Annotated in this window: 46 protein-coding genes and 1 tRNA gene (1 of these 47 running past the window's edge); 11 read left to right on the plus strand and 36 right to left on the minus strand. The window is 39.2% G+C overall.

Annotated elements, in window-relative coordinates; all coding sequences use genetic code 11:
* On the minus strand, positions 1-5,807 hold a 5,807-nt coding region (locus H5159_RS07895), incomplete at its 3' end, for a retention module-containing protein (protein WP_182780108.1).
* A 240-nt stretch (positions 5,808-6,047) separates the two neighbouring features.
* On the opposite strand from H5159_RS07895, the gene H5159_RS07900 reads away from it, so the two are divergent.
* The 4 genes from H5159_RS07900 (at position 6,048) to H5159_RS07915 (ending at position 12,299) form a co-directional block, all read left to right on the plus strand.
* Entirely contained in the window at positions 6,048-8,024 is a 1,977-nt protein-coding gene (locus H5159_RS07900; RefSeq protein ID WP_182780109.1) for a TolC family outer membrane protein, read from the plus strand.
* Positions 8,025-8,132: 108 nt separating this feature from the next.
* Positions 8,133-10,271, plus strand: coding sequence for a type I secretion system permease/ATPase (locus H5159_RS07905; protein WP_182696558.1), 2,139 nt, complete (start codon positions 8,133-8,135; stop codon positions 10,269-10,271).
* On the plus strand, positions 10,268-11,689 hold the full coding sequence (locus tag H5159_RS07910; RefSeq protein ID WP_138488692.1) for an HlyD family type I secretion periplasmic adaptor subunit: 1,422 nt from the start codon (positions 10,268-10,270) through the stop codon (positions 11,687-11,689). The genes H5159_RS07905 and H5159_RS07910 overlap by 4 nt, the downstream gene beginning before the upstream one ends.
* Before the next feature lie 22 nt (positions 11,690-11,711).
* Complete coding sequence (locus H5159_RS07915; protein WP_182780110.1) at positions 11,712-12,299, plus strand: response regulator transcription factor; 588 nt, start codon at positions 11,712-11,714, stop codon at positions 12,297-12,299.
* A gap of 19 nt (positions 12,300-12,318) precedes the next feature.
* Here H5159_RS07915 and H5159_RS07920 read toward each other — a convergent pair whose 3' ends face one another.
* The 3 genes from H5159_RS07920 to H5159_RS07930 all read right to left on the minus strand — a co-directional run bounded on the left by H5159_RS07920 (position 12,319) and on the right by H5159_RS07930 (position 15,569).
* A complete protein-coding gene (locus tag H5159_RS07920; RefSeq protein WP_182780111.1) occupies positions 12,319-14,274 on the minus strand; it encodes a LapD/MoxY N-terminal periplasmic domain-containing protein in 1,956 nt (651 codons plus the stop codon).
* The gene (locus tag H5159_RS07925) at positions 14,274-14,981 is read right to left on the minus strand and encodes a transglutaminase-like cysteine peptidase (RefSeq protein ID WP_002961331.1); all 708 of its coding nucleotides are present in this window, start codon (positions 14,979-14,981) and stop codon (positions 14,274-14,276) included. Before H5159_RS07925 ends, H5159_RS07920 begins: the two co-directional genes overlap by 1 nt.
* Before the next feature lie 129 nt (positions 14,982-15,110).
* Positions 15,111-15,569 carry an LPP20 family lipoprotein gene (locus H5159_RS07930; RefSeq protein ID WP_024593173.1) on the minus strand — a complete coding sequence of 153 codons (459 nt, stop codon included), beginning with the start codon at positions 15,567-15,569 and terminating at the stop codon, positions 15,111-15,113.
* Between the two features lie 140 nt (positions 15,570-15,709).
* Between H5159_RS07930 and H5159_RS07935 the strand changes: the two genes are divergently transcribed.
* The gene (locus H5159_RS07935) at positions 15,710-16,903 is read left to right on the plus strand and encodes a flagellar assembly protein FlgT (RefSeq protein ID WP_182780112.1); all 1,194 of its coding nucleotides are present in this window, start codon (positions 15,710-15,712) and stop codon (positions 16,901-16,903) included.
* On the opposite strand, the gene H5159_RS07940 is transcribed toward H5159_RS07935, so the two are convergent.
* Entirely contained in the window at positions 16,887-17,789 is a 903-nt protein-coding gene (locus H5159_RS07940; RefSeq protein WP_024595781.1) for a LysR substrate-binding domain-containing protein, read from the minus strand. The two genes, H5159_RS07935 and H5159_RS07940, sit on opposite strands and share 17 nt — an antisense overlap.
* Positions 17,790-17,902: 113 nt before the next feature.
* On the opposite strand from H5159_RS07940, the gene H5159_RS07945 reads away from it, so the two are divergent.
* The 4 genes from H5159_RS07945 to H5159_RS07960 all read left to right on the plus strand — a co-directional run bounded on the left by H5159_RS07945 (position 17,903) and on the right by H5159_RS07960 (position 21,953).
* Positions 17,903-18,631: a glutathione peroxidase gene (locus H5159_RS07945; protein ID WP_182692706.1), complete on the plus strand. Its 729-nt coding sequence runs from the start codon at positions 17,903-17,905 to the stop codon at positions 18,629-18,631.
* Between the two features lie 81 nt (positions 18,632-18,712).
* Positions 18,713-20,161: a dihydrolipoyl dehydrogenase gene (locus H5159_RS07950; RefSeq protein ID WP_182672506.1), complete on the plus strand. Its 1,449-nt coding sequence runs from the start codon at positions 18,713-18,715 to the stop codon at positions 20,159-20,161.
* 145 nt (positions 20,162-20,306) lie between these two features.
* On the plus strand, positions 20,307-21,239 hold the full coding sequence (locus tag H5159_RS07955; RefSeq protein WP_182711531.1) for an exopolyphosphatase: 933 nt from the start codon (positions 20,307-20,309) through the stop codon (positions 21,237-21,239).
* Positions 21,240-21,359: 120 nt separating this feature from the next.
* Positions 21,360-21,953: a DUF4303 domain-containing protein gene (locus tag H5159_RS07960; protein ID WP_024598731.1), complete on the plus strand. Its 594-nt coding sequence runs from the start codon at positions 21,360-21,362 to the stop codon at positions 21,951-21,953.
* 77 nt (positions 21,954-22,030) lie between these two features.
* Here the strand turns inward: H5159_RS07960 and H5159_RS07965 are convergent.
* From H5159_RS07965 to rppH, 18 genes are all read right to left on the minus strand, one after another.
* Positions 22,031-22,105 (minus strand) — tRNA-Arg (locus tag H5159_RS07965).
* Between the two features lie 72 nt (positions 22,106-22,177).
* The gene (locus tag H5159_RS07970; protein ID WP_182754023.1) at positions 22,178-22,846 is read right to left on the minus strand and encodes a FlgO family outer membrane protein; all 669 of its coding nucleotides are present in this window, start codon (positions 22,844-22,846) and stop codon (positions 22,178-22,180) included.
* A gap of 7 nt (positions 22,847-22,853) precedes the next feature.
* Positions 22,854-23,546 carry a FlgO family outer membrane protein gene (locus H5159_RS07975; protein ID WP_024589981.1) on the minus strand — a complete coding sequence of 231 codons (693 nt, stop codon included), beginning with the start codon at positions 23,544-23,546 and terminating at the stop codon, positions 22,854-22,856.
* Positions 23,547-23,559: 13 nt separating this feature from the next.
* The gene (locus H5159_RS07980) at positions 23,560-24,153 is read right to left on the minus strand and encodes a FlgO family outer membrane protein (RefSeq protein ID WP_182732731.1); all 594 of its coding nucleotides are present in this window, start codon (positions 24,151-24,153) and stop codon (positions 23,560-23,562) included.
* A gap of 56 nt (positions 24,154-24,209) precedes the next feature.
* On the minus strand, positions 24,210-24,839 hold the full coding sequence (locus H5159_RS07985) for an SPOR domain-containing protein (RefSeq protein ID WP_024594916.1): 630 nt from the start codon (positions 24,837-24,839) through the stop codon (positions 24,210-24,212).
* Positions 24,840-24,849: 10 nt separating this feature from the next.
* Positions 24,850-25,527 (minus strand): hypothetical protein, encoded by a 678-nt coding sequence (locus H5159_RS21045; RefSeq protein ID WP_259399102.1) that lies wholly within the window; start codon positions 25,525-25,527, stop codon positions 24,850-24,852.
* A 68-nt stretch (positions 25,528-25,595) separates the two neighbouring features.
* A complete protein-coding gene (locus H5159_RS07990) occupies positions 25,596-27,746 on the minus strand; it encodes a hypothetical protein (RefSeq protein WP_259399103.1) in 2,151 nt (716 codons plus the stop codon).
* Between the two features lie 34 nt (positions 27,747-27,780).
* Positions 27,781-28,611: a molecular chaperone gene (locus H5159_RS07995; protein WP_182780113.1), complete on the minus strand. Its 831-nt coding sequence runs from the start codon at positions 28,609-28,611 to the stop codon at positions 27,781-27,783.
* Positions 28,612-28,620: 9 nt separating this feature from the next.
* A complete protein-coding gene (locus H5159_RS08000) occupies positions 28,621-29,103 on the minus strand; it encodes a DUF4402 domain-containing protein (RefSeq protein ID WP_182780114.1) in 483 nt (160 codons plus the stop codon).
* Between the two features lie 3 nt (positions 29,104-29,106).
* Positions 29,107-29,709, minus strand: a complete 603-nt coding sequence (locus H5159_RS08005; RefSeq protein WP_170071817.1) for a DUF4402 domain-containing protein — start codon at positions 29,707-29,709, stop codon at positions 29,107-29,109.
* A gap of 115 nt (positions 29,710-29,824) precedes the next feature.
* Positions 29,825-30,379: an SPOR domain-containing protein gene (locus H5159_RS08010; RefSeq protein WP_182780115.1), complete on the minus strand. Its 555-nt coding sequence runs from the start codon at positions 30,377-30,379 to the stop codon at positions 29,825-29,827.
* Positions 30,380-30,747: 368 nt separating this feature from the next.
* The gene (locus H5159_RS08015; RefSeq protein WP_182716105.1) at positions 30,748-31,431 is read right to left on the minus strand and encodes an SPOR domain-containing protein; all 684 of its coding nucleotides are present in this window, start codon (positions 31,429-31,431) and stop codon (positions 30,748-30,750) included.
* Between the two features lie 700 nt (positions 31,432-32,131).
* Positions 32,132-33,010 carry a UTP--glucose-1-phosphate uridylyltransferase GalU gene (gene galU / locus H5159_RS08020; protein ID WP_002958699.1) on the minus strand — a complete coding sequence of 293 codons (879 nt, stop codon included), beginning with the start codon at positions 33,008-33,010 and terminating at the stop codon, positions 32,132-32,134.
* 23 nt (positions 33,011-33,033) lie between these two features.
* The gene (locus H5159_RS08025) at positions 33,034-33,885 is read right to left on the minus strand and encodes a thymidylate synthase (RefSeq protein ID WP_182716104.1); all 852 of its coding nucleotides are present in this window, start codon (positions 33,883-33,885) and stop codon (positions 33,034-33,036) included.
* Positions 33,886-33,898: 13 nt separating this feature from the next.
* On the minus strand, positions 33,899-34,702 hold the full coding sequence (gene lgt, locus H5159_RS08030) for a prolipoprotein diacylglyceryl transferase (protein WP_002958701.1): 804 nt from the start codon (positions 34,700-34,702) through the stop codon (positions 33,899-33,901).
* Between the two features lie 13 nt (positions 34,703-34,715).
* A complete protein-coding gene (locus H5159_RS08035; RefSeq protein ID WP_182780116.1) occupies positions 34,716-35,525 on the minus strand; it encodes a sulfite exporter TauE/SafE family protein in 810 nt (269 codons plus the stop codon).
* A gap of 90 nt (positions 35,526-35,615) precedes the next feature.
* Positions 35,616-37,880: a phosphoenolpyruvate--protein phosphotransferase gene (ptsP, locus tag H5159_RS08040; RefSeq protein WP_182673372.1), complete on the minus strand. Its 2,265-nt coding sequence runs from the start codon at positions 37,878-37,880 to the stop codon at positions 35,616-35,618.
* 30 nt (positions 37,881-37,910) lie between these two features.
* On the minus strand, positions 37,911-38,429 hold the full coding sequence (gene rppH, locus H5159_RS08045; RefSeq protein WP_002958704.1) for an RNA pyrophosphohydrolase: 519 nt from the start codon (positions 38,427-38,429) through the stop codon (positions 37,911-37,913).
* 530 nt (positions 38,430-38,959) lie between these two features.
* Here rppH and mutH point away from each other — a divergent pair.
* Positions 38,960-39,631: a DNA mismatch repair endonuclease MutH gene (gene mutH, locus H5159_RS08050; RefSeq protein WP_182693772.1), complete on the plus strand. Its 672-nt coding sequence runs from the start codon at positions 38,960-38,962 to the stop codon at positions 39,629-39,631.
* A 193-nt stretch (positions 39,632-39,824) separates the two neighbouring features.
* Here mutH and eno read toward each other — a convergent pair whose 3' ends face one another.
* From eno to rlmD, 5 genes are all read right to left on the minus strand, one after another.
* Positions 39,825-41,123, minus strand: a complete 1,299-nt coding sequence (eno, locus tag H5159_RS08055; RefSeq protein WP_002958706.1) for a phosphopyruvate hydratase — start codon at positions 41,121-41,123, stop codon at positions 39,825-39,827.
* Between the two features lie 112 nt (positions 41,124-41,235).
* Positions 41,236-42,870 (minus strand): CTP synthase, encoded by a 1,635-nt coding sequence (locus H5159_RS08060; RefSeq protein WP_033020682.1) that lies wholly within the window; start codon positions 42,868-42,870, stop codon positions 41,236-41,238.
* A gap of 162 nt (positions 42,871-43,032) precedes the next feature.
* Positions 43,033-43,830: a nucleoside triphosphate pyrophosphohydrolase gene (gene mazG, locus H5159_RS08065; RefSeq protein WP_182672525.1), complete on the minus strand. Its 798-nt coding sequence runs from the start codon at positions 43,828-43,830 to the stop codon at positions 43,033-43,035.
* A gap of 2 nt (positions 43,831-43,832) precedes the next feature.
* The gene (gene relA, locus H5159_RS08070; RefSeq protein WP_024594977.1) at positions 43,833-45,989 is read right to left on the minus strand and encodes a GTP diphosphokinase; all 2,157 of its coding nucleotides are present in this window, start codon (positions 45,987-45,989) and stop codon (positions 43,833-43,835) included.
* 8 nt (positions 45,990-45,997) lie between these two features.
* Positions 45,998-47,323, minus strand: a complete 1,326-nt coding sequence (gene rlmD / locus H5159_RS08075; protein WP_182780117.1) for a 23S rRNA (uracil(1939)-C(5))-methyltransferase RlmD — start codon at positions 47,321-47,323, stop codon at positions 45,998-46,000.
* 109 nt (positions 47,324-47,432) lie between these two features.
* On the opposite strand from rlmD, the gene barA reads away from it, so the two are divergent.
* Positions 47,433-50,207: a two-component sensor histidine kinase BarA gene (gene barA, locus H5159_RS08080; protein WP_182737195.1), complete on the plus strand. Its 2,775-nt coding sequence runs from the start codon at positions 47,433-47,435 to the stop codon at positions 50,205-50,207.
* Between the two features lie 80 nt (positions 50,208-50,287).
* On the opposite strand, the gene pdxJ is transcribed toward barA, so the two are convergent.
* The 8 genes from pdxJ to H5159_RS08120 form a co-directional block, all read right to left on the minus strand.
* Entirely contained in the window at positions 50,288-51,019 is a 732-nt protein-coding gene (pdxJ, locus tag H5159_RS08085) for a pyridoxine 5'-phosphate synthase (protein ID WP_182780118.1), read from the minus strand.
* 22 nt (positions 51,020-51,041) lie between these two features.
* On the minus strand, positions 51,042-51,734 hold the full coding sequence (gene recO, locus H5159_RS08090; protein ID WP_002958713.1) for a DNA repair protein RecO: 693 nt from the start codon (positions 51,732-51,734) through the stop codon (positions 51,042-51,044).
* Between the two features lie 20 nt (positions 51,735-51,754).
* Positions 51,755-52,687 (minus strand): GTPase Era, encoded by a 933-nt coding sequence (gene era / locus H5159_RS08095; protein ID WP_002958714.1) that lies wholly within the window; start codon positions 52,685-52,687, stop codon positions 51,755-51,757.
* Positions 52,677-53,354 (minus strand): ribonuclease III, encoded by a 678-nt coding sequence (gene rnc, locus H5159_RS08100; protein WP_002958715.1) that lies wholly within the window; start codon positions 53,352-53,354, stop codon positions 52,677-52,679. Before rnc ends, era begins: the two co-directional genes overlap by 11 nt.
* Before the next feature lie 2 nt (positions 53,355-53,356).
* Positions 53,357-54,292: a signal peptidase I gene (gene lepB / locus H5159_RS08105; RefSeq protein ID WP_182711521.1), complete on the minus strand. Its 936-nt coding sequence runs from the start codon at positions 54,290-54,292 to the stop codon at positions 53,357-53,359.
* Between the two features lie 16 nt (positions 54,293-54,308).
* Positions 54,309-56,096 carry a translation elongation factor 4 gene (lepA, locus tag H5159_RS08110; protein ID WP_002958717.1) on the minus strand — a complete coding sequence of 596 codons (1,788 nt, stop codon included), beginning with the start codon at positions 56,094-56,096 and terminating at the stop codon, positions 54,309-54,311.
* A gap of 275 nt (positions 56,097-56,371) precedes the next feature.
* Entirely contained in the window at positions 56,372-56,821 is a 450-nt protein-coding gene (locus H5159_RS08115; RefSeq protein ID WP_024594973.1) for a SoxR reducing system RseC family protein, read from the minus strand.
* Between the two features lie 20 nt (positions 56,822-56,841).
* Positions 56,842-57,671: the 3' portion of a MucB/RseB C-terminal domain-containing protein gene (locus H5159_RS08120; RefSeq protein ID WP_002958719.1), read on the minus strand. It continues 121 nt past the right edge of the window; 830 of the gene's 951 nt are visible here — the last part of the coding sequence; its start codon lies beyond the right edge, outside the window — the gene reads right to left on this strand; the stop codon is at positions 56,842-56,844.

Below are 57,671 nucleotides of genomic sequence, written 5' to 3' on the forward strand. Positions count from 1 at the left end.
GGAATCTCAATGTTCCAGTGGCCATCGCTGCCAACTAGGGTCTCAATGGTTTGCACAGCGCCTGCGCTGTCGGTGATGGTGAGTGTAACAGTGCCACCAATTTCATTACTGGTGCCCTGCAGCTCGGGTGTTAAGTCGCTGACATCGCCTACGTTTTGAATGGTGAGTATTGGCGCTTGCGTGTCTAACGTAATTGTATCTGTAACTGTTGTCGTATTTCCTGCTTCGTCAGATACACTCACTTCGATGGTGTTATCACCTTCATTTAAATCTGTTTGTGGAGTTACTTCCCAGTTACCATTTGCATCTACTGTGGTGGTAAGTGTTTGTTCAACCCCGTTATCATCAGTAATAACAACCGTGATGCTGGTACCAACGTCTGCATCACTAGTGCCTGAAATGGTAGGTGTTGAGTCGTTAGTTACAGTATCAAAGTTTACGGTTAAGCTAGGCCCTGATGTATCTATAATGCCTGTAGCAGTATCTGAAGCACTATTTCCAGCAGCATCAGATACTTCAGCTTCTACAGAATAATCGCCCGAGGCCAACTCTTGGGAAAGTTCAACACTCCAATTACCATCTGCATCTGTTGTTGTGCTAAATGTGCGAACAACCCCTTGAGAATCAGTAACCGTTAAATTTATAACTGTGCCTGCAACTACGTCAGTTGTGTTACCAGAAATAACCGGTGTTGTATCATTACTTGTTTCTAGTTCATTTACTTGTATGGTTGGAGGCGTAATATCAATTACAGCATCAAGCTCTGCATTTGCGCTTCCACCACCTATGTCTGTTACTGTCGCACTAATTAAAATGGTGCCTTCAGCCAAATCGGCTGGCGGAGTAACACTCCAGAGTCCGTTTTCATCAACAACCGTAGTTAAAGTAATTATTCCACCCGCTGAGTCAGTGATCTGAACTTCAACTTGAGAGCCAACTTGTGCATTAAAAGTATCACCATTTATTTGAGGTGTTTGATCGTTAGTTTCGCCAATAACATCAATGGTAATAGTCAATGCGCTTGTATCAATTGTGCCTGAAGCACTTGCTGTGCCTTCATTACCAGCGCTATCGCTAATACTTGCATCTACAGAGTAGGCCCCTTCAGCTAAAGCCGCAGGTACTTCTACTGTCCAACTTCCGTCTGCAATTACTTGTGCTGAAATTGTTTGTACTGCACCATTAGCATCGGTCACTGTTAAAGTTATGGTTGAACCAGCAGGCTCCCCGCTAACCGTGCCTGAAATGGTCGGTGTTGTATCACTCGTATCGCCTAGTGAATTAATAGTAACTATTGGCGCTGTGGTATCAACTTCTCCCGTTGTTGTGGCTGTGGTTTCATTACCTGCGTTATCGGTAACCGATACTTCAACAGTAAATTCACCTTCACTTAATTCGTTCGGTACATCAACACTAAAGGTGCCATCGGCTTGTACTTCTGTGGTAATAGTTTGTGGATTACCTGCTTCATCAGTAACTGTAATAGTAACAACCGTGCCCTCTGGCTCACCCGTTGCGGTGCCTGAAATAGTTGGGGTGGTGTCGTTAGTATCACCTAAGGGGTCAATAATAACTGTTGGCGCGGCAGTATCAACTTCGCCTGTTGTTGTTGCGGTAGTTTCATTACCTGCTGTATCGGTAACCGATACTTCAACCGTAAACTCACCCTCACTTAATTCATTTGGTACATCAACACTAAAAGTGCCATCGGCTTGTACTTCAGTGGTGATTATTTGTGGGTTACCAGCGTCATCAGTTACTGTAATAGTAACAACCGTGCCCTCCGGCTCACCCGTTGCGGTGCCTGAAATGGTTGGGGTGGTGTCGTTAGTATCACCTAATGGGTCAATAATAACTGTTGGCGCAGCAGTATCAACTTCGCCTGTTGTTGTTGCGGTAGTTTCATTACCTGCTGTATCGGTAACCGATACTTCAACAGTAAATTCACCTTCACTTAATTCATTTGGAACATCAACACTAAATGTGCCATCGGCTTGTACTTCTGTGGTTATGGTTTGTGGGTTACCTGCTTCATCCGTAACTATAATAGTAACAACCGTGCCTTCTGGTTCGCCCGTTGCGGTGCCTGAAATAGTTGGTGTTGTATCGTTGCTATCCGCCAGTGCATCAATCGTAATATTTGGTGCGGTATTATCGATAGTTCCCTGTGCAGAAGCTTCACTTTGGTTACCTGCTTCATCACTAACGATGGCATTAACACTAAAGTCACCTTCAACTAACTCATTAGTAGTATCGGCTGTCCAGCTACCATCAGCTAGCGTTTGTGTTGTAATTGTTTGTGTATTACCACCAGCATCTGTAACGATTAACGTAACAGTTGTTCCGGCTGGTACATTTTGTACAGAACCTGAAATTGTTGGAGTAGTATCGGCACTATCTGGGATTGTATTAATTGCTATAATTGGAGCTGATAAATCAATTGTTCCACTAACAGTATCGCTTGCTTCATTACCCGCAGCGTCTGTTACTGTTGCTGTAATTGTAAAATCGCCTTCAGCAACAGCTTGAGTTGCACCTACTTGCCAAGTTCCATCTTCTGACACAACCGCCGTCAATGTTTGTGACTCACCATTTGCATCAGTAACTAAAACACTAACAAGGCTACCCGGTGCTACATCACTCGTTGTTCCGCTAAATGTAGGCGTTGTATCGTTTGAATCAGCAAAGTCATTTATTGCAACTAAAGGAGGGGTGGTATCAACTGAGCCTAATTGTGAATCTTGAGCTGCGTTACCCGCATTATCAGATACATTAGCTGTTACTGTAAAATCTCCCTCGCTTAAAGCAGTTGGAATCTCAATACTCCAAGTACCATCAGCACTTATAGTAGTCACTAACTGTTGCTCAGCCCCTAGACTATCGGTAATAATTAAAGTTACTTCACTGCCCGATGCTAATCCTTGGGTAGAGCCTGTAAGAGTAGGTGTTGTATCGTTTGTATCAGCAATATTGTTAATAGTTACACTTGGTGCGGTTAAATCGACCGTACCTGTAACAGTTGCCGTACTGCTATTGCCTGCAGTATCACTAACACTCGCTGTTACTGTGAAATCTCCTTCACTGAGATCTGCAATAATATCCGCTGTATATGTACCATCGGCATTTGTAATTGTTGTGAGTGTTTGTTCATTGCCTTCGCTGTCAGTTATTACTAAGGTAACTTCTGTTCCTGCTGGTACATCAATTACGTTGCCACTTACTGATGGGGTTACATCATTCGTATCCTCAATAGGATTAATCGTGATTGCAGGATCTGTTAAATCAATTTCTCCAGTTTCACTTGCAGAAGCTGTATTACCCGCAGCATCAGTTACAGTTGCAACCACACTAAACTGGCCTTCAACTAATTCATTACTTGCCTCAACTGACCAGCTTCCGTCAGCACCAGTAACTACTTGCACGGTTTCTGCTACGCCATCGCTTCCTGTAAATGTAACGGTTACTACCGCACCAGGATCTACGTCTTGGGTAGAGCCGCTAACTGTTGGTGTTGTATCGTTAGTATCAATAATAAAATTAATACTTACAGTTAAATCAACATTACCTACTGCACTTGCTTGCGCCTCATTGCCCGAGTCATCTATAACCGTTGCAACTACAGTAAAGTCGCCCTCAGGCAGAGGGGTTGTTACTTGTGCAGACCACGAACCATCTTCTTGCGTCACTGCTAGTAATGTAAATGTGCTGCCATCGCTTGCAGTAATAGTTAAAGTAATGGTTGTACCAGCAGGCACATTACCGGTGTTACCACTTAAAAATGGAGTGGTATCGTTAGTATTAGCAATTGCATCGATTTGAATTGAGATAGGAGCAAACGTTATTTCACCGTTTGTTTGAGCAGATGCCTCATTACCCGCAGCATCTGATACTGACGCAGTTGCGGTAAATTCACCACCAGGCAAGATTTCACTAGCATCAACACTCCATGTGCCATCTTCATTTAATAAAGTAGTTAAAGTTTGTACGTTACCGTTAATATCGGTTACTAATACTGTAATAACAGAGCCCGCAGGAGCGTCTTCCACCCTACCTACAAATGTTGGTGTAGTATCGTTAGTATCAGCAATTGCAGTAACGGTAATATCAGGGTTTGTTAAATCAACAACACCTTGGTTATTTGCTTGGGCTTGATTACCTGCAGCATCACTTACACTTGCATCAACCTCAAACTGCCCTTCAGCCAATGGCGTAGTTACGTCGATAGACCAATCCCCATCAGCGTTAGTTTGGGTTAATAATGTTTGAGTTTGACCATCAAAATCGGTAATAACCACACTAATAATAGAGCCTGCAGGTACATCTTGCGCGTTACCTGTAATCGTTGGCGTGGTGTCTTGAGTGTCGTTAATATTATTAATTTGTACCGAAGGCGCCGTTAAATCAATTACTCCTGAATCACTTGCTAATGCTAAGTTTCCTACACTGTCGCTTACTTGTGCATCAACAGTAAAATCACCTTCAGGTAAAGGAGTCCCTACTTCTACACTCCAGCTTCCATCGGCTTGGGTAACTGCAGTTAATGTTTGTATTTGTCCTGCACTATCTGTAACAGTAATTGTTACTTGAGTGCCCTCAGGAACACCATTTGTTGTTCCAACAAGTGGTGGTGTTGAGTTATTTGTTTCATCAGTTACATTTACGGTGATTACCGGAGCAGTTAAATCTACATTCGCTAAAGCTTGGTCTATAGCTTGATTTCCAGCTGCATCAATCGCAACAGCGCTTACGTTAAACTCCCCTTCAGATAAAGGTGAGGTGGTAGTAATTACCCAATTTCCTTGAGCATCAACCTGAGTAACTATTGTTTGTACCGTACCTGCACTATCCGTTAACGTGACTGATACATTATCCCCAGTATTCAAACCAGATACTGTCCCTGTCACTGTCACTATTTGCGAAGCAGAATCGGCAACAGGATCAATAGCAATAAGTGGAGGTGTTGTATCAACCTCAATTGAAATAGTGTCGTTTATAGGATTACCAACAGGATCCGTCGCTTCAACAACAACCGTTACAGGGCCATCAGCAATTGGTGTTGGTAGGGTTATTTCAAAGGTACCATCAGGGCCAATTACAACACTAATTACTTGAGAGTTTCCATCAACATCAGTTACCGTTACATTAACAGTTTCGCCGATTAAGTTTTCGCTCGTACCGGTGATTGTGGGTTGTGATGAGTTAGTAATACCTAGCTCATTAAGTGAAATAGATGCAGTAGTTGAATCAGGCACAATACCATCAGAGGTATCTCTTAAATTAAAAGCTTCAGTAGCGCCTTGCTCAAAAGATGAATCAAAAGTAACACTACTAGGATCAACACTTTCAGAAATTCGGGTTAGCTGTACAAACGAACTGCCTCCATCTGCACCCGCAGCGTTCCCCCCACCAGCGGCTGTTGCCTCTAAATTATCTAGAATGTCCCCATCACCTTCTAACGCATCTAAAAAATCTGTTACATCAGAATTAGCCGCTGTTGATGGGTCTTGCTCTGCCCCTAAATCTAAGCTTGCAATTGCTTCATCTAAACTTTCATCAAAAACAGTTGTTTCGCTAGAATCTCTGGCTTCTTTCGCTAATAAGTCTGGTGTTATTTTTACCTTTTGATTTGCGGGTATAGATAAGGTTTCACCTTGCACATCAATTTGTAACGACGATTTAATAGCAGTAACAACTAAATCACCCACGGTGATAATGTCACCAACATTTAATGCTCTTATTGACCCATCATCCAGCACCACACCTGCCGAACCTTGAATATCAATAACTACCAGTTGATTTGCTTCCATTTTGGTACCCTCAAACTTTTTAAAATAACAATCTAATAAGTTAAAGGTAGGACAAAAAAGCCACATAGATACTGTACTCAAGTACAGGTTTAAAAGAAAAATTCAAAAAATAAAAAATCAACAAGAAAGTGGTAGAAAATTTTTTTTATGCTAACCAAAACGATTACTTGCAAAAATAGTATTCCTTTACTAAATACTTAAGGGAGTATTTACGGTCTTAACAGGATCTAAGAGGAAGAAATGATTACAAAAAACACTTTTAAGAAACATCAAGAGACTATGTTAATCGGACTAACGATTACAGCCGCAACTCTACTAAACTATGTGCATGCAAATGAACAATCAGCAATGCCACTTACCTATGTCTCAAGTAAAGCGATTGAAAACAATCCTGAAGTACAAGAAGCATGGCATGCTTTTAAATCTTCGATTTATGGAGTAGATGCTGCCCGCTCAGGTTATTTACCAAGTGTTGATGTATCAGCAAGCGCGGGCTATGAAAGAAGAAATTACGGTGTTGAAGAAGAATATAACCGTAATACAGCCGAGTTAAGTGTTACTCAAATGCTTTACGACGGTTTTAGGACCTCGAATACGGTTGATCGCTTTAAACGCATTCAACTCATTAGGTACTTTGAGCTTATTTCTCAAACAGAACAAACAGCACTTGAAGCCTCAATAGCCCTGCTCGACGTACAAAAATTCAAAGAGTTAGTACAACTTGCAGAAGCAAATTTACAAGAGCACGAGTCTGTATATCAACAAATAGAACAAAGTGTAGGAGCTGGTGTAGCGCGCGCTGCCGACCTAGAACAAATTAGTGGGCGCTTATCTTTAGCACAATCTAACGTATTAACGGAGTACTCAAATTTACATGATGTAAGCGCTCGCTACTTAAGGGTTGTAGGAGAGCTTCCTATGAACGATATAAAGCAAGCTGACCTTGATGAAAAAAATATACCAATTTCAGTTAATCAAGCGCTAGACGTCGCTTACAAAAATAGCCCTTCATTTTACGCCTCTTTGTATAATATTGAAGCACAAAAAGCGAACGCAAAAGCACAAAAAGCAGCGTTTCATCCTAACGTAGATTTATCTGCCCGCTACGGTAGCCAAGATAGAGATGAACTTGGTCAAAATGAAACCAGAACAGAAGCGCGAGTCGGCATCGATATTAGCTATAATTTATATAATGGTGGTCTTGATAATGCCAATTTAGAACAAGCCTATCAGGATATAAACATTGCAAAATATCAACGCGATCAGTCTTGTATTGATATTCGTCAGAGTCTGCAAATTGCTTATTACAACGTCACTATATTAGAGCAAAAGTTACCGGCGCTTGATCAACACCGCGAATCATCAACTAAAGTTAAAATTGCATATAAGGATCAATTCGATATAGGCCAACGAACTCTACTAGACGTACTTGATGCCGAAAACGAGTCATTTCAATCAACACGTTCATACATAGTGGCGCTTTACGACCGTCAATCAGCTATTTTAACTATGCTAAAAGAAATGGGGAAATTACTGCCAGCACTTAACGTGATGTCAGATAAATACCCTACATTAAAAGAGCTAACTGACGACCCTATTGTTCATAACGCACAAAATATCTGTCCGAGTTACGATGTAGCAACCACTTTTAGCCGCAAGGCATTTCTTCAAAAAAAAGCTAAGCAAGATAATGCATACATGAGTGTAACGGCTATGCCAAGGTACTTAGATATACCGCTGGAAACCGACACGACAGCAAGCAGCTTTACCGATGATGATGGTGACGGCGTACCAAATGAGCAAGACACTTGCCCAAGCACACCTTTGAGTACAAATGTAGATTTATCTGGTTGCACAATTTATAGCACATCAACCTCGAATATAGAAATTGGTATTCCTTTTTCTGCTGACTCAAGCGATGTAAGGTCTCAATATATTCAAGAAATTAGTCGGCTTGCAGATTTTTTAAAAGAGAACCCAACTAAACAGGTTGAAATACAAGGTCATGCCTCTTTAGATGGAGACCGTAAATATAACCGTAAACTATCAGAAAAACGTGCGTTTGCCGTAGCTGAAATTCTGATTAAGCAATTCGATGTAGAACCTAAACGTGTTAAATCGTTCGGGTATGGCATCGATCAACCACGTGTAAACGAAATATCAGTAAGAGCAAATGCTGCGAATCGACGTATCGAAGCTGTAATTACTGATACCTAAAGACAATTAACGTTATGTAAATAACCTAAACTCGGCATGAAATATTTAAGTCGAGTTTAGGTTTACTAGTAACAATCCTATGCAGTTCTACATAACATTGGATGGTGTATGGAATTAAACGATGTACTTGATCATGGTGGCATCCTCGTTGACTGCCTAGCAGTTTTATGTCGTCATCATGGTAAGGAGTTTTCAAGAGAAGCACTATTAAATGGACTTCCTCTAACTGATGGAAATCTTACTCCATCAGGTTTTTCGCGCGCAGCAAAGCGCATCGGCTTTAAATCAAAAGTAGTTAATAAGCCATTACAAAAAATTAATACAGCACTGCTACCTGCCATCTTAATTTTAAAAGATAACCAAGCCTGTGTTATTAATTCTATTGATTACGATAAACAGTTGGTGAGTGTAATTTACCCAGAACTTACAGAATCAGTTATCGAACAAAGCATTGATGAGTTAGCTGCTAACAGTGTAGGTTTAGTTATTTATGCTCAACCAGAGTTTGCATTTGATGAGCGAACACCTGTACTTGAAAAACTATCAAAAGACGGATGGTTTTGGGGAGTAATTAAAGAATGCCGCTCACTTTATAAAGACGTAATTATTTCGGCTGTTGCTTTGGGTTTTTTGTCGGTTGCTATGCCTTTATTTGTAATGAACGTATATGACCGCGTAGTGCCCAACCACGCAACAGAAACCTTATGGGTACTTGCCATTGGCATTTTAATAGCACTCACTGCTGACTTTGTTTTGCGTTTAGTAAGAGGCTACTTTGTAGAGCTTGCTGCCAGTAGAATAGATGTCAAAGTATCGGCTGTAATAATGGAGCGGGTATTAGGTATGAAACTAAAAAACCGCCCATCGTCCGCAGGCTCCTTTGCTAGCAACATTCAATCATTTGAAGCTGTACGTAACTTTTTTAGCTCCATAACGCTTGTCGCATTAGTCGACTTACCATTCGTAGTTTTATATTTAATTGTTATCGCCATTATTGGCGTCCCCCTAAGTTTACCCATTATAGCGGGCGCACTTATATTATTAGCTTACGCTATAGCCGCACACCGCAAACTTGAGGCTCTTTCAGAACAAACAATGAAAGCAAGCTCAATGCGAAATGCAGTATTAGTCGAAAGCTTAACCAATATTGAAGATGTAAAGAGCTTTCACTCAGAGTGTAAAACACAGTCTGTATGGGAAAAGTCGACCATTTACATTGCACAAGTAAACGCACATAGCCGACTCGTTTCTAGCTCTATATCAAATACAGCATCATGGATACAGCAATGCGTAGGCGTAATAATAATGATAATAGGCGTACACCTCGTTATTGAAGGTGAGCTAACTCAAGGCGGGTTAATTGCAGCCTACCTATTATCGTCTCGTGCTATGGGCCCAATCGGGCAGTCGGCCGCTGTTTTAGCACAATATCATCATGCCGCAATAGCAATGCAATCGCTGAACGAGATTATGGAAAAAGAGGTCGAGCGTCCACCTGGTAAGCATTGGTTAAGCCACCCTATTTTAAAGGGTGATATAGAATTTAAAGATGTATGTTTTAAATACTCTGACGAATCTCATAATGCGCTCAACGGCGTTAGTTTTAAAATTAAAGCCGGTGAAAAAGTCGCCATTTTAGGACGCAATGGCTCAGGTAAAAGTACATTAGAAAAGCTTATTTTAGGACTATACGAACCCTGTTCAGGATCAATTTTGATGGACAATAATGATATACATCAAATTGACCCAGCTGAGCTTCGTCATAATATTGGCTACCTACCACAAACCGTTGCCCTGTTTTATGGAACCTTGAAAGACAACCTCACCATGAGTGCTTGGCATGCCAAAGACGAGCAAATTATTGAAGCCTGTGAGCGAAGCCAATTATTTGATTTAATTAATTCGCACCCAGACGGATTTGATTTACAAGTAGGCGAGCAAGGTCGTCAATTATCAGGTGGCCAGCGCCAAGCTGTAGGTATGGCAAGAGCCATAATTAACGACCCTCCAATACTATTACTAGATGAGCCAACCTCATCGCTAGATCATAATAGTGAAAGTAAAATTATTAACAATTTAAAGGGTTATTCTAAAGATAAAACCTTAATCGTGGTGACTCACCGCTCATCATTACTTGAGCTTGTTGACCGAATTATAGTTTTAGATAACGGAAAAGTAGTTGCTGATGGACCAAAACAAAAAGTAATTGCAGCGTTAAATAATAAGACAGTGGAGCAAGCCTCATGAGTGACAATAAAAAACCACTTGAACAGCGCTCCTTTGAATCTGTTAGCAGAGCAATAGAAGCAAGAAAACAAGGCAAGCCATCAGTATTTAATAAACTATTTAAAGGATGGATTTCTCCGCCTAACAGCCAAGACTGGGTAGTAGATGCTCAGTGGGAAAAAATGCAACAGGAGCCAGCAAGCGCTAGGTTATTGCTCTATTTAATTTGTTTAACGTTTATATGCCTTATTGTGTGGTCTGGTTTTGCTAATTTAGATGAAGTTGCTCGTGGTGAGGGGCGTGTTATTCCCTCCAATAAATTACAACTTATTCAATCTTATGATGGTGGTATGGTCGAAAAAATAAATGTAAAAGAGGGGCAAATAGTAAATGAGGGTGATGTACTCATTAAAATAGACCCTACCCGCTTTATTTCTAGCTTTAGAGAAAACCAATCCAAAGTTGAGTCGTTAAGCGCAAAAGTAGCGAGGCTCAGAGCACTCACTCAAAAAAAGGAGCTCGTATTTAGCGAGTCTGTTATTAAAAATGCGCCTAGAGTTGTGCAACATGAGCGTTCTCTTTATTTGAGTAACAGCCAAGAATTAGAGCAACAAGTAAGTATTCACAAACGCCAACTAGAGCAGCGACACCAAGATTACATTGAAGCCAAAGCGGCACTTGAACAGCATACGAGCGCGCTGCGCTTAACAAACAGAGAGCTCTCTGTTACTCGCCCATTGTTACGCACGGGCGCTATCTCAGATATAGATATTATTCGTTTAGAGCGCCAAATAGTTGATCTAAACGGCGAGATAAACAGAACCAAGGCAGTTATAAATAGGAGCCTTTCGGCCATTAACGAAGCTAAAAATAAGGTAACCGAAGTTGAACTCGTTATGATTAACCGTTGGAACAATGAACTATCCGAAGCGCTACTTCGACTAGATTCAATTAAAGAAACTGAATCTGGCTTGGCCGATAAAGTAACTCAAACCGAAATACGTTCTCCTGTTAAAGGCACTGTACAGCGATTATTAGTTAATACTGTTGGCGGTATTTTACAGCCCGGTAGTGATGTTATGGAAATTGTCCCGCTTGACGATCAACTTGTAGTAGAGGCAAAAATTCCGCCTAAAGACATTGCATTTTTACGCCCTGGGCAATCTGCGATGATAAAATTTAGTGCCTACGACTTTGCCGTATATGGAGGCCTTGAGGCAGAGGTTTTACATATTAGCGCCGATACCATTACAGATGACCGTGAGAATACCTTTTATTTGGTGCAACTAAAAACCACCAAAAATAACTTTTCAAAAGAGCTGACTATTATTCCAGGAATGACCACTCAAGTGGATATTATTACCGGTAAAAAAACCGTACTTGAGTATCTTTTAAAACCAGTTCTTAGAGCTACATCGCAAGCAATGACAGAGCGTTAAGCATTTAATAAATGGAGAAATAATGCGCCAAAGTATTTTTATTACACAGCCTGAATTTGAATCGAAGCACTGGCGAGCAGCGTTTCCTGATTGTTTAATATGCACAAAAGAACCAAACAGAGTAACGGCATCAAGTATTATTTGGGTTTTAGCCGGTACACCGAACTGGCTTGAGCTCGTTAAAAAATATTCGCAACAACGTTTACTCGTTATTGTTATGACCAACGAACTTGAAATAAATCAACTTAGGAGTGCGCTTGAAGCAGGAGCTAGAGGATACGTAGAAGCACTCGCCACCAAAGTAATTATTGAACAAGTACTTGAGACAATTTGTTCTGGCGGAATATGGTTACCAGGACAATTACTATCTAATTTAGTGGGAGCTTTATCAAATACACCATTTAAATATGCGAGCACATGCGAGCTTGATTTACTCACCAAAAGAGAACGCCAAGTAGTTGATATTGTTGTAACTGGTGCTACTAATAAACAGGCTGCAGAGTCTTTAAATATTACAGAGCGTACGATTAAAGAGCATATGGGTTCTATATTTAATAAGCTAAAAGTACGCGACCGCATCCAATTAATGTTAGTTGTAAAAGGGCATTAACCGCACGGTTAATGCCCTTTTACTCTTTAATAACCCCATCAAAGCCTAAGTTAATAAGTGTATCGAGGTCATCTTGACTGGTAACACCTTGTGCGACCACTTTAATACCAATAGAGTGCGCTAACGTACAAACCCCTCGCAGGAATGTTTGGTTATCTTGGCTGTAACTAATATTATGCCCATAAACGCTATCAATCTTAATCATTTCAAGCCCGAACTCCTGAATTTTTTCAATTTTAGTAAATTCAGGACCTACACGTTTTAACGCCACCTTAGCGCCCATACACCTTACATCTTCACAAAAGCCTTTAAATATTTTAATTTCGCTGACGGCAATACTTTCTCGTATATCAAAGCAAATTTTAGAGGCTAAATCAGGAAATGCCGATAGATAGGTAAGAATTGAAGCAAGCGCAGCATCATCAAGTAATGTTTGGGCAGATAACTCAACCGAAATCAGCTCACTTGGTGGCTCAATACTATACTGGGCAACCAACGCCTTGATTAAACCCCAATCTAAACGCGCTAATAACTTTAGTCGATTAGCCCACTGGTAATAATAACTTGCACGATATATTTGCCCGCCAAGCTCTAGGCTCAGTCCTAATTGATTTTGCATCAACTGCCCCGTAAAACTCGTTACTGGGTATGTGTTAATTTCTAGCGCTTTGTTATCTAGAGCTTCTTCTATTGCATTTTGCCAACTCGTTGCATCATCAAATAACTCGCTTTTTTGTTTATTGTCACTTACTTTTGCTTGAACACCTGGTTTATTATCGGCTGATTTTAAAAGTTCATCGGCTCGTTTTAATACATCAAACCGCGTGTCATTCTTTTGTATGTAAGTGCAACTATGCGGTATAGCTAATTCAATATTTTTATACTCTTCAATAAAAGATTCATGGAGCCTAACTACTTTTTTACTCAATAGTTCAATATCATCAGTATCACTAAACAGTACAGTAAAGTCATTATGTGATATTCGGGCTATGTAGTTTTCTGAAAAGTGTGCTTCATTTGATTCTAAAAACTCGATTAAAACCTGCGAAAAACGACGTAAGAAATTAACCATTTCTACACGGCTAATTTGTTCGCTCATTTTATCTAGGTTTACAACCCGAAATAAAAACAAGGCGCCATGGGCATGATCTTTCGATTTTTGTAAGTGGGCCTCAAGCGTTGCACCAAAGTATTCTCTATTTGCTAAACCAGTTAGCTCATCATGTTGTGATTTAAATCTAAGCTCTTCTAAACGTTTACTATCTTCTTTAATAATACGACTAAAACGGGTAGATAATTGGTTCATAGATTGCACTAAACGTGCAAACTCAAATGTACGAGGGACGGTGGATTTAATAAAACGTTTTTCACCAAATGCATTAGCCTGATACACAACATCATCTAGCGGTTTTAATATCCTACTTAAAAAGTAAGCACTAACTATACAAGCAAAAAAAGCGACAATTAAAAAACTAAAAAATAGTTTAAGCGCACTTTCCCATAAGGCTTGCTCAGCATATTGACTGTGGCTTTCTATAAACAAAGTTCCAAATTGCTGCCAACCATTATTTACTTGCCCAACCCCTGGTTGAACATTTAACCCATACATTGCCTTAAACCACTGTGGAGCCGTCGCTTTAAGCTCATCGGTAAATGTGCGTTTAACAATCACCTCACCATTAGGGTTTTGTAGCTCTATTCGTTTATAGTGACCGGTATCAAATGTGGCTGAAACTAATAATTCAAGCTCAACGGGGTCTTTGTCTAATTGACTGATCATCAACGCAAGTGAGCTGGCGTTATCTACATTTTTTAAGTACAGCTGGGTCGAAAAATAATTTTTAGCCGAATTAGTACTAATTAAAACACTACTTATAAAGCCCACAAAAATAACAATTAATAATGCAATCCATAGCTCTTGCCTGAGTGTTATTTTTCGTTTTTTAAGATACTTAGATAAGGAAAATGATGCCATTACCACATAACTCCTTCTTTGGTTGTCTGCTCCAAAATTTTACGCCAGCGTGAAAGTCTTGCTGTTGGGCTGGCTACACTTTTGGTTGAATTATTAGCCCATAAACCTTGGCTGTTAAAGCTAAAAACAGGGCTTAAATCTACACGTTTTGCAGCAGGTAAAACCTTTGTTATTAAACTGTCTAAAATAAGTGGCTGAGCGTTTGGTGTAGCAAAATAACCTAACACCATATGCGCTTGCGTTTTGTTAGTGCCCGCAATTTTTGCTTTTACATAAATAAGGCGTAACTTGTCGTCGCTCACACCTAACGCTCTTAAGCTGATATATTTTGCTATTGCGTAATCTTCACAATCACCGAGGCCTCTGCCTAATGTTTCTAAAGGGGTTGCCCAATAATCGTTTTGTTTCCATAGCAAAATATCTGTCTGGTAGCGTAAATTACGCGCAAAAAAATCATTAACAATAAGAATTTGTTGTTGCTCTGGCTTGTTTTGAGTTTGCACCAACATGCTTTGCCAGTTGCGTGCAACCGCCGCTCGCGCAGGTCCATATTTTTGACCCATGAGCTCTATAAAGGTATTAAATTGAATAGTTAGTCGGCTTGCAAGCACACCACTGGAGAGTACAAAAAACAGCAATAGGTAGCGCAAATTGGCTTTGCACCATATAAATAATTGAGGATTTAAATGACTTGGCTTAATCGCCATTTACAGAGCCACTGTTAATATAAGTGGCAATAAAATACATCTGTTGAGCACTACGCAATCTGCTTAAAATTAATCCTAACAACAGCATAGCACTCAATATAGGAGGATGAGATATTTTGAATAACTTTTTTAGTAGTACGTTACTTTTTTAACTTCGCGTGGTTTTACTTCACCTATGTATAAATCGTGCACACGCTTCATATTAAGCTCAAGCTCGGTCACGTAAGTATCATCTACTGCGTAAGTTTTAATTATTTGTGCACCTTTAATAAGCCCCTGCACTTTACTTTCTAAGTAATCGTCTTGAGCAATTGAGCCTTCCACCGTTGTTCCTGCGGTAATTTTTTGCCCATAGACTTGCTCAGTAAGCTCCCGGTAAGCTTCAAGCTTAGAAGCCTTAATGGCCATAAGTTGCTTTTGCGACAAGTTAGCACCTTTTTGCAAGCTAATAGGTGCATACCCTATCGCTTTTAAAACGGGGTAATTATTTGGCTCTACATATTTATATTCAACATGCTTATCAAAAACGCTGCTACAACCACCTAAGGTTAAACACCCAAGTGTAATAAGTAATGAAATTGCTCGCATAGCATTTAGCCCTTGTATAGTAATTAGCAGTACATATGCACGTTTAATGCCATTTATAGCATTACTAATAATTACCAAATAACATTGGTACAGTCCTTGCTCTACCTAGTTAATAGCTAACGTTTAATTGGAGTAAAATTATGAAGTCGTTTTTATCATTGGCATTTGCAGGATTAAGTGCAACGGCATTATTAACGTTCTCCCCTTTTACTAAAGCACAGTGGTATGAATCAACGGGTCACGCGAACGTCCAAAATGGTGATACAAGCGCGGCTAAATCTGCCGCTATAAAAGATGCGATTACACAGGCGTTAGTATTCTCTGGCGCACGGGTTAGCTCTGTGCAAACGTTGGTAGATGGCGTGTTGATGCAAGATCAGCTAAAAATTAGCAGCCACGGAGAAATTCAAAAAATTGAACTGGTCAGCGAAAATAAATACGACAATAAATTTGCCGTTACATTACGGCTCGATATTTTTTCTCAAACAGAGCAATGCCCACAAAATAGTTTTAATAAGTTTGTGGCCGTTACACAAAGCCAACTTGTTCATCGTGAACACGCCAAAATGGGTCAAATATTTGACGTAAGCAAAGCTATTAGCAAAAATATTTTTACTTCCCTGCAAAAATCAAAAATGAGCGCAGTACCTATTGCTTACTATAATAATGCAATAAGCGTTGATAAGTACTTTTCGCAGCAGCACGACTATTCAAATGCCCAATTAGAAGAAATATCTTCGCGCAGTAACGCTCAATATGTACTGCTTAGCCAAATAACCAGCCTTTCAACTAGCGACAAACTCAATAACGATTATGCATTTTGGCAAGACGAGGCGTACGAGCGCAGTTACAACATTGAATTTGTATTATTTGATGGCACTACCTATGAGCAACTTTGGCAAAATAGTTACCATACTCAAGCAATTTGGCCATTTGAAAAAACAACCATAGTTGACGTTAATAGTGATAGGTTTTGGCAATCGCCTTATGGGCAAAGCATAACCGATACCAACCAAGCAGTAAGTTATGACATTCAAGCAGCCATGGCGTGTTTGCCAACTCAAGGCAAAATAATGCACATGGAAAATAGCAAAATCGTTATTAATTTAGGTAAAGCTCATGGGTTAAAAAAAGGCCAGATGCTAAGCATTGCGCACCATAACTATTTAACCGACGCAGCGGGTAATGTTATGCCACACACCATCACCACGCTTAATAAAATTCGCGTTGAGCAGCTTTATCAGCAAACTGCAGTAGCTGTCAGTATTGATGACAAACCACTACCTGGCGTGCAAATTAACGATGTAGTAGAAATAATCAGCCAAGATCTTTAGTTAATTTAGCTTTTAAATTAGGGTGAGCCGATAACCACTTGCCCAATTGTTCTACACCCGATAAATGCGGATAATGCTTTCTGCATGCAAACACCACATTACGCTGCTGATTAGGGAATATAGGCAAGTAATCAATCCCTACACGGTCGGTACATGCCAGTTTTGGTACAAATGTAATACCGTCATCCATGGCCACTAACGCTAATAATGTTTCTAAACTATTACCTTTATACTGATTAGATATATCGACTCCCGCAGAAAAACAAAACTTTTGGGCTTGATCTTTAAAGCAATGACCATCACTTAACATTAGTAGGCTGCATCCTTGAAGGTCGTTCAACGCCACTTTTTTATGCTTAGAAAGCGCGTTATCTTGTGATACCGCCACTAAAAAATCTTCTTTGTATAAAGCAACCGTATGGTAATTAATAAGCTCTGGCACATCGGCTAAAATAGCAAAGTCGAGTTCGCCATTATTTAAAGCTTCTAAAATTGTTGCTGTTTGCATCTCAATAAACGAAAACTGACTATCAATAAATGCCGCTTTCATTGATGTTAATAACGCAGGCAACAAGTAAGGCGCAATGGTAGGAATAATACCAATAGTTAATTTACCTTGTAGGGGCTCATTAGAAGTAGCAGCAAGTTCTTTGAGTATTTGCGTTTGTTCTAAAATAATCTCTATTTGCGTCAACAAACGTTCACCTTTTGCTGTTAACGTAACTTGTTTAGTTGAGCGGTCAAATAAAGTAACGCCAAGCTCATGTTCGAGTTTTTTTACTTGGCCACTTAATGTAGGCTGACTTACAAAACATGCATTGGCGGCTTTGCGAAAGTGCTTGTATTGCGCTATTGCTTTTACATATTCAAAATCTTTTAAGTTCATATTCAGCTCCGCATGATAGTTTATAACTATCAGTTTAATACAAACAAACGATTGGAACTATATTTAATTGTTCGCCATAATGGCTATCAACAAATCAAGAGGAACAAAAAACTATGTTAAACAATATCGAAGGTCAAACAGTCCCAAGTGTTACATTTGCAACTCGTCAAAATAACGAATGGAAATCAGTAACAACAGATGAAATTTTTAAAGGTAAAACGGTTGTAGTGTTTTCACTACCTGGTGCATTCACACCAACATGTTCATCAACTCACTTACCACGTTACAACGAATTAGCAGGCGTACTTAAGCAAAACGGCGTTGACGAAATTGTATGTTTATCAGTAAACGATACCTTTGTAATGAACGCATGGGCTGAGCATCAAGAAGCGCAAAACATTACTTTATTACCAGACGGCAACGGCGAATTTACTGACGGCATGGGCATGTTAGTAGACAAAAACGATCTAGGCTTTGGTAAGCGCAGCTGGAGATACTCTATGCTTGTTAAAGATGGCGTGGTTGACAAAATGTTCATCGAACCAGATTTACCAGGTGACCCGTTTGAAGTATCTGACGCAGACACAATGCTTGATTACATCAACCCTAAGCAAGCTAAACCAGAACCTGTAAGCATCTTCACTAAACCTGGCTGTCCTTTTTGTAAAAAAGCAAAAGAGCTTCTTGCAGAAAAAGGCTTCGCATATGAAGAGATTGTTATGGGTGCAGGCGCATCACTAACAAGTCTAAAAGCTGTATCTGGTCGTGACACTGTTCCACAAATATTCATTGGTGGTAAGCACATCGGTGGTTCAGACGACTTAGAAAAATACTTTGCTTAATTAAGTAAAAAATAGCAGGGGCGTACGCGCCCCTCTATATCAATCTCATCGCTTAGATTGAAAATAATAAAGGATACCACTATGAAAGAATTGCAAACCGATGTTGTTGTTATAGGCGCTGGCACTGCTGGTTTAAGTGCTTATCGTAATGCTAAACAGTTCACACAAAATGTATTAATGATCGAATCAGGCCCATACGGCACCACATGTGCACGTGTTGGTTGTATGCCAAGCAAGTTATTGATTGCAGCCGCCGAAGCCGCACACGCAATTGAAATGGCACCTGCATTTGGTGTTCATAGCTCAAAGCCTGTCATTGATGGCAAAGCAGTTATGGCACGCGTTAAAAGTGAACGAGATCGTTTTGCAGGATTCGTAGTAGAAGCCGTAGATGAATTACCAGATGGTGATAAAATTCGTGGTTACGCTAAATTTTTAGACGCAAACCGCGTACAAATAGACGACCATACAATTATTACAGCAAAACGCTTTGTAATTGCCACCGGTTCACGCCCTTCATACCCTGGCGTATTTAATAACTTTGGTGACAAACTTATTATAAACGACGACGTATTTGATTGGGATGACCTACCAGAATCAGTCGCTGTATTTGGCCCTGGTGTAATAGGTCTTGAAATTGGCCAAGCACTTAGCCGACTAGGCGTAAATGTAAAACTATTTGGTGTAGGCGGCGCAATTGGCCCACTTACAGATCCAGTAGTAAAAGACTACGCAAATACTGTTTTTGCTGAAGAATTTTTTGTAGATACCGACTCAAACGTATCTGACATGATGCAAGTTGGCGACAAAGCACAGCTAACTTACACCGACAAACAAGGTGAAAAACACACCGAACAGTTTGACTACGTACTTGCAGCCACAGGCCGAGTACCTAACGTAGATAAACTAGGCCTTGAAAACACAGGCATTGAACTTGATGAACGCGGCGTACCGCACGCAGACACACATACAATGCAGTGTGGTGAGTCGAACATATTTATAGCAGGCGATGCAAGTAACATGCTCCCATTGTTACACGAAGCATCTGACCAAGGTGCTATTGCAGGTCAAAATGCAGGGCGCTTCCCAGATGTACGTATAGGTCTGCGCAGAGCAAAAATTGCAGCTGTATTTAGCGACCCACAAATAGCAATGGTAGGCGAAAGCTACAAGCAAATTACTGACCGATTAGGCCCATGCGGTTGTTTTGAAGTAGGCGAAGTAAGCTTTGAAAACCAAGGCCGTAGCCGAGTAATGCTTAAAAACAAAGGTCATATGCGTGTATATGCAGAGCAAGGCACAGGCTTATTTTTAGGTGCAGAATTTATTGGCCCACAAGCCGAACACATCGCTCACTTATTAGCTTGGGCTGTACAAAACAAAATGACCGTACCAGAAATGCTTGATATGCCATTTTACCACCCAGTAATTGAAGAAGGGTTACGTACCGCCCTTCGCGACTTAAACGCCAAACTTAAATTTGGCCCAGACATTGTAAATTCATGTATGGAATGTGGTCCAGGCGCATAACCTATTTGCCACACATACAAACTTGCTAAGCAAAAGCCAAAACTAACGTTTTGGCTTTTTTTTATAATTTTTTTAAGCTAACCCCTCAAAAAAAAATTTAGCTGTTACACTTAATTGATAATTCAATTAAAAAGATGGAATAGCTATGCCCAATAATAAATTTAGACTAGTCACTCGCAGCGATTTTGATGGCTTAGTTTGTGCCGTATTGCTCAAAGACTTAGACCTAATTGACGATATTTTATTTGTTCATCCAAAAGACATGCAAGATGGCAAAATAGACATTACCGAAAACGACATTACGACCAACCTCCCCTACGTTGCAGGCTGTCATATAGCATTCGATCATCACCTTAGCGAAACCGTTCGCAACTCAAGCGACATAAAAAACCATATTATTGACCCAAAAGCCCCATCAGCAGCTCGCGTAGTTTATGACTATTATGGCGGCGCTGAAAAACTTCCAAATATTTCTGTTGAAATGATGGACGCGGTAGACAAAGGCGATGCTGCTCAGTTTTCAAAAGACGAAATATTAAACCCAACCGATTGGGTATTAATGAACTTTATTATGGATGCGCGAACTGGACTTGGCCGTTTTCGCGAGTTTAAAATTTCAAATTACCAATTAATGATGAAACTGATTGATGCGTGTAAAGATCAGAGCATCGAAGAAATCCTGCAAATGGAAGACGTAGCCGAACGTGTTGCTTTATATAACGAGCATAACGAAAAAGCCAAAGAGCAAATTTCTCAATGCGCTACCGTTCATAAAAACTTAGTAGTCCTTGATTTAACTCAGGAAGAAACAATTTACGCCACAAACCGATTTGTTATTTATGCCATGTACCCCGACTGCAATATCTCGATTCATAAAATGTGGGGCCTTAAAAAGCAAAATGTAGTGTATGCCATAGGTAAATCAATAACTAACCGCAGTTCAAACACCAATGTTGGCGAACTGTGCCTTAAATACGGCGGCGGCGGCCATTTAAATGCAGGCACTTGCCAAGTAGAAACAAGTAAAGCAGAAGCTGTTCTTAGTGAATTAATTGATACTATTACAAGTGATGGTTAATATTAACTTACAATAACCAGAGTTATATAATAGCTCTGGTTATTTCATTTTAGTAGAGTGAGTTTTAATCGCTCTCTTTTTCATATAAATTTCTGTAATAATAAAAGAAATAATGACCTCATGTTAGATACTAAAAACTTCGAAAAAACACTTTACCAAGATACCAAAAAAGCATTTAAAAACATTATACAAAAATACGGTAACGATCTTTATGTAATGGGCTTTTACCACACAGGTAGCTACTCACTACTGCCAATGTTTAATACCTTATCGGATTTAAAAAAAGTATTTGAAGCAGAGTACAACAACGATGTAAGTAGCTTTTACATGGCTAAATGGAATCCAGAAGACTACCCGATGCTTGAGGATTATTCCGAATACTTTGATGAAACAACTCTAGAGTGCCAAAAACTAGAAGACAGCATTGATTTGTTTCAATCAGATATAGAAGCAATGGATAATTGGCATCAATGGCTTACGACAATGGAAAAAGTGCTCATACAATTAGATGCCGAAGGAATATTTTCAAATGGTATCGAACGCGAAAAAATCACTTTAGCAATACTCGCCTATGATGAAGAAGAAAGCATTCAATTTAAAAGAATCAAACGACTAAACCCACCAACTGTTCTAGCACAAATTCAAGCCGACTTTGAAGCCATGGTTTCAGAGCGTGAAAAATGTGAGCAAGAAGCTTTAAACGCCTTTAATTAAAAAGTGCAGCACTACTACATATAAGCTATACACAAAGTATAAGGAAGGGAAGTTAAAATATAACTCATTGATTTAATTGGTAGCCCCTGCAAGAATCGAACTTGCAACTGCCCCTTAGGAGGGGGCCGTTATATCCATTTAACTAAGAGGCCACAAATAAGCTGTGTGCTTAGAGGTGTGAATTATAACGGCATCTGGTTTTTTATATCAAGCGACAACTGAACTTAATTACTTGATAAGTATATATCTTCTTTATTTAGTACATAAATTGGGATTAGTTTTCGACTACTCGCGACGATTTTTTTTGTATGCGCGTTAATTACACGTGTATTTACAACAACAGCATCACTGCGATAAATTAATGTACCCGCTAATACATGGCTCGCCATTTGCTCTTCGCTAAGCTTTTCAATATCACGCGAAAAAGCAAAATCACCACGACTATTTACATCTATTGTTTGGGTTGTTTTAAAATCAACCACGCCATAACCAAACTTTTGTAACTGATGAATTAATGTTTCAGAAATTTGATTACCCAATTGATTACTTTTAGTAAGCGATGAATCAAGATCGACCAAGGTAGTAACGGCAATATTAATATTGGTGTCGGTATCACTTTCAAACTCAAGCGTATCAACCAAATCAAGTGCCATTTGCTCTACATAGTTAGCAAGTGTTTTATGGTGCTGAAGTGGTGTAAATTGATTGCCGTTAGCATCGTCTTGAGTTGATTTTTGCTCAGCTGTTTTAAGCATACTTGCTAAGTCATAATTTACTTGTGTGGTTGAAGATGCATTCATTTCAGCACTTTCATTATTTTGAGTAAAGGCACAACCAGTTAAATTAGCTAAAGCAAAAAAAACGATAAAGCGGTTTAATAATTTACTATACATAATTATCTCACTTGCTTGCTTGTTTTAACATTATGCCATCAGTGCGATAGCTACTATTAAGCGCATCAACAACCGACTGTGGAATAAACCCTTGTGCAGAACCTACTACGGCCTTACTTTCTAGCCCAACAATACGTGCATTAACAAGTACACCACCTTGATGGTTTACAAGCGTACCGGCTAGTACATACTTAAAGTTTTGATCTTGATTTAGCTCTAAATAGTCGCGACTAAATACAAAGTCGCCTGTTGAGGTAACGCGCATATAATCAGTTGTTTTAAAATCAATAACGGGTACACCAAAGCTGTGTAATTCATGCATGAAGCTTTCTGCAATTTGATTCCCTAGTAAGCTACCATCGTTGTAGTCTTCATCTAAAAAAATAAAACTCGAAACAGCTAATGGTGTTTGTTCACTTACGTACTGTAAGTTTTCAACCATGTCTTGCATTATGCCGCGCACATAATGGTTAATATTTTTACGCATTGGCGGTGTTGCTTTTGTGTAGTTATCTTGTGGAGCCATTCCTGACTGAAATAAGTTATCGTCAGAAACAGGCGCTGCAACGTCGCGTTGGTTACTCACCAGTTGATTGCTTTGCTCACTTTGTGGTGTTGCGGTGTCTGTATTCATTGTGCCTAGTATTTGAGAGCAACCAAAGCCCAGTGGTAAGCATAATGTAATTAATAGGTTTTTCATTTTGTGCTCCAAATTAGTATTCGCTTCGGTATAAAAGTCCGTCACGCTGCTGAATTTTCTCATTGCCCCACATTACATTAATTGGGATCTCGGTACTTCCCGCAGAGAGCACCTGTTTATTTTCTATATTCACAAGCCGTGCATTAACTATGTATGCATGCTGCTGGCGAGTCACTGTTCCTGTGATAACCAAGTCAATATTTTGGCGATTACGTAATTTACCTAAATCGCGACTTAAAATACTGTCTGAGTTTTCTGATAAAGAAAGGTTATTCCCAAGTCTGTACTCAACGGTGTGATAACCTAGTTGAGTAAATTGCGTAAGCAGACTTTCTTGGATCTGCTGACTTAAGCCTGAGGCCTGCCCTGTCACTAATTTTGTATCTAGTGCATCTGCATAAAAGAAGCTACTAACGCCAACACGTGCATTAGCATTTAATGCTCCGTTTAGGTGGTTAAGTTGCGACGTTAAATTAACTACATAGTCATTAACCGTAAAAGGAGCCATGGCTGCTTTAGGTGCATCTGTAGGCACACTTGGTTCTGGCGGTGGCACCAAGTTACAAGCAGCTAAATTTAAAAATAATAAAGGCAGTAAAAGGCGCATAATTGCCATCCTCTTCAAAACATACTGAGGATAAAGCAATTTGTATGCCGACTTAGCTATTGTGCGGTAAAAGGCTGATCTACGTAATAACTAACTAAACAATTTATATTTTGGCTCTTTAATTTTTGACAGTCAGCCATAGCGTTTTTTTTGTCTATGTATGCGCCTAGCTTTAAGCGGTTATACATAACTCCTTTTACATTTATTGTTTCAACATTCATTACAAAATTATCGCCTAGTAAGTTAGGAAGCTTTTTCTGTAGTTGCCTAAAAGCTAAAGAGAGTTGTTCTTTTTGCGTTATTGAAAGCACTTGTAAAGCAAATTTGGGATTAACTGGTTTTGTTACTTGTATATTCGAGTTATTAATTGTGTTGGTATTAACGATTTCTGCTTTTATTACTGGTGCATTTTTCTGCTCATTTTCTTTTGCAATTGTATTAAGTTGCGATATTAGTAAACTTAAGTCTTCTTCAATAAGTAATAAACGCGCAAGTTCAGGCCTCATATTTTGCCACTGCTGGGAGCTCATTTTTAGAGCTTCAAGTTCTTGCTTTGTTATTTTTACGTAGCTTTTTTCGTCAGCTATTTCCGTCTGAGTAATACTATTATCAATTGCTTTATTATTCGCACAACCATAACTTAGCAACATTGCACTGATTAAAAATATACATTGAACTCTTTTCATCCTAATTCCTTTAATGAAGTATTTCATGTGTTTCAATAACACACTTTAATCCTTGCGCTTTTACTGAGTCGCATACAGAGATAAGCTTTGGCGAACTATTTGTTGCGTACGCTAAGGCTAAAATAAATTTATTTTTAGCTTTATCATACATATAAAAAGCTTCTTGCTGCTCTATTCGTGGTGCTATTAAACGGTAATAAATTTTTAAGATATTTAACGAACTAAAACTTCCGGCATTGGCAATGCTTCCTGTTGTTGCACTGAGCGCCTTTAACGTTAAATCAACGCCCATTACTACATCTCCTTGAGGCGATAAATTAACTGTTATATTTTGAGTGTTGTTTAGCTGCTTGCGTTGTTTATATTCATCATCAATTACTGCTTTATACTGCCCCGGTTTAAGGTCTGTAAATAAATAATAGCCATCATATGCTGCTTGAGTTTGTGCAACTTGATCCCCTTTCTCATTCAATAGCGCTATATTTGCAAAGGGCTGGATCTGTGTTGTATCACCTTTTTGTTGATAAACAACTCCCTCCACTTCACTGGCATTATTTAATGCGAAGTCCATATACTCTACAAAACCAGCCCTTGGTGTAATAGAAAAACCCTCATTAGCTGGTATTAAAAACGGATCTTCAAAACTATTTCTATCTAGTATTATATCTGTTGTACGATTTGCTGGCATTGAAGTTAATAGCGCAACGCCGTGTTCGTCTGTAATTGCTTGACGATAATTGTGAACGCCTTTTACCTTTACGCCGCCAACACCGTGCTCATCATCAAAATAATACCGTTATTATTTTGATCTAAAAATACGCGTAACATTAAACTACCCGTGTTAGTTAAGCTGAGCTTAGAGACAAAATATGTGTTGTGTTCAACATCAAACCCTAAGCTAAAACGACTATAAATACCGAGCCGCCAATCATCGTTACTGTTGTAGTTTAAGTTACTCGTTAAACTAAACTTGTCGCTTTGCCAATTGAGTCCTAATTCGGCCGATTGAATATTATTACGAAGGGAATCAGTTATAGTCAGTTCGGCTTGTAAATCTCGGCCCAAGTTGCGGCTAAACTCAGCCTCGTAACTAACAAGCTCACTTACTGGCGATATACTATAATCTATACCAAACCTTGTGTAGGTTCTCCCAAAGCGCTTTTGAAAACGTGTTGTTCCAAAAGTACTCTTAGAGCTATCGTCTTGTTGCCACAGCAATTGGTTACTTAGTGCAAATCCTGAGTATGAGTAGTTGAACTGGTTGCGTACTTGTTTAAAACGCCCTCTAATATCACTATCGTCATATAAGACGTTATTTTGATAAGAAAGGCGTCCATAGGTATTATTCATTAGCCCACCAGCTAAATTTATTTGGTAGCTGTTAAAATCTTGCTGCTGTTCGTCGGTACGATTTGTAGCGCTAAAAAGTAGTGATTGTTCGGCAATTTGAGTTCGGGCTGTAAATTCAAATTCTTGTTCATTGTTATTATTTTTTTCAACATTCGCATTTAATAATAATCGGTCAAACAAGCTTATGTTGGTACCAAATGCATACTTAAGTAGATCGTCATCCGTATTTTTTTGACCTGATGTAGCAGTGTATACAGATATATTATCTGTAAGCCCTTGCTCATATCTACCCGCAACTTGCCAACCCTGCCCCTGCGAGCTTGAAACATTGTTATTTAGTAACTGCTTGCCTTGTTCAGTAACCGACAATTCATAGTTACCTTGTCCCTGCTTAAGTTGATTTCCGTCCACAAAGTAATAATCACTTTTACGCTCAACTTGACCTTGAGGCCCATAAAAAATAAGCTCAAAATTATTAGCTCCAAATAATAGGTTTATATTATCAAAAATATAACGCCCATCTGCGAGGCTAAGCTGTTGGTCTATTAATATTTCATTACGATACAGCTCTACATCCCAACCTGGCTGTATAGCACCGCTTAAGTTAACTTGGTTATTAACTATTTTTCTACTGGTTACATTATTAGAAACTTTAACACCTCGGGCATACTGACTACTGTAGTTATTACCTACTTGCGTGGCGATAACATCACCAAAAGATATTTCAGTAGGCATGAAGCTGTTTTTTATTTCTTTGTCTAAGTTTTGCTTTGTAAACGTTAACCTAGAGTTGGTAAGTAAGTCAGTACTTCGTCCAGACAAAAAATACTCTGCAGATAAATACGCAAAGTCTTGAGTGCCTAAAAGTGAATAGTTCGTAGAATGTCTATCATCGCTCGCGGTAAAATTTAGTTGTAAGTCGGCAACCGGAGAAGATAGCGCTTTATATGGGCTAGCTTTCCATGGGAGCGTAGGTGGCGATCTCTTGTTAGGTGATTTTAGGTTGCGCGACTGTCTGTATCTTTGTTGTTCAACCGGTAAGGGGATCTCTGAGCTTATAAGTAATTCTAAATCTGGGTAATCAATATTAAACTCTAGATTTAAAGCATTATGTAAACTTTGAATATCTACATAAATATCATCTTCAATGGTAACTTGATTTTTTGCTAATAAGTAGCTCTGTGTAGGACTAGTAAATACAGCGGGTGTAACCGCTGCATTTAGAAAAAGAGGTTGTTGATTTGCTCCAACACCTTGAGCAATTCGATTGCTAGCATCAACATTCATTGCAAATTGTAGAATATCAAATAAGTCGCTTAAACTAACTTGTACACTTTGCTCGCTTTTAATTGCTGCAACTTCACCTAAGTAGTATGAGTTTAAATAAAGCGAAAGTATTAATAACTCGCCTGTGGCGATTCGCTGTTGCTGATTTTCTTTGTTTTTATAATCAATTACTTCAACGGGCTTAGTTAGCTTTAGTTCAATTGCGCGTAGTGTTGTTAAAGCATCCCCCACGGAAGAATTAGGATTAGCTATTACACTATTACTAAGCAAACTACTTATGCTTAGTAATAGTGCATACAATAAATTATTTAGCGTCATTCACAATTAAAACATTAAGTGATTGTGAGGTTAGAGGCAGAGTGTATTGTGCAAATGTAAGGTCTTTATATTCTTGACTGCCTTCATATTTAAAAATGACTTTTCCTGCTTTATCTAAATTTTTGTCACTAAATAAACTAAGGGTTACAAACGCATTATCCACTTCTGGATAAATACTTAAATTACCAATTTCTGCAATTTTAACTTGCTCGTTATTGCTATCAACAAAGTAAGCACTTAATTTACCGTAGCTACTAAACTTACCTTCTCGTTTTATATTCAATAAAAACTGAGGACGTTGATTGCTTTCATTTAGCACTAGCTTAGCTTGTTCTATGGCAACTTCTGGCTGTTTCATGTCTTTACGTAACAAAATAGGAATGCTGTAGCTCATAATCATATTAACTTTTATTGAGCTTGTTTTATTAGTATTTTCACCAGGCAATGCTTGAAATAGAAGATGAGAGCGGTACTCACCAGAAGCTAGACCTTTAGGTTTACGTATTGCTATTTTTACTGTTTGTTTTTCACCAGGTGCTAAACGCATTTGTTTTGGTGACAAACGTGCCATTGAACTTAAACTTTCGCTTGTAGCCTCTGCCAACTGTATGTAGCCACCGCTAGGTTGCGCTTGCTTCTCACTCCATAAAACACGATATGTTTGATATTCATCCCCCGTATTAATTACGGTAACTTTAGCGGTTCGTTGACGTTCATCAAAACTAATACGGGTTGGAGAGATAAGTAAATTTGCGTATGCATTTTTTCCTAAAATACATACACTCAGTGCGAGCAGCACTACAACTTTATAAAGCATGTTTTTCCTTTAGTAATCAATCGTAATTTCTAATTGGGTGTCAGTAATAAAACTACCATCTAAGTAACTTTGGCTAGTCCCTGTCGTTATTAAACGGCCACCTACTTTGAGTAAAAGATCTCCAAATTCATCGCTAGTTTGCGTGCTTGGTAAATCCACTAATACAACCGAAAACTTGGCACTATTAGCTCCAAGTACTTCACTTTGCAATGTAGAGTCACTCATTTTATTAAACGATATTTGAGTAAGCGGAGGTAAATCGGTAAATAAAAGTTCTGCGGGATTCCCCTCAGTTAATACGTAAATACTACCAAATGTGGTTATTTCACCATTGTGGTTAATCGTGATAGAGCTTAAAGTATTATTTTGAAGGATAACTAAAGTGCCAAAATTAAGCGCTTCTTGTTGTATGCTTGCGCTATAGGCTTGCTCGCTAAACATTAACGAAAGCCAAGCAGAAACATACAAAAAGCGCATTGTTTGTTTAAACACTAATTAATATGACACTTCAATATTAAAGCTACCAGAATACTCACCATCAGGGTAATCCACACTTGATGCGTTTGATGAAGTAGAAAGAGTCGCGCCTATATTAAATGATACAGCGCCATCAGCACCAGCTTGTAGGTTAGGAGTACCCTGCGTATAAAGCGCTCCTGCATTTGTTCCGCTCGTTATAAAGTAAGTCCAAGCATCTACAGTAAAATCAGGTTCATTTAAGCCTTGGCCAGCTAAGGGTAGTATCAAAGTATTTACTGGGTCGCTAATGGTTAAAATAGAGTTTGGTACTACATCTGACACACTGAAAGCACCCGCTTCACCACCTTCAATTATTGAGATACTCGCAGCGTTACCAGTTGGATTATCTTGTGAAGTAACAGGGCTCGCAGCTGGATCAGGATTAACTGTCAGCGTTGCTTGTTCGGCGCCTAATGGATCTGAAATAGCACGAATAGTACCAAAATTTAAATCGTTATCTTTTGTGAGTACTACAGCATTTTGTACTGTTACTTTCGCTTCAAATGACTCTGTAGCAGCATAAGTGCTAAACGAGCTGACCACGGTGGCTACAGCTAATGCAGATAAATAAAACTTCATGCTAAATCCTTATAAGAAAATGGGCTTTATCAAATATTTGCCCAACTATAGTTAGTATCGACTATTAGTACAAATACTTTAATACTATATAAGTTTAAAAGTCCTAATTTATTAATTATATTGGTTTTCCGACAAAAGCAGCAATATTACATACTTGATCAAGCTGATTAGCTAAATAACAAAACGCACTTACTTGAGCATCGTTTTTAAATGGACCTACACGTAATCCATACAAAGTCATATTATTATTTTTACGTTCAAACATAGTAAAATTAAATTGAGTAAATGCACTAGGGTATAATTGCTTAAGCCTTTCGACTCTTGCTCTAACAAGCTCTGGCTTTAAATACCAACCAAGCTGTGCTCCAATTTTAGTTTCATCTGTTAAGGTGAGTTCTGAGTTTTGTAAGTTTGGTGTTTTTACTTCGGGAGTGTTATTTAGTGCCGTCGGTTCCAAATTCTGTGAAGGCTGATTACCATAGGTGATATCGATTTTACTTTGCATGAGTAAAGGAGGGTTTTCAGTTAATTCACTTTGAGACGATAACGCCATAATTAATAGCTGTAAATCATCTTCCATAGCAGTTAAACGACCAATGCTTTCTTGCTGTAAGTGCCACTGCGAAACATACTCTTTTACTTGTTTATCAGTTATTAAAGAATGCTGCACGCTCTCGTTATTTACAGTTGCGCTGCTGCATCCATATAAATAAAAAGATAAGAATAAAACTGATATTAAATGACAAGACTTCAAATACCGCATTGCAAAATGCACTCTACTAACCAAGATAATAAATCAAAGCAAATTTTGCGCCAATTTATAGCAACTTTTTAATTAAGTAGTCTATTTTGAAGTAAGAAAACCGAGTTGATAACAAAACAAAATTGCATTATTTAATTACTATCACTAATTATTGCTGTATTGCTCTAGCTACTGCCTCCGTGCACTCGTATATCAAAATTATTAGCGATAATTGCGTCAGGTTTAATCCCCAGATTGATTAGGTATTATTACAGATTGATATTACGTAATACGGGCTACAGCCTTACTGGCTTATCGGTGTAGTTACTTACTATACAATCGAGTTTATACAGCTTGAATACGTCACAATCTGCTTTTGCATTTTTAAAGTTTTGGTAAGAGCCTAGTTTTAGTCTGTAAAACATTTTGTCGTTTATCTTGGCGGTTTCTACGTTAGTCAATATTTTGTCTCTAAATAACGGTGCTGCTTTAGTATTTAGCTCTTGCCATGCTTTAGCCACACCTTGCTCTGAATCAACCGAAGCTACTTGCAAAGCAAATACATGTTTTGGTTTATTTAATTTTACAGCTTGTTTTTTATTACTGTAGTTTTGTTTAACTTGTTGGCGTGACTTAACATTGCGTGTGTTTCGTGGTGAACGTACAGACTTGCTGCTATACCCTTGATTAGACTGCGCAATTGCTTTGCTGTTTATAATATCAATATGATTTACGAGATAAGTTATTTCTTTTTCTAACCTTAAAATTCGCTCTATGCCTTCACGAGCTTGTTGCCACTGCATTGCGGCATCTTTTAGCTGAGCAAGCTCCAAGGCTGTAATTGATACGTAGTCAGGCGAGTTACTTTGAGGCTGTTCATCAATAGTTTTTATTTCAGGCGTAACGCTGCATGCTGTGCCAAATAAAAGCATTAGCAAGCTGAATAAAAACCCAATGTTATTTTTTTTATATATAAACATGTATTTGCTGTCCTGAAAGCAGTGTTCTTACACTACATTTCAGTTAAACATTCTCACAAGAAAGCGTTTAACTTTATTTAAGCTGTGAGCTATAAAACTTAGCTCTTCGCATGCTTGTCAGTGTTTTGTAAAACACAACGTTGCATACTCCCACCCTTCCTTGAGAGCATTATTTAATACAAATTTAATGCCAGTTAACACAAACTTTACAACATAAATAACAATATGTCTGTAATGACCTAAAAATTTTATTTTTAAAGAGGCTCCTTTCTTATTTTACTCTAGGGCCTGTTGACCTTTCAGGATTAAAACTTGTTCAATCTAGGGGCTATTTAATCGCGGCGCGAGGTTTGTAACCTAGTGGGCTCGATAACTGCTCCTGCGTTATTCTACTGACTTACATCCCTGTAAGAATAAGTAAAAACCGAGTAAAGCTTCCGCGTCCTGCTCACGCCCCTTACCTACATCCATGTAGGCAACAAAGAGTAAATTGCCCCGAGGCAGAACCCTTCGGGCAGCGCATGTTTGGCATCTATACTACGTTATCACCTATTTATGGGGAATAACCACACTACATAGGCTCTGCCTTGCCTAAATACCAAACAGCCTGCTGCAAATTTAGCCTCGAAAGATAAACAGGCCTGATAAAACTCATAAAAAAGGCGCCGATATAGGCGCCTTTCATGATTTACATTAACTGTTAAATCAGTTTTTTAATAAATGACTTTAATTCATCAGCAAATTCATCGCGACGAAGTGCAAATTCAATAGTCGCTTTTAAATAACCAATTTTACTTCCACAATCGTGGCTACGGCCTTTTATAGCGTATGCATCTACTTTTTCGTGTTCCATTAACATCGCAATTGCGTCAGTTAATTGAATTTCATTGCCTGCTCCTTGCGGAGTTTTTGCAAGTAACGGCCATATGTTTTCGCTTAATACGTATCGACCCACTACAGCTAAGTTAGATGGCGCTTCGTCTACTGGCGGTTTTTCTACCATGTTAAAAATTGGCGAGCTTTCACCTTGTTTTAAGTCAACATCGCCTAAATCAACCACACCAAACTTATCTACTTCATCCATTGGTACTGGCTCAACCATTATTTGGCTATGCTTGTTTTGCTCAAAATTAGCGATCATTTCTGCTAAGTTATCTTTTTTAAGATCGCTCTCTACATCGTCAATAATTACATCCGGTAGAATAACTACAAACGGTTCGTTACCAATAATAGGCGCAGCACAACTAATAGCATGGCCTAAGCCTTTTGCTTCACCTTGGCGTACGTGAATAATGGTTACGTCTTTAGGGCAGATTGCTTGCACTTCGGCAAGTAGTTGCCGCTTTACACGCTTTTCTAAAGTAGCTTCTAGTTCAAAGCTCGTATCGAAGTGATTTTCGATTGAATTTTTACTTGAGTGAGTTACTAACACTATTTCTTTAATGCCTGCAGCAACGGCTTCGTTTACTACATATTGAATTAAAGGACGGTCTACCACTGGCAGCATTTCTTTAGGAATTGCTTTAGTGGCTGGTAACATACGAGTACCAAGGCCTGCTACTGGGATCACTGCTTTCATTTTATGTTTTCCTTAATCTTTTATTATACTGAAAATGGATATTGAATCGCTTCGTGGCATTGATAGCCTGTTACTTCAAAGTCGTCTCGTGTTACCCACGTTTCTATGTCTTTTAATGATTTAATTTCTGGATTAATTTTTAACTGAGGTGATGCAAATGGCTTACGCGTTAACTGCACATCACGCATCAGCTCAAGTTGGTTTTCGTAAATATGTGCATTAGCAATTTTATGATACGCCTTACCCGCTTTGTGGCCGGTAATTTGAGCCACTAGCGCAAGCAACACAAAACACTGAATTTGATTAAAATTAAGGCCAAGTGGCACATCACAGCTTCGCTGGTATGACGTTAAATATAGCGTATCACCAAGTAAGGAGAAAGTGTGTGTATGCATACACGGGCGCAGGCAACCAAGCTCAAACTCACCTGGATTATAAAACGTGATTATTTCACCACGGTCATCAATGCCATTTTTTAAGTTATTAATAACTTTGGAAAGCTGATCAAGCGTTGAGCCATCTGGTCGTTGCCAACCACGACCTTGTACGCCGTAAACACGCCCCATGTCATCCTCACCTTTACGGTTAGGATTATTAAGCCATGCATTGTTATCGTTTGCGTTAGCATCCCACGTTTTACAGCCAATTTCACGAAATTGCGCAGCGCTGTCGTACCCGCGTAAATAGCCTAGCAATTCAGCAATCGCTGCTTTGTAGTAACTTTTGCGTGTAGTGATCATCGGAAACTGATTATTAGCCACATCGTATTCTAAATCAGCATTGATAACGGTTAAACAACGCGTACCTGTACGTTTATTTTCGACCCACTGCCCTTCGTCAACAATACGCTGACATAATTCTAAATATTGTTTCATGCGTTACTTCTTATTATGCTTTAGCTGTGGTTATTTGTTTAGGTTGTTTATATGCCCAAATTAATAAGCCTAAACCACCTACAATCATAGGTAACGAAAGTATTTGTCCCATTGATATAAAGTCGGCAAATAAACCTAATTGTGCATCGGGTTGGCGGAAATATTCAATACAGAATCTAAACACGCCATAACCTAATAAAAATACACCGGCTACGCTGCCTGCTGGACGTGGTTTTTTAATAAACCATTGCAGGATTAAAAACAGCACTAAGCCTTCAAAAAATGCTTCGTATAATTGCGATGGGTGACGCGCAAGCGGACCGCCCGTTGGAAATACCATTGCCCATGGCACGTCGGTAACACGCCCCCATAATTCACCGTTTATAAAGTTACCAATACGTCCAGCTAAAAGCCCTACAGGAACCAGCGGTGCAACAAAGTCGCCCACTTGAAGAAGCGACTTTTTACGCGTCCACGAAAAAATTGCGACGGCAGTTATAACGCCAAGTGTTCCACCATGAAACGACATACCGCCCTGGTCTATTCTAAATAAATACAGTGGGTTTTCTATAAAGTAACTAAACTGGTAAAACAATACGTAGCCAATACGCCCACCTAGTATTACCCCTAACATGCCGTAAAACAGTAAATCGCTTACTTGCTCTTTAGTCCAACCCGAATTTGGCTTTGATGCTTGACGATTTGCAAACCACATCGCAAATGCAAAACCTATTAAATACATTAAGCCATACCAACGTACGCTTAGCGGTCCAACAGAAAAAATAATTGGATCAATTTGAGGAAACTCAAGTGCCATAAAAAATAAACCTTTAGCTAAAAACCATTTTAATTGCGATAACTACAAGCAGCACCGCGAAAACTTTCTTAATTGTATTAACAGGTAAATAGTGAGTTGCTTTGGCGCCAATAGGCGCAACAAACCACGAGGTAATAACAATTCCAAATAATGCAGGTAAATAAACAAACCCAGCAAAACCATGCTCTAAATCGGTAACATGCCAACCTGCGCTGATGTAACCAACAGAGCCAAATAATGCTATAACAATTCCGCACGCGGCTGCGCAGCCAATTGCTTTTTTTATATCAACCGAAAAGTAATTAAGCATAGGTACTATTAAAGCACCACCACCAATACCAATTAAACCTGATAATCCGCCCATTATCGCAGAAAATCCACCTAAAATAGGACCTGCCGGAAACGGTTTATCTGACATCGGTTTATTACGCGCGGATAGCACCATTCTTGCTGCAATAAATACAACACTTATAGCAAACACTGTACGCAATATTTGTTCAGGGATTAAACTTGCTGCAAAGCCACTAATAAGTGCACCTAAAGCCACGCCCGACATAACCCATGGGGCAATATCCCAAGGCACGTTATCATTTTTATGATGAGCCAGCGCTGAAGACGTTGAAGTAAATAAAATAGAGGCGAGTGAGGTTGCAATAGCAATTACTAATACATGATCAGCTGACGTTACATTAAATGACAGTAGCAGAGTGCTTAAAACTGGAACGATAATTAAACCGCCACCAATGCCTAGTAACCCAGCTAAAAACCCAACAATACAGCCTAGTAGTGCGCAGCTTGCGACTAACAAACCTAAGTCATACATAGTAATCTCAAATACCCTTTTAAGGTTTATATATTAAAGGATTATAAAACTAATAGCATCTGTGTATTGCAATTAATTAGGCGTATAAGCTTATTTAGGAGTGTAAAACAAATCACCTAATTTATGCTCTAGCATAAAGCTTCGCGTTAAACGTAGTACTTGTTTGGCTGTGGATTGCGCTAAGCATTCACTTAATAGTTGTTCCATGTCACTGACATTTAAACGCCTAAGTACCCATTTAACTTTATTAAGCGATGATAAATTCATACTAAGGCGCCTGTAACCCATGGCAATAAGCAAAATAGCCCCTTCAGGATCGCCGCCTAGTTCACCACACAAACTAAATGGCAGTTCATATTGCTCACATTCACGCGCTACTTTATTTAGTACCCTGAGTACGCCCGGGTGATAAGGGTTAAAAAGTTCGGCAACTCGTGCATTAGCCCTGTCTACTGCTAATAAATACTGTGTTAAATCGTTACTACCTACTGAGCAAAAATCGACTTTTTTTGACCACTCTGGAAGCATAAATACACTTGAAGGTACCTCTAGCATTATCCCTATGTCGGGTCTTTCTATGGTTTGCTCTGGGTATTTTTCACTTAACTCAAAATAAGCCTGTTCAAATAACGCAAGTGACTCATCAACTTCTTCAGTGCCGCTGATCATAGGGAGCATTATTTTTAGATTTCCTAAACCAATATTGGCTTTAAGCATCGCTTTTAGTTGATCTAAAAATAACTCTGGGTGATCAAGGCTAATACGAATGCCACGCCAACCTAAAAATGGGTTTTCTTCGGTAATGTTAAAGTAATCGAGTACCTTATCGCCCCCAATATCCAATGTACGCATAACCACAGGATTAGGATGATAGCTAGTTAGTACTTCTCGGTACCAGTTTTCTTGCTCTGATTGCGAAGGAAACTGACCCTTTTGCATAAACCACGCTTCGGTTCGATAAAGCCCCACACCGTCACAAATATGCGCGCTACTTTGCTCGGTATTAAGCTCAAGGCCTGCGTTTAATAATAAGCTAACATGCTCACCGTCAAGCGTAATTGATTCAGAGTCTTGCTCTGCTAAAAAGCGGTTATTAAGTAGGTTATCTTGATGCTGTAACTCTGTGTATTCATCCATCAACATTTGCGAAGGCGATATATATAAACGCCCAGCAAATGCATCTAAAATCATCGGTTTGCCATTAAACTGCAGTAGAGGTAAATCTTCTATACCCCAAATGGCAGGGATCCCCATCGCACGCGTTAATATAGAAGCATGGCTATTTGCAGAGCCATTTACGCTTACAACGCCTGTTAAGTGACCTTTTGGCACCTCAGCTAGCATGGCGGGTGTTAAGATATTAGCAATTAAAATAGTGTTGGCCGGATAATTTTTAACAGCGTGCTCGGTATTTACAAGATGGTGTAATACGCGAAGACCAATGTCTTTAACGTCAACAGCACGCTCTTTTATATAAGGGTCTTGCATGGCATTAAATTGAGATATTAAACGCTCTATTACAATTTTTAGGGCGCTTTTAGCACACCAGCCTTCTTGTAATTGCATTTCAACATTATGCCCTAAACTTTTAGCATCAAGCAGTTGTTGATACACATCAAATACCGCAAGAGCTTCGTGCGGAATAGAATCGCTTAGCGTCATAGATAGGGTATTAAACTCTTTGCGTGTTGCAGCTACAGCTTGAGTAAATAAACGGCGCTGCTCAGTAACGTCACTGTCTTTTAAAAGCTCAATAGATTTAAAATCGAGTTTTGGTAATACTACAAATGCTTGCCCTATACCTATTCCAGGTGCGCTCGATACGCCTTTTAAAACAGACGTTTGATGAGATGACTCATCTTGGCGGAGTATTTCTTTAATTTCAGCATGCGCTAACTGTGAAGCAAGTTGAGCAGAAAGCGTTATTAAAAACGACTCTTCGTCTTGGCTAAATACACGTGCCATTTTTTGTTGAACAACAATAACACCCAGTACTTTTTTTTGATGAACAACGGGTACAGATAAAAAAGCGTTGTAGCCTTCTTCATTTACTTCGGGGGAGAGCTTAAAGCGAGGATGTGATTTAGCAAATGCAATATTAATAGGTTCTTCGCGTTGTGCTACTAGGCCCACTAAGCCTTCGGTAAACCCAATTCTAAACTTACCCACCGCATCAGGATTTAACCCTTCGGTAGCCATAAGTACAAAATTGTCTTGGCTGTAATCTGCAAAATAAATGGAGCAGCACTGGGTTTTCATGGCATCTTTAACCATTTGCACAAAGCACACTAATGCGCTGTCTAAATTCGCTTGTCGCGATACAGACTCCGCAATAGATCTCAGTGTAGCCAGCATACCCTGCTCCTTTATTGTATCGAGAAATTACTACCTTTTACTTCGCCAATGATCTTTATGTTGTTCTCTCTTATTAAAAGGCATGGCGAAAGGAGCAAACTCTTTCATTACTCGTCGATAAACATCCCGTTTAAACGATACAACCTGTCTTACAGGATACCAATAACTTACCCAGCGCCAATCATCAAACTCTGGATGATGGGTTTTAAGTAAATTTACATCTTCGTCTTTACAGCGTAATTTTAGTAAAAACCATTTTTGTTTTTGCCCAATACACACCGGACTAGAGTCTCGGCGGATTAATCGTTTGGGTAATTTATAGCGTAACCAATGTTTTGAGCTTGCGACTATTTCTACATCTTCTGGTCGCAACCCTACTTCTTCGTGTAATTCACGGTACATGGTTTGTTCTGCAGTTTCGCCATCATCAACACCACCTTGGGGAAATTGCCAAGAGTGTTGACCATAACGTCTGGCCCAAAAAACCTGTCCCTGATTATTGCAAATCACAATTCCGACATTGGCACGAAAACCTTCGGCATCAATCACCTTAGTGCCTCATTTGTAAGTCGATTTTTAATGATTGTTCCACATTAGCCGCAATACGGCAAATACTATTATACCCAAGCCAATTAGTGAGCTAAGTTTGAGCTTTTAGTATGTTGATAAATTAATAGAGAATAGGTAAATATTTAGAAAATAACTCAGCAAAGCTATTGCGGTTCTTGTTTTCCTCTAGTTACTCACAGTTTGTGCATAACTTTTGTAAAACACGCTCATTTTGCAAACAAATCCACAATATTAGATCTTAAAACTTAGCTTCTCCACAGATTCTGTGGATAAACATGTTCATATAGTTGTATTTATCCTTACAACTTTGAAATGGCTTAATCAAAACTGAACGTGCACATTTAAAAAAACCTGCAGAGTCAGTAACTTAAAGTAAAGTAGCTTAATTTCAATATGTGCAAAATTAACACAAACAACAGGCGGGCAAAAAACGTACAACCCTAAAGATATCCACGGCTTAGCCTATTTGCTATCATGGCTATGGTATTTATACAACCGAAATTAAGAATATGCGACCTACAAAACCACACTCAATAAACGACTTAATGCAGCGCGTTAACAGTATTGCCGGATTAACACTTGGGCAACTTGCAAACCAGTACTATTTTAAAACACCTGATGATTTACTACGTGAAAAAGGCTGGACTGGGCAACTCATTGAATACGTACTAGGCGCTACTGCAGGCTCAAAACCCCTCCCCGATTTTGAAGATTTAGGAATTGAGCTAAAAACACTGCCTATTTCTTATAAAGGTAGGCCACTGGAAACTACGTTTGTATCGGTTACACCTTTAATGAACGTGACGGGAATGACGTGGCATACCAGCTCTGTGCGTAAAAAACTAAATCATGTTTTATGGCTGCCAATTTTAAGCGAACGTGATATTGCGCCGTTTGACAGAACCATCGGCAGCGGCTTTTTGTGGCAGCCTTCACCTGAACAAGACGCTTTGTTACAGCGCGACTGGGAAGAGCAAATGGAGCTAATTGCGCTAGGTAGAGTCGACGAAATATCAGGCCATTTAGGCGATGCTATGCAAATACGCCCCAAAGCTGCTCATAGTAAAATAGTCACTGATGCTATTGGCCCAAATGGGCAAATAATTAAAACCCTACCCCGTGGTTTTTATTTAAAAACCAGTTTTACAGGTGATATTTTAAAGCAGCAGTTTCAGCTATGAGTGCGTAAGAAGTTAAAGCATGAGTAAAGCGTTATACTTTTGTGCTCCACTCTTTAGTGCTGCGTACATCAACAAGCTTAAAGCATACAATTTATTTTCATCTCTTTGGAAAAAGTATCAGGCATAAAAAATCCCCGCATAGGCGAGGATTTTATCATTTAAAATTAAAAGTTATATTCTATGTAAAATAGAATTACTGACCTTTAACTTCTTTAAGACCGTTGTACGGTGCTTTATCACCTAATTGCTCTTCAATACGTAGCAATTGGTTGTACTTTGCAACACGGTCAGAACGGCTCAGTGAACCTGTTTTGATTTGACCTGCAGCAGTACCCACTGCTAAATCAGCAATTGTTGAATCTTCAGTTTCACCAGAACGGTGAGAAATAACAACAGTAAAACCAGCATCTTTAGCCATTTTGATTGCAGCTAAAGTTTCAGTTAAAGAACCGATTTGGTTAAACTTAATTAAGATTGAGTTAGCAATACCGTTGTCGATACCACGTTTTAAAATCTTCGTGTTAGTTACAAATAAATCATCACCTACTAATTGGATTTTATCACCCATTAGTTTAGTTTGGTGTGCAAAGCCATCCCAATCAGACTCATCAAGACCATCTTCAATAGAAACGATTGGGTACTGATTAGTAAGATCTTGTAAGAAGAAGTTAAATTCTTCAGAAGTGAATTTTTTACCTTCACCCTTAAGGTCGTAGATGTTTGCTTCTTTGTCGTAAAACTCAGATGCAGCACAATCCATCGCTAAAGTAATATCTTTACCTAGCTCGTAACCTGCGTTTGCAACAGCTACTTTGATTGCAGCAAGAGCCGCTTCGTTAGATGCAAGGTTAGGTGCAAAACCACCTTCATCGCCAACCGCTGTTGAATGACCATCAGCTTTAAGCACTTTAGCAAGGCTGTGGAATACTTCAGCGCCCATACGTAGGCCTTCGCGGAAGTTTTTAGCGCCAACAGGTTGGATCATGAATTCTTGAATATCTACAGAGTTATCTGCGTGCTCACCACCATTGATGATGTTCATCATTGGAAGTGGCATAGAGTAAACACCTGGTGTGCCATTTAAGTCAGCAATATGTTCATAAAGCTCAACTTTTTTAGACTGTGCAGCTGCTTTCGCAGTTGCTAGTGATACAGCTAAGATTGCGTTTGCACCTAATTTTTCTTTATTTTCGGTACCATCTAAATCTAGCATCACTTTATCAACAGCGTTTTGATCTAATGCATTTTGACCAGCTAAAGCATCAGCAATTTCTTTATTAATATAACCAACTGCTTTTAATACGCCTTTACCTAAGTAACGTGATTTATCACCGTCGCGTAACTCTAATGCTTCACGAGTACCAGTAGATGCGCCTGAAGGTGCTGCTGCACGACCCCAAGAACCATCTGCTAAATGTACGTCTGCTTCAACAGTTGGGTTACCACGCGAGTCCATAATTTCGCGACCGATTACTTTTACGATTTCTGACATCTTGATTCCTCTATATTCCCAAAATGGTGAGTTCAGCTAACTTTACTACGTTTTATATAGCTTAGTCAGCCCTTAAAACAAAAAAGCCGTGCAATATGCACGGCTTTTAAAATTACGAATTCGCTTTTTGGTGGATGTGCGCAGCTGCTACAAACCCTTCAAATAACGGATGACCATCACGTGGCGTTGACGTGAATTCCGGATGGAACTGCGCGGCAATAAACCATGGGTGATCTTTATTTTCGATAATTTCTACCAGTTTTTTATCTTCTGATAAACCAGTAAAGCTTAAGCCTGCTTTTTCAAGTATTTCTACGAAGTTATTATTTACTTCGTAGCGATGACGATGACGTTCAACAATTTCGTCGCTGCCATATACTCCATGTACTTTAGAACCAGGCGTTAAATGACACTTTTGTGCGCCTAAACGCATAGTGCCACCTAAATCAGATTTTTCGCTACGTGTTTCAACATTACCTTCAGCATCTAGCCATTCAGTAATTAAGCCAACTACAGGCGCTTCTGAATTTGCATTAAATTCTGTAGAGTTTGCATCCGTTAAACCTGCAACATTACGTGCATATTCAATTAATGCTACTTGCATCCCTAAACAAATACCTAAGTATGGTACTTTATTTTCACGTGCATATTTAGCTGCTAAAATTTTACCTTCAACACCACGTCCGCCAAATCCACCCGGTACTAAAATAGCATCTAAGTGTGAAAGTAATTCAACACCTTTGCTTTCTAAGTCTTGTGAATCTACGTATTCAATGTTGATTGTTAGGCGGTTTTTAAGACCCGCATGCTTTAATGCTTCGTTAACCGATTTGTACGCATCTGGTAATTCAATATATTTACCAACCATACCAATGGTCACTTCACCCGTTGGGTTAGACTCTTGATAAAGTACTTGTTCCCACTCAGCTAAATCAGCTTCTGGTGGATCTAAGTGAAAACGACGACATACAAAGTTATCTAATTCTTGTGTTTTTAATAACGCAGGAATTTTATAAATGCTGTCTACATCGGGTAGTGAAATAACCGCTTTTTCTTCTACGTTTGTGAATAATGAGATTTTTGCACGCTCATTATTAGGTAGTTTACGGTCTGAACGACAAATAAGAATATCTGGTTGAATACCTACTGAGCGTAACTCTTTAACAGAGTGCTGAGTTGGTTTCGTTTTAACTTCACCGGCAGGGCCTAAAAATGGCACTAGCGTTAAGTGAATAAATAGCGCGCGTTCGCGGCCAATTTCAGTTCCCATCTGACGAATTGCTTCAATAAACGGTTGTGATTCAATATCACCTACAGTGCCGCCAATTTCTACAATAGCAATATCATAACCTTCAGCACCGTCGTATACACGCTGCTTAATATCGTTAGTGATATGTGGAATAACCTGAATAGTAGCACCTAGGTATTCACCACGGCGCTCACGACGTAATACGTCTTCATATACACGGCCTTGTGTGAAGTTATTACGACTAGTCATTTTGGTACGGATAAAACGCTCGTAGTGACCTAAATCAAGGTCAGTTTCTGCGCCGTCTTCTGTAACGTAAACTTCACCGTGTTGAATTGGGCTCATTGTGCCTGGGTCAACGTTGATGTAAGGATCCAGCTTTAAAATGGTAACATTTAAACCACGGGCTTCTAAAATAGCGGCCAGTGAAGCTGCGGCAATACCTTTACCCAACGAAGAAACAACTCCGCCAGTAACGAAGATAAATTTTGTACTCATGCGAACCCTAGAATATCAGGAATTAAAAGGAATATAACACCCAAAGAAGAGCCTAAGGGTATATCATCAAGACGGGGCGAAATTGTACCAAAACACTGCTTATCAATCCAGCTAAAATTAGCTAATACGCGCACAAAAAATGTGCACTATTTAACATTAAGCCTATTTTACTTTTTTAATCGCATCCCACGCACTATCCATCTCTTCAAAGGTTGCTGTATCTAAGCTTTTACCTTGCGCATGCAAATAAGCGTTTACCTTTTCAAAACGCGCTGAAAACTTATCATTTGCGCTACGAAGCAGTTGTTCGGGATCTCGTTTAACATGGCGTACAACATTAACAGTGGCAAAAAGTAAGTCGCCGAGCTCTTCCGCTGTATGATCAGATAACGGGTCTTGCTCAATCGCTTCTTTTACTTCAAGCACTTCTTCACTCACTTTATCTAGTGCACCATGATACGTTGGCCAATCAAAGCCAAGGGAAGCCACGCGTTGTTGAATTTTTTTGGCTTTGCTTAAGCTTGGCATATTGCCAGGGATATCTTGCCAAAAAGAAGGGGATTCGATTTGCGCTTTAGCACTTCGCTCCTGTGCTTTGATTGCTTGCCACTGCTGCGATAATTGATCGTCTGTTAGCTCTTTTTTTTCACCAAACACATGCGGGTGACGACGGGTAAGCTTATCGTTTAATTGCTCTACTAGATCATTAAAATCAAATAGATTTTGCTCTTGTGCAAGTTGCGCATAAAAAACTATTTGAAATAGCAAATCACCCAATTCACCTTTAAGCTCATCTAAGTTGCCTGATTCAATACAGTCGGCAACTTCGTACGCTTCTTCTAGCGTATGCGGCACAATAGATTTAAAATCTTGCTTGAGATCCCACGGACAACCGCCCTTGGGATCTCGCAGTGTTTTCATTATGCTAAGAAGTTGTGTAAGCGCTGTATTATCATTCATGATTAATGACCACGCTTGGCATCATGTACACCTTCAATTTGGTGTAATTTAGAAAGAACACGGTTAGTACCCGATAAGTCATGTACTTCTATTTGCATTGTAAATATAGCTAACTGATTATCTTCAACCGTATTTACGTTCATGTTTAAAACATTTACTTTTTCGTTAGCAAGTACTGAGCTTATATCGCGTATCAACCCTGAACGATCGGTGGCTTCTATTTTAATACTTAGTGCGTACGAGCCGTTAATATCATCTGACCAACTTACCGAAATAACACGCTCAGGATGCTGGTTTTTTAAGTTATTAAACGAATCACAGTCTTCCTTATGAACACCTATTCCTCGACCTTGGGTTATATAACCTATTATTTCATCGCCAGGTACTGGGCGACAGCACTTGGCTACATGGCTCATTAAGCTGCCAACACCATCAACCACAATGCCGTTTTTATCACCAGTTACTTTACTTGGTGCTTTAATGCGAATAACCGGCTCATCTTCTGTCCGATCACTTACAAAGTTAAGCATTTGATTGAGGCGAACATCGCCCGCACCAATCGCAACCATTAAGTCATCCAGCTCTTTAAAGTTAAAACGCTTAATGGCTGGCTCTAAATCTTTATATGTTAAATTGAGCTTTTGTAGTTCGCTGTCGAGAATTTCTTTCCCCGCACTTAAGTTTTTGTCGCGGTCGAGCTGTTTAAACCAGTGGTGGATTTTAGCTCTAGCACGGGATGACTTAATGTATCCTAATGACGGGTTTAACCAATCACGACTTGGATTTGGTTGTTTTTGGGTGAGTATTTCTACCTGATCCCCTGTTGTAAGTTGATGCGTAAACGGCACTATTTTGCCGAATATTTTTGCACCAATACAACGATGCCCCACATTTGAGTGGATGTAGTAAGCAAAATCAAGCGGTGTAGCGCCAAGTGGTAAATCGATAATATCGCCGCTTGGGGTAAATATATATACGCGGTCTTCTACTACTTGGTTTTTAAGCTCTTCTGCTAAATCGCCACCATCAACCACTTCTTCTTGCCATTGGAGTAGTTTACGCAACCAGCTAATTTTTTGCTCATAACCCGAGCCGCGCCCTGGTAATGCACCTTCTTTGTACATCCAATGTGCAGCCACCCCTAACTCAGCATCTTGATGCATGTCGCTGGTACGAATTTGTATCTCTACCGTTTTACCTTCAGGTCCAAATACCACGGTATGAATTGACTGATAGCCGTTTTGTTTTGGGGTTGCTACATAGTCGTCAAACTCTTTATTAAGATGACGCCAATTGGTGTGCACAATGCCCAGCGCACCGTAGCAGTCTTGCAATCGTTCAACGACGATACGCATTGCCCGAATATCAAAAAGCTGATCAAACTCGTAGTTTTTTTGCTGCATTTTTTTATAAATGCTGTAAATGTGCTTAGGACGGCCATAAACCTGGGCCTCTATGCCCGCTTCACTTAAACGATTTTTTACTTGCTCAACCATATCTTCCATGTAGGCTTCGCGTGTAAGACGTTTGTCGTCAAGTTGTTTGGCTATGCTTTTATAGGTGCCTGGGTGCAAATATCTAAACGATAAATCTTCCAGTTCCCATTTTAATTGCCCTATTCCTAATCTGTTTGCCAATGGTGCAAAAATATCAGCCGTTTCTTTAGCGGCAATGACGCGGTCTTCTTCATCCGCATTTTTTACATTGCGTAAATGACATACCTGCTCGGCAAGCTTAATGACCACGGCGCGCACATCTTCAACCATGGTTAATAACATTTTTCGAATATTATCAACTTGCATAGTGCCTTTACCTTGATGCGATAAAGTACTAATAGTGGCCATTTGTGCAACCCCAGTTAACAGCATGGCTATGTTATTCCCAAGCTGCTCTTCGATGGTTTCAAGCGATATTAAGTCGTTTAAAAAATACGGGGTTAAATACGCAGTAGCTAACGATTCGGGGTCGAGATTTAGCTCAGCTAAAATTTCAACCATTTCGATTGCAGTAGTTTGCCTGCTTTCACTATCACATTTTACGCAGAGCGCTTGGGCTTTAGTAAGTAGCTCTGTTTTTTCTTCAGACAAGGCAAGAAATGAAAGCCGAGTGCTAAAATCTGTTGTCTCATCTTGTTGATGTGATTGTCGTGTAGCTACCATAATGCGTTCTACCTCCGTTGAAATAACGCCATAGTTTCAATATGCCCTGTATGAGGAAACATATTCATTAGCCCAATTTTATTAAGATCAAAGCCAGCTTGTGAAATAATTGCGCTGTCACGGGCTAAAGTAACAGGGTCACAAGAGACATATAAAATAGTTTTAAACTGCTTTAAAGGTAATTGCTCTAATACAGCTATTGCACCAGTCCTAGAAGGATCGAGTACAAGCACATCTAAGTTTTTGCTAAACCATGGGGCGCTCTGTATGCTTTGGGTTAAATCAAAGCAATGAAACTGCGCATTGGTAATAGAGTTAGTTTGCGCATTTTGAGCAGCCATTGCAACCGCTGAAGTCACACCTTCTACACCAATTACAGATTTTGCTTGTTTTGCTAACACTAATGAGAAATTACCAATACCACAAAATAAATCCAATAAATTTTCATCACCTTTTAAATCAAGCCAATTTGCAGCTTGCTTTAACATAGCTTCGTTAACTTGCGCATTTACCTGAATAAAATTACCTAAACCAAATTCAAATTTTAGATCAAATTCTTTAAGATAATAAAATGGCATGGCTAAGTGTGAATGTTCTATTGCATCGCTCTCGCTTTGCCATACAATTTTAAACTGCTGGCTTTTTGTTATGTGCTCAACCAAAGCCTTTGTATCATCATTAATTGCTTTAGTGTGACGAATAACAACAAAGTTTTGTTTATCACTTTGGCATAACTGTAAATGGCTTATACTGTGCAGTGCTTTGTGTTGATTAATTAAATCATCAAAAAGTGTGAAAACATCTGTAAATACTTCATCAAGTACTGCACATTTATTAATACTCACAATATTTTTTGAGCCACTTGCTCTGTAACCCACGCGCATTTTTTTAGCTGCTTTATCAAACATAACAGCTATACGAGCGCTGCGTCTGTAATGCACAGGTTTACTTAATAATGGGGTTTGCCAGTTTAAGCTGTTTAATTTAGCAAACTTACTAAATAACTGAGTAACTGCAGTTTGTTTTTCTACAACTTGTTGGCTTACTTCTAAATGCTGTAATTGGCAACCACCACACTGATTATAGTGCTCACAAAAAGCATCTACTCTTGATTCACTCGCTTGAATAACTTTAGTTACTTTTGCACTACTGTATTTAGCTTTATCTTCGACGAGTGTTGCTTTGACTGTTTCGTTTGGTAATGCACCGCTTACAAAACATACTTTATTGTTATGTTTAGCAATGCCACGCCCTTGATGATCCATTCCCGTTATAGTCAATTCTAGTGTTTGTTGCTTTAACGGTTTTTTTTTCGCTTTAAAAATTTGCGCCATTAGGCATTACCTTAACTTTATTTATGAAGCACCTATATTTAGATGCTTTAGAATGCGTGTTGAACCGTATATACTCAAGTCATACTAATAACGATAAAACGCTCTCATTATGACCAAATTAGGCTTACGCGATTCTGTTTTAACACTGACCCTGATCCCAACGGTGATCATAGGATTACTACTTGGTGGCTATTTTACAATAAATCGTTACATTGAGCTTGATGAAATTTTATATCAGCAAGGCACTACTATTTCAGAGCCCCTTGCTATTGCGCTTGAGCAACCCATGCTCGAAAAAAACAAACAGCTATTGAATCGCCTTATAAGCTACACGCATAACAAGCACTCCCCTACAATTAAGTCGATTGCTATTTTTGATAAAAATAATGCGCTATTAATGACCAGTAATTATCACCGCTCATTTGAAAAGTTAATTAATCAAAAAACGCTCATAAATTTAAAAACGACCCGTGTGCAAAAATCAGATGAGCTTGTTACATTTTTCACACCCATTATTAACCATACAAGTCACGACTCTAAATGGGATCCATCGGCTTTTCAGTCATCTTTGGGCACCGTTATTATACAGCTAAACAAAGACCAAGCAGTTATAGGGCAGCAACGTGCTTTATTAATTAGCGGTATTGTAATTATTTTATCGTTGGTATTTGCAGCAATTTTAGCTTTAAGGTTAAGCCGCATGTTTATGACGCCGCTTAATAAGTTAGTACTTGCAACCGACAAGTTAGTCGAAGGTAAAAGAAGTACTGGCCTTAACGACAACATGATAGGTGAATTTGAGCTATTACGAGAAGGCTTAAACACCATTGCTCACACTATGGTGATGCAAAAAGATGAAATGCAAAAAAATATTGATCAAGCAACGAGTGACTACCGCGAAACACTAGAACAATACGAAACTTCAAATATAGAGCTCTCGTTTGCAAAAAAAGAAGCTCAAGATGCTAACCGTGTAAAATCAGACTTTTTAGCTAAAATGAGCCACGAACTCCGTACTCCGTTAAATGGTGTTATTGGATTTACACGTCAGCTTTATAAAACACCGCTGAATAAACATCAAAAAGATTATCTTGACACTATTATGCTATCAGCAAATAGTTTAATGACTATTATTAGCGACATTCTAGACTTCTCCAAACTAGAAGCGGGTGCAATGGAACTTGAGTCGATTCAGTTTCAACTTCGTGATGCTGTAAATGAAGTAATGACACTACTCGCTCCTAGCGCACACGATAAGCAATTAGAGCTATCCATTTACATTAACCAACAAGTACCGGATGACTTAACAGGCGATCCCACTCGCTTTAAACAAGTCTTAATAAACCTGTTAAGTAATGCGATTAAATTTACCGAAAAAGGCTCTATTAAGGTCGACATAAGCCATCGGTTACTCGACGACGAACGCACTTCTTTACTTGTGTCAGTAACAGATACTGGCGTGGGTATACCTATGGATAAGCAAGACTCTTTATTCACTCCATTTGGGCAAGCAGACTCAAGCATTACACGTAAGTTTGGTGGTACAGGCCTTGGTCTTATTATTACCAAGCATATTGTTGAAGCAATGAGTGGTCGTATAACGTTAAATTCTGCGCCTGGTAACGGTACCTGCTTTACATTCAATAGTGTGTTTAGTTTGCCAAATCACGTATTTACAAATGACTTACCGACTAAATCGCTCATTGGTAAGCGTATCTTATATTTAGAGCCACATGAGCATACGCACCATGCCGTACTTTCGTTATTAACCCAGTGGGAATCAAACGTTACGGCATGCTTTAACGAAACTAGCTTTTTAGACGCTATAAAAAATACTGAACATAAATATGATGTTTGCTTAATTGGCCATATGGCATCAGTTGATGATATGCAGCAACTAAAAAGCTATGTAAAAGCCGTACGTGAATCTACTGATTACTTATATTTAATGCTTAATACTGTATCGCACAATATGCGAGAAGCCTTTATAGGCAGCGGAGCTGATGCATGTTTAAGTAAGCCACTTAATCACCGTAAGTTATGTGAAGTACTTGCAGCACCTTACAGACTTGACCACCCGACTCATAATATTGAACAAAACGATCAAGCTCTACTGCCGTTAAAAGTATTGGTTGTTGATGATAACGATGCTAATTTAAAACTTCTCCATACTTTGTTAAGTGAACAGATTGAAGTAATAGAAACGGCTCATAATGGTTCACAAGCATACAGCTTAAGTAAAAGTCATAAATACGACATAATTTTTATGGATATACAAATGCCAATTATGGACGGTATAACCGCATGTAAGCTTATACAAGAATCATCACTTAATGAAGATACACCCATTATCGCTGTAACGGCACATGCCCTTCAAAGCGAAAAAGAGCAACTGTTAAAAGATGGCTTTAAAGGCTATTTAACTAAGCCTATTGATGAAGATATGCTTAAACAAATTATTAGCGACCATAGTCCACAGACTCCTGTTAATCGTGACAAAGCTAAGACAGATACACCACAAAGTCCTGCACCATTTCAAAGTAGTAGAATTGATTGGGCACAAGCCCTGCAGCGTGCTGGCGGAAAGAGCGAGTTAGCGCTAGAGATGCTTAACATGCTACTTTTAAGTGTCCCTGAGACCCTTACATTACTTGCTAAAGCAATAGAGAGTAACGATTGCCAACAAGTGTTAAGTATTGTCCATAAGTTTCATGGTGCATGTTGTTACACTGGTGTACCTAAACTTAAATCACTCGCAGAAACAATCGAAACATCGCTTAAAAATAAATGCTTGTTAGAGAATATTGAACCTGAATTATTTGAGTTACAAGATGAGCTTGAAAACCTACTTGCAGATGCAAGTGTGACCGAACTACAAAGATAAGCTTTGAATTTTAGATACAAAAAACGCGGTATTTACCGCGTTTTTTAATTAAGCTTTTTAAATGCTGATGTTTGCTTATCTTACATTCTTGCTTCAATCATTAATCGTTTCATGTCGCGTACGGCTTTATCAAGCCCATCTATAGCTGCACGAGCAATAATAGCGTGACCAATATTTAGCTCATAAATCTCAGGCATTGCAGCGATTGGTTTCACGTTATGATAATGAAGACCATGGCCAGCGTTAACAATCAAACCTAAGCTTGCTGCGTATATGACACCTTCACGAATGTGCTCTAACTCTTTGTGTAAATCAGTATCATTTGTTGCATCGGCGTACGCGCCTGTGTGTATTTCTACATAAGGAGCACCACATTCTTTGGCTGCATCTAACTGTGCTTTATCTGCATCAATAAATAGCGATACTTTAATACCCGCTTCGGTAAGCGTTTTTGTTGCTGCTTTAATTTTATCTATATTACCGGCTACGTCTAAGCCACCTTCGGTAGTTAATTCTTCGCGCTTTTCAGGTACTAAGCACACGTACTCAGGTTTTACTTCAAGCGCTATTCTTATCATTTCATCGGTAACAGCGGTTTCAAGATTCATACGAGTTTGAATGGTTTTAGCCATTACATAAACGTCGCGATCTTGAATATGGCGTCTGTCTTCACGTAAGTGAATCGTAATACCGTCTGCGCCTGCATGCTCTGCTACACTGGCTGCATGAGCGGGATCTGGATAGCTTGTTCCACGCGCTTGGCGAATTGTTGCAATATGATCTACGTTTACACCCAAAAGAATATCTTTCATTTTCTTACCTGTAAAATTACGTTTATTGAGAGGCCATAAATAGCTCGCGGCTTTTTAATGGTTTACTGCCTAATAAGGGTTTTAATAAATAGCGACTTAATTGCTTTGCCATATATAGCACATCATTTTGGCTAAAGTCATGATTTGCTATGGCGTTGAGTTGTTTGCCACTAAATCCAGAACGTGTATCTTCTTGTACTAAAAAACCAAGTTCGGGGAAATAACTATACGTCTGCTTTTCATCTATTGGTTCACCACTGGCGTCAAAACTAAAATCCACGCCATAACCGAGTAATTCCAATAGTTGAAACTCGTATGAGCGAAGCACCTCTTGTAAATTAGCCCCGCTGTTTAGGTTTGATAGATGAGTTTTATATAGCTCAAATACTTGTTCAATTGGCTCGTTAACAGGAACGATACGATTTGTAAGCTCATTTAAATAAAAACCACAATAAAGCTCATCACCTTTTAAAAAGTGCGAGTTCCCATGCAGTTCAAACTTATTGATATATTTTAAATCGTACTTGCCACTGTAATTAACAAGCAGTGCCTGAAACGGCTGAAGTTGTGCTTTATGTTTAGTGGCCTGGCGACCACTAATTCGGGCCAGCATTCTTAACTGACCAACGCCTTCTACAAGCATATCTAACATTACTTGGGAGTCACTATAAGGACGCCGATGTAATAAATACGCGGTGTAGAAGTCGCTATCCATTCACTAAGCTACTGCTTGGTTTAGTCTTCACTGTAACCTAAGCTTCTTAGTGCACGTTCATCGTCAGCCCAACCCGACTTAACTTTAACCCAAAGCTCTAAAAACACTTTGTTATCAAGCATTTCTTCTATGTCTTTACGGGCTTCACGGCCAATGGTTTTTAGCTTTTCGCCTTTATTACCAATAACCATGCGTTTTTGTGTTTCGCGCTCAACAAGAATTAACCCGTTGATATGCCAAATACCGTTGTCTTGCCATTTAAACTGCTCAATTTCAACAGTTACAGAATACGGCAATTCTTCGCCCATAAAACGCATTAGTTTTTCACGAATTACTTCAGCTGCCATAAAGCGCATTGAACGGTCAGTTACATAATCTTCCGGAAAGTAAAATTCGCAAGGAGGTAAGCGTTTAGTTACTTCTGCTTTGATTAAATCAACATTTTTACCTTGCGTTGCCGATACTGGCATAATTCCAACAAAATCAAACTTGTCACTTAACCACTTCATATGAGGCAACACAAGGTCACGGTCTTTAACTTGGTCTATTTTATTAATAACCAATAATACCGGCTTACCACTTTGCGATACTTTATTAAGTACCATGTCGTCATCGGCATTCCAATGAGTGCCCTCAACTACAAAAATAATAAGCTCAACATCGCCGATAGAACTAGACGCGGCACGGTTCATTAAACGGTTAATCGCACGTTTTTCTTCAACGTGTAGACCTGGTGTATCTATGTATACCGCTTGGTGTTTACCTTCGGTATGAATACCCATAATACGATGACGGGTGGTTTGTGGTTTACGTGAGGTAATACTCACTTTTTGCTCAATAATTTCATTAAGCAAAGTCGACTTACCTACGTTTGGGCGCCCTACAATAGCAACCATTCCACAAAACGTATCTACATCACCTTCATGAGGCTGTATTAGGGTATCAAGGTTCATTTTTAAGTATCTTCAATGCTTTTTCAGCAGCTTTTTGTTCGGCTTTACGGCGCGAGCTACCTACAGAAATTATGCTATCCATTCCATCAACAATACATTCGACCGTGAATGTTTGATTGTGTGCTTGGCCTTTGGTATCAACCACAGTGTAACCCGGTAAAGATAATTTACGGGCTTGCAAATACTCTTGCAGCAGGGTCTTCGGATCTTTTTGGTTAAGCCCTGGTGAAATAGCATCTAATCGTGATTCGTACCATGACAATATAAGATCGCCACAGCTATCAATACCTGAATCTAAAAATGCAGCGCCAATAATAGCTTCTACTGCATCAGCAAGCGTTGACTCGCGACGGAATCCGCCACTTTTAAGCTCGCCCGGCCCTAAGCGTAAATAATCGCCTAGGCCAAATTCAAGACCAAACTCGGCAAGTGTTTGACCACGCACAAGCGTTGAGCGCATGCGGCTTAAATCGCCTTCACGCGCTTTAGGAAATTTGGCATAAAGTGCATTGGCAATCACAAAGCTTAAAATAGAGTCGCCTAAAAATTCTAGTCGCTCATTATGCTGGCCTTTGTGGCTGCGGTGCGTCATTGCTTGCTCAAGTAAACCTTGATCGGCAAATTCATAGCCAATTTTTTTATATAATTCTGTTACATTTTTTTTCATCGTTACTGAATATTACCTAGGCGCTCAAAGCGAACACCAGTTGGAACCCATCCTGGTAAAATATCATCAGGGCCATTCTCAAATTCAAAACTCATCCATATAAAGACAGCTTTACCCACCAAGTTTTCTTTTGGTACAAAGCCCCAAAAGCGACCATCTTGGCTGTTGTCGCGGTTATCACCCATCATAAAATAATGATCAGCAGGAACAGTCCATTCATCAGAAGGCGTGCCCGGTTGCTGGTAGTAACGCCCTTTTCTCTCAGGCGCTTGTGGGTTGATTAATATATCATGCGTAACTGTTGTTAAATTTTCATTTACACGAGCTAGAGGCATTGGGCCTTGTTTAAATTCGTTATCATTAATTAGTTTAAAATCAATTTTATTGAATTCATTACATAAAAGCTCACCCTGCTGGGTTTCGCCTTCTTTACAATTTGGCTGAATATATAAACGTTTATCGCGATAAACAATTTTATCGCCAGGTAAACCAATTGTACGTTTAATATAGTCAACATTTTCATCTAAAGGGTATTTAAAAACAACAATATCACCACGCTCAGGCTGCCCAATCTCAACTAATTGAGTACGCCAAACAGGGTCTTTTATTCCATATGAATACTTTTGTACTAAAATAAAATCACCTACTAATAATGTAGGCATCATTGAACCGGATGGAATTTGAAACGGTTCAAAGATAAATGATCTAAAAATAGTAATTGCTGCAATCATCGGGAAAATCGACTTTGCTGTTTCTGTTAGTACTGGTTCTGGTGCAATTAATGCCGCAGTTTCTTCATCTAACGGAGCTCCAGCAGACGTTTGCGCTATCGCTAAGCGCTCCTGCCTTTTTGGGGCGTACATTAAGTGATCTATTAACCATATTAAGCCTGAGCCTAAAGTTAATAACACCAATAAAACTGAAAAATAACCAGCCATTTATAATCCTTTGTTTTTATTTGCCAACTTTTAAAATAGCTAAAAACGCTTCTTGAGGCACTTCAACATTACCTACTTGCTTCATACGTTTTTTACCATCTTTTTGCTTTTTAAGTAGCTTTTTCTTACGGCTCACATCACCACCGTAACACTTAGCAATTACGTTTTTACGTAATTGTTTTACCGTGGTACGGGCAATAACATGTTGTCCGATAGCAGCTTGAATCGCTATATCAAACATTTGACGTGGGATAAGCTCTTTTAACGCATCAGCTAACTGGCGACCACGAGACTGTGCACCATCTCTGTGAACAATTATCGCAAGTGCGTCAACGCGCTCACCATTGATTAAAATATCAACACGCACCATATCTGATGTTTGAAAGTGTTTAAAGTTATAATCAAGCGACGCAAAACCACGGCTAGTAGATTTTAATTTATCAAAGAAGTCCATCACCACTTCAGCCATAGGTAGCTCGTAAGTTACAGCTACTTGCTTTCCGTGATAAGTCATTTTTGTTTGGCTACCACGTTTTTCAATACACAAAGTAATAACGTTACCTAGGTATTCTTGTGGTACCAAAATATTAGCTTCAACAATCGGCTCACGAATCTCTACAATATCGTTTACTGCAGGCAAATCAGATGGATTATCAATCTGAAATGTACCTTCTTTAGTAACTATCTCATAGATTACCGTAGGTGCTGTTGTAATTAAATCAATATCGTATTCACGCTCTAAACGCTCTTGAATGATTTCCATGTGTAGCATACCTAAAAAGCCACAGCGGAAACCAAAGCCAAGTGCAGTTGAATTCTCTGGTTCAAAGAATAACGACGCATCGTTTAAGCTTAATTTATTAAGTGCATCACGGAACGATTCATACTCATCTGATGCAATTGGGAACATACCCGCATAAACCTGAGGCTTAATTTTTTGAAAGCCAGGTAAGCGAAGTGGAGCTGCATTTTTTTGATGAGTAATAGTGTCACCTACTGGCGCACCATGTATCTCTTTAATACCAGCAATAACAAACCCTACTTCACCTGTTCTTAAAATACCGGTGTTGGTTTGCTTAGGAGTGAACACACCTACTTGGTCGGCAGTATGTATATGCTCGTTCGACATTATTTTTATTTTGTCGCCAGTGCGTAATTCACCGTGCTTAATACGCACTAGTGATACAACGCCTTGGTATGGGTCAAACCAAGAATCGATAATAAGTGCTTGTAAAGGTGCATCTTTGTCGCCTACTGGCGGCGGTACATCTTTAACAATCATTTCAAGAACTTCGGCAATACCTACACCTGTTTTAGCGCTACACTGCACTGCATCAAGGGCATCAATACCAATAATCTCTTCAATTTCTTCTGCAACACGTAAAGGATCCGCTTGCGGTAAATCGATTTTATTAAGTACTGGAATTACTTCTAATTCCATTTCAATAGCGGTGTAACAGTTAGCTAGTGTTTGTGCTTCAACGCCTTGGCCTGCATCAACAACAAGCAACGCGCCTTCACAAGCAGCTAAAGATCGTGAAACTTCATACGTAAAATCAACGTGTCCTGGAGTATCAATGAAATTAAGTTGGTAGGTTTCGCCGTCGTTCGCTTTGTAATTCAACGTTACACTTTGCGCTTTAATGGTAATACCACGTTCGCGCTCAATATCCATTGAATCCAAAACTTGTTTTTGCATTTCACGGTCGGTTAAACCGCCACAAACTTGGATCAAACGATCTGAAAGGGTCGATTTACCATGGTCAATATGGGCGATGATCGAAAAATTACGGATATGCTTCATAAACTGGATTCTATACTTCTATTTTAATGGACTAAATATGAATACCTAAGTGACTTGAAAATACTTGCTTTAGGATGCCATAAGCTAGATTTGTATATAACAAACTGTACTTACGCTTTTTAAGATGGGTTACAACCATTTTATGTATTGAATAACAATAAGTTATATTTACTTAACTTAAATAATTCAGCCAGATAAAATAATTTAAAAAACCACGATTCCCTGTATTTCCAAGTTACTTTGGTATAAAACGGCAATTTTACATTTAATTGGCGTCAATCACCATCTATTTGAGTTAAAGGGATACTAATTGGGTGAATTTTTATAACTTTTATATCGTGCTTTAGAGATTTCACGCGAGTTTTAGCTATAAAAAAGCCAGTAACGCCACCTAGAGCAGCAGCTAAAATCTGCCAGCCTTCGGAAGCTATAAACAATTGCGCCGCAACAAATGCAAAAACAAGACTCAAAAGGAGCGGTAGCATGTAAACCGCAAAAGCATGCTTAACGACATGACTATCATCTAGTGACAAAGTGACCTTTTGCCCTATTTCTACTGAGGATTCAAATTTATAAGGAAAGGTTTTTTTTGCAGTGCCAAATAATTTACTAAACACTTGTGAGCCGCAACGACCATTGCAGCCTTCACAAGCTTGTTTTTGCTGTGCTTCTAAATGAGCAATGTGGCCATCGAGGGCCACAACAGTGAGGGTTTGTTCAATCATAACAATCCTTACGGAATCGTCTATAGTGCGCGGGTAACTGACTCTGCAATCGCTTTTGCGGTCATACTCGGTACATTACCAACAACCGATACATCAAAATTACCGCCATTATGCACATATACTGTCGTTGCACCAGAAGTGAGTGCTCCACTTAAACGCTTACCTGGTAATGGGCGCTGAATAAATACAGAAACCTCAACAAAACCATCAGAGAACAAGTAATAATCAGTTAACTCGTTATTTAAATCGAGCTTATGTCTGTCTGATTTTAGCAACTCAAAGCCATCTGGTAACCAGCTAATTTTCCAATTAGTGGCAGTACTATCTTCATTTATAAGTGCATCGTTTGGCAAAGGCGTTGGAAAGTTTCGATTGAGCACTTCAACTAGCATACCGGCTGGCTGCTCTGTCACACTAATATGTGTAAGCTGTAACTGCTCTAAGGCTTCACCTTCATGGTTAACGTACGCGGCTTTTAGCAACAACGACGATTCCATATCCAGCCAAATCCAATAATTATATTTATACTCGTCTTTAGATTCAATGCGAACAAGTTGCGCTGCGCGCCCTGCAATACGCCCTTTGCCGCCTAGTACAAAATCATAGTGCGCACTTAAGCGATCTATATCTTTAAATAGTACTTCAGGGATTGGACCTGCTATTGAATCTGTTTTTAGAGAATATGGTTCAGACTGAGGTTCAAAATAAGTAACTTGATTATCGATACGGACCATTTCAAGCCCAGCACCGTTAAGTAAACTTAAATGCTCAAGTTCGGTGTCACCTTGTAAAGCATGCACCCATCGGTAGGGTTCCATTGTTTTACCTTTGACAACCACAAACGAGGCGT

The sequence above is a fragment of the Pseudoalteromonas sp. SG43-1 genome (assembly GCF_014164415.1).
GTDB lineage: Bacteria > Pseudomonadota > Gammaproteobacteria > Enterobacterales > Alteromonadaceae > Pseudoalteromonas > Pseudoalteromonas distincta.

Coding starts and splice junctions, on each gene's coding strand:
- H5159_RS07900 (WP_182780109.1), top strand. CDS start 6,048: ATGATTACAAAAAACACTTTTAAGAAACATCAAGAGACTATGTTAATC.
- H5159_RS07905 (WP_182696558.1), top strand. CDS start 8,133: ATGGAATTAAACGATGTACTTGATCATGGTGGCATCCTCGTTGACTGC.
- H5159_RS07910 (WP_138488692.1), top strand. CDS start 10,268: ATGAGTGACAATAAAAAACCACTTGAACAGCGCTCCTTTGAATCTGTT.
- H5159_RS07915 (WP_182780110.1), top strand. CDS start 11,712: ATGCGCCAAAGTATTTTTATTACACAGCCTGAATTTGAATCGAAGCAC.
- H5159_RS07920 (WP_182780111.1), bottom strand. CDS start 14,274: ATGGCATCATTTTCCTTATCTAAGTATCTTAAAAAACGAAAAATAACA.
- H5159_RS07925 (WP_002961331.1), bottom strand. CDS start 14,981: ATGGCGATTAAGCCAAGTCATTTAAATCCTCAATTATTTATATGGTGC.
- H5159_RS07930 (WP_024593173.1), bottom strand. CDS start 15,569: ATGCGAGCAATTTCATTACTTATTACACTTGGGTGTTTAACCTTAGGT.
- H5159_RS07935 (WP_182780112.1), top strand. CDS start 15,710: ATGAAGTCGTTTTTATCATTGGCATTTGCAGGATTAAGTGCAACGGCA.
- H5159_RS07940 (WP_024595781.1), bottom strand. CDS start 17,789: ATGAACTTAAAAGATTTTGAATATGTAAAAGCAATAGCGCAATACAAG.
- H5159_RS07945 (WP_182692706.1), top strand. CDS start 17,903: ATGTTAAACAATATCGAAGGTCAAACAGTCCCAAGTGTTACATTTGCA.
- H5159_RS07950 (WP_182672506.1), top strand. CDS start 18,713: ATGAAAGAATTGCAAACCGATGTTGTTGTTATAGGCGCTGGCACTGCT.
- H5159_RS07955 (WP_182711531.1), top strand. CDS start 20,307: ATGCCCAATAATAAATTTAGACTAGTCACTCGCAGCGATTTTGATGGC.
- H5159_RS07960 (WP_024598731.1), top strand. CDS start 21,360: ATGTTAGATACTAAAAACTTCGAAAAAACACTTTACCAAGATACCAAA.
- H5159_RS07970 (WP_182754023.1), bottom strand. CDS start 22,846: ATGTATAGTAAATTATTAAACCGCTTTATCGTTTTTTTTGCTTTAGCT.
- H5159_RS07975 (WP_024589981.1), bottom strand. CDS start 23,546: ATGAAAAACCTATTAATTACATTATGCTTACCACTGGGCTTTGGTTGC.
- H5159_RS07980 (WP_182732731.1), bottom strand. CDS start 24,153: ATGCGCCTTTTACTGCCTTTATTATTTTTAAATTTAGCTGCTTGTAAC.
- H5159_RS07985 (WP_024594916.1), bottom strand. CDS start 24,839: ATGAAAAGAGTTCAATGTATATTTTTAATCAGTGCAATGTTGCTAAGT.
- H5159_RS21045 (WP_259399102.1), bottom strand. CDS start 25,527: ATGCCAGCAAATCGTACAACAGATATAATACTAGATAGAAATAGTTTT.
- H5159_RS07995 (WP_182780113.1), bottom strand. CDS start 28,611: ATGCTTTATAAAGTTGTAGTGCTGCTCGCACTGAGTGTATGTATTTTA.
- H5159_RS08005 (WP_170071817.1), bottom strand. CDS start 29,709: ATGAAGTTTTATTTATCTGCATTAGCTGTAGCCACCGTGGTCAGCTCG.
- H5159_RS08015 (WP_182716105.1), bottom strand. CDS start 31,431: ATGTTTATATATAAAAAAAATAACATTGGGTTTTTATTCAGCTTGCTA.
- galU (WP_002958699.1), bottom strand. CDS start 33,010: ATGAAAGCAGTGATCCCAGTAGCAGGCCTTGGTACTCGTATGTTACCA.
- H5159_RS08025 (WP_182716104.1), bottom strand. CDS start 33,885: ATGAAACAATATTTAGAATTATGTCAGCGTATTGTTGACGAAGGGCAG.
- lgt (WP_002958701.1), bottom strand. CDS start 34,702: ATGGCACTTGAGTTTCCTCAAATTGATCCAATTATTTTTTCTGTTGGA.
- H5159_RS08035 (WP_182780116.1), bottom strand. CDS start 35,525: ATGTATGACTTAGGTTTGTTAGTCGCAAGCTGCGCACTACTAGGCTGT.
- ptsP (WP_182673372.1), bottom strand. CDS start 37,880: ATGCTGGCTACACTGAGATCTATTGCGGAGTCTGTATCGCGACAAGCG.
- mutH (WP_182693772.1), top strand. CDS start 38,960: ATGCGACCTACAAAACCACACTCAATAAACGACTTAATGCAGCGCGTT.
- eno (WP_002958706.1), bottom strand. CDS start 41,123: ATGTCAGAAATCGTAAAAGTAATCGGTCGCGAAATTATGGACTCGCGT.
- H5159_RS08060 (WP_033020682.1), bottom strand. CDS start 42,870: ATGAGTACAAAATTTATCTTCGTTACTGGCGGAGTTGTTTCTTCGTTG.
- mazG (WP_182672525.1), bottom strand. CDS start 43,830: ATGAATGATAATACAGCGCTTACACAACTTCTTAGCATAATGAAAACA.
- relA (WP_024594977.1), bottom strand. CDS start 45,989: ATGGTAGCTACACGACAATCACATCAACAAGATGAGACAACAGATTTT.
- rlmD (WP_182780117.1), bottom strand. CDS start 47,323: ATGGCGCAAATTTTTAAAGCGAAAAAAAAACCGTTAAAGCAACAAACA.
- barA (WP_182737195.1), top strand. CDS start 47,433: ATGACCAAATTAGGCTTACGCGATTCTGTTTTAACACTGACCCTGATC.
- pdxJ (WP_182780118.1), bottom strand. CDS start 51,019: ATGAAAGATATTCTTTTGGGTGTAAACGTAGATCATATTGCAACAATT.
- recO (WP_002958713.1), bottom strand. CDS start 51,734: ATGGATAGCGACTTCTACACCGCGTATTTATTACATCGGCGTCCTTAT.
- era (WP_002958714.1), bottom strand. CDS start 52,687: ATGAACCTTGATACCCTAATACAGCCTCATGAAGGTGATGTAGATACG.
- rnc (WP_002958715.1), bottom strand. CDS start 53,354: ATGAAAAAAAATGTAACAGAATTATATAAAAAAATTGGCTATGAATTT.
- lepB (WP_182711521.1), bottom strand. CDS start 54,292: ATGGCTGGTTATTTTTCAGTTTTATTGGTGTTATTAACTTTAGGCTCA.
- lepA (WP_002958717.1), bottom strand. CDS start 56,096: ATGAAGCATATCCGTAATTTTTCGATCATCGCCCATATTGACCATGGT.
- H5159_RS08115 (WP_024594973.1), bottom strand. CDS start 56,821: ATGATTGAACAAACCCTCACTGTTGTGGCCCTCGATGGCCACATTGCT.